We start from the raw sequence: 55,751 nt of genomic DNA, 5'->3' as shown, positions 1-55,751 counted from the left end.
GGGCCTGAGCTGGACCACCGCTTACGTGCGTGGCGACAACATTAAAACGTCTGAAACCAGCAACGGCAAAGAGCACGAGTGGTTTAACCAGATCCAGTACAAGGTACAGGATGGCCCGGCAAAAGACCTGACGCTGCGCCTGCGCTACTCCGTACTGCGCGTCTCCAGCAACGCCAGCGACTATAACGTGGGCGGGGATGAGATCCGCGCTTACGTGGAATACCCGTTTAACGTGTTCTGATGAAAAAAGCCGGGTGGCGGCTTCGCCTTACCCGGCCTACAGTTTTCTCCCTCTCCCTGTGGGAGAGGGTTGGGGTACAGCTAGTAAAGCGTCTTCTGCGGCGGCCCGGCAAACTTCAGCGCGCCAATCTGCCCCATTCGCACTTCCACTACCGACGGCCCCGGCATCGCCAGCGCCTCCGTCATCACCGCATCAAAATCTTCTGCCCGCTCGACGCTCCACGCCTGAAGGCCAATCGCCTGCGCCAGCAGGGTGAAGTCCGGGGTATGCAGCTCGTTGTAATACTGACGCCCGCCGAAATACTTATCCTGAATACCGCGCATCACGCCGTAACCGCCGTCGTTCATGATCAGCAGCGTCACGTTGGCTTTTTCCTGCGCCAGCGTCGCCAGCTCGCCTAAATTCAGGCTCAGGCCGCCGTCGCCCACCAGCCCCACCACCTTGCGCTGCGGGTTAGCAATCGCGGTGCCGATCGCCATCGGCAGCCCCATGCCAATCGCCCCGGCCAAAGAGTGAATGTTCATCAGAGGTCCGTTGGCGCGGAACAGACGGCTGCCCCACAGGCTGCCCGACACGGTGATATCGCGCACCAGCAGGCCATCCTTCGGCAGCGCTTTCTCGATGGCGTCGTTGAGTTTCGCGTAGGCGCCGCACTGCTCGCGCAGCCCCTGTTCGGCTTGCTCAACCGCCTGCTGCACCTGCGTATCCCACTGTGCGTTGCCCCACTCGCGGCCCTGAATTTTGTCTGCAAGCGCGCCAAGCAACGCGGAACAGTCGGCTACCAGCGTGTTGTCCATCAGGTAGTTACGGCTTGCCGCCGCCGGGTCGATATCAATCTGCACGCGCGGATGCGGCAGCTCAAGCGTCCAGGAACGGGTTTCGTTGCTGCGCAGGCGTGAACCAGCGACCAGCGTAAAATCGCACTGCGCGATCAGCGCCTCCACCGACGGCGAGTTGTGAAACGCCCGCAGGCTGGCGCGATGGCCGTCCGGCAGCACGCCGCGCGCGTGGGTGCTGGAAATCACGGTGATACCCGCCTCCGCCAGCTTTTTCACCGCGTCAGCGCTTCCCAGCGCCCCGCCGCCCAGCCATAGTAGCGGCTTTTTTGCCAGCTTAAGCTGTGTCCACAGCGCATCAACCGTCATAGGATCGACGGCTGGAACCGAAGCCGGTTTCACCGGTTTCGTCACCAGCGACAGCGGAATTTTCGCACCCTGAATATCAATCGGGATTTCCACAGAGACCGGCCCGCACGGCGGCGTCTGCGCCTCCTGAATGGCTTTGTGCAGAATGGCCATCGCCTGGTTAGCGTTGCTGATGCGGTACGCCCGCTTTGAGCTGGCCTTCAGGAAGGTCAGCTGGTCGCGGGTTTCGTGGATAAACCCGGTGTCGGCATCCAGCCAGGCTTTCTCTACCTGCCCGGTTAAATGCAGCAGCGGCGTGCAGGCGCTCATCGCTTCCACCAGCGCACCTACGGCGTTACCCGCGCCCGCGCCGGTGCTGGTCAGCGCCACGCCGAGGCCGGAAAAGCGCCCGTGGGCATCGGCCATGGTGACGGAACCGGCTTCGCCGCGCGCGGGCACGAAGCGGATGTTGCCCCGCTGCCCCACCGCGTCAGCAATCGGCAGGTTGTGAATGGAGATGACGCCGTAAATGGCATCAACCTGATACTGCTCCAGCGTTCTGGCGATGGCGTCGCCGACGGTTATCATTTCGCTCATTGCACACCCTTTCTCAGTCGCACCAGTGGTTGACGCCGTTACCCGTCGCCAGATAAATGCTCTTTTGCTGCATCCAGGCTTTTAGCCCCTGAATACCCTTTTCGCGGCCCAGACCGCTCTCTTTAAAGCCCCCGAACGGGGTCGAAATGGCAAAAACTTTGTAGGTATTGATCCACACGGTTCCCGCTTCCAGCTGGTCGCTTAACCGCAGGGCACGCCCGGTATCGCGCGTCCAGATCCCCGCTGCCAGGCCATAAACCGAGTCGTTCGCTTCGCGAATAAGCGCCGTTTCATCGCGAAACGGCATCGCCACCAGCACCGGGCCGAAGATCTCCTCCTGACACGCGCGGGCGCTGTTGCTCAGCCCCTCGATAATCGTGGGCTGGAAAAAGCTGCCGTTACAAAGATTGGGATCGGCAGGGATCTCCCCGCCGCACAGTACGCGGCCCCCCTCGCGCTTCGCCAGCTCAACGTACGCCTGCACGCTCTGACGATGCCCGTCGTTGATCAGCGGCCCCACGTGGACGCCGTCGGTAAACGGGTGCCCGACGCGCAGCCCGCGAGTTAACTCCAGCAGCCGCGCCATCAGCGGCGCGTAAATGCTCTCGTGAATGAACAGCCGCGATCCGGCAATGCACGCCTGCCCCGCCGAGCTGAAAATGCCGTAGCAGATCCCGCGCGCGGCCTGCTCGAGGTCTGCATCTTCCAGCACGATGGTCGGGGATTTTCCGCCCAGCTCCAGCGAGGCCGGGATCAGCTTTTCCGCCGCCACGTGCGCCAGATGACGGCCCGTGGTGGTGCCGCCGGTAAAGGAAATTTTCCGCACGCGAGGATGGCGCGCCAGCGCATCGCCAATCACCGAGCCTTTGCCCGGCAGGACGCTCAGCAGCCCGGCGGGCAGCCCGGCCTGTTCGAAAATCCGCGCCAGCTCCAGCGCCATCAGCGGCGTGGCTTCGGCGGGCTTGAGGATCACCGCGTTACCGGCAGCAATGGCCGGCGCGACCTTCTGCATCTCGCTGGCAATCGGCGAGTTCCACGGCGTAATGGCGGCCACCACGCCGAGCGGCTCGTAGCGGCTCAGCGTCAGCAAATCGGGCTGGCGCGGCGTTGGGAGCTCCCCCTCCAGCAGCTCGCAGGCGGCGGCAAAGTAGCGCGCCGTTCCCGCCGCGCTCATCACCAGCCCGCGCGCTTCCGCCAGCGGTTTGCCGTTATCGCGGCTCTGCATCTGCGCCAGTTCATCCACGCGGGACTCAATCAGATCGGCAACCTTATGCAGGATCTTCGCCCGGACGTGCGGCAGGCAGCCGCGCCACGCCGGATCGCGCCAGGCGCGCTCTCCGGCCTCAATCGCCTCCTGCAGATCGTCGAGACTTGCCGCGTTCAGCGTAGCGTTAATTGACCCGTCAGCCGGGAAGTGGCTCTGCATCGGGCTGCCGCTGCCGTGTCGCCACTGGCCGCCGATAAAAATCTTCAGATCGTCCATCGTCACTCCTCAGCTCAGGGCCAGTTCACGGCAGGCGCGCACCGCGCTCAGTGCCGCCAGGGTGGAGGTTTTAGGATTAGAAGCCAGCGGCAGTCCGCTCAGCTCAAGATGGAACTCGCCGAACAATCCTTCCACGTGCAGCGTGTGGGTATTGCGTTTCGTTAACGGGTCGACCATCAGCTGCACGCGGGTCTCATCCATTCCCATACCGCCGAGCGCCACGGTTGCCGCCACGTTAGCGTTGGCAGGAAACAAACGCGCCGCCTCGCGGGCGCTGCCCTCGAAGAAGACCTTTGCTTCAGAAACAGAACTGAGATCGATAAGCTGCTCGGCGTAGCTGCCGCGCCAGCTGGCCGGGTTTTTGCGCGACCGGTAGGTCACGCGTTCAAGCCCGCCCTCTTTCGCCGCCGCCAGCCCGTCGATACCGGCAACCGCACCGGAGAGCAGCGTCAGTTTGCCTCCCGCCGCAAGCAGCCGCTGCTCCAGCGCGCTGTCCGCCAGCGCACCGGTGGAGATCACCGCCAGATGCCAGCCGCGTCTTAAAATCGCTTCGCCATACTGCGCCACCGCCTGCTGGCTGGCGCACTCCAGCACCAGATCGGGCGTATGCGCGCACTCCATCGGGGAGGCCAGCGCCACCACATCCTCGCCAAGCTGCGCGCGGATTGCCGCGTGGTGAGACTCGCGCGCCACGATCCAGCCGATAGCGACACCCTTAGGCAGGCGTTCAATCACCGCCTGCGCCATGGCACCGAATCCAATTAACATGACCTTTTTCATGATGTGTCCTTACAGATGGCGGCAGAAGCCGCCGGAAACGTCCAGCGCGGCGCCGGTGGTAAACGAGGCCAGCGGCGAGGCGAGAAACAGTAGCGCCTGCGCGGGCTCCTGCGGCTTGCCGAGGCGCGCCATCGGAATGCCGCGCTTGCGTGCGATATCCGCCGTCCACTCCAGCCAGCTCTGGCTTTTGTCCGCCCGGTTCTCAAAGCGGCGCTGCCACTGTCCGGACTCCACCATGCCGAGCAGAATGGAATTGACGCGGATGCCTTTGCCCACCAGCTCTTTTGAGAGCGTGAGCGTCATATTCAGCAGCGCGGCGCGGGCGGCGGAGGTGGCGATCATGTGCTCCTCCGGCTGCAGCGCCAGCAGGGAGTTCACGCAGGTGATAGAGGCGATGTCGGACTGCTCCAGCAGCGGCTGAAACGCCTGCACCGGGTTGATCACCCCGAACAGCTTCAGCTCGGCCTCGTGCAGCCACGCCTCACGCGGGGTGTCGTGGAAGTGTGCCACATAGCCCTGCCCGGCGTTGTTGATCAGCATATCCGCCCCGCCAAAGCGAGCCTGCACCGCGTCCGCGAAGGCCTGAATCTCGTCGGCGTTCAGCACGTCGCAGCGATAAGAGAAAATCTCCCCGTTAGGGTATTCGTTTTGCAGCGCCGCGTGGGCGCTGGCGAGCCGGTCCGGATCGCGGCCGCAGAAGGCTACCCTTGCCCCCTCGCCCAGCAGCAGGCGTAGCGTTTCAAAGCCAATGCCGGACGAACCGCCGGTAACGACCGCCACGCGGCCGTCAATGTGTGCATTCATCGCGCACCTCTTCGTTAATGCGTAAAAGCTGTTGGTTAAAAAACGCGTCGTTGTCGAGATAGCTGGCGTGTCCGGCCTGCGGGATCGCGATAAACGGCATGCCGTAGCGCAGCGCCAGCCCCTGCACCAGCTCCGGCTGGGTGATGGCATCCTGCTCGCCGCACCAGACTTCAAAATTGCCCGGGAAGCGCTTAAGCCAGCCGTGAATGTCGTCGTGCACCAGCATCCACGCGGCCGCGAGGTAGCCTTCCGGGCGCAGCGTGCGCATGCCCGCCGCCACGGTGGCAACATCTTCCTCTCGCGCGCCGGGGCGCAGCAGTTTCGCGGCGCGGGTCTGGGCGAGGATCTCACCGCCCAATGCCATCTGCTGTTCGCGGCTGCGCCAGACCTGCTCGCGCTGCGCCGGTGCGGCATTGCCGTAGCCCTGCGCGGCGTCCGCCAGCACCAGATGGATGACGCGATCCGGGAACTTCGCCGCAAAGGCGCTGGCGACCAGTGCGCCGAGCGAATGGCCGACCAGCACCGCCTGCCAGACGCCCGCGCGGTCAAGCATCGCCGCCAGCGCGTCGGCGTAATCCCCCGCGTTTGCACGCTCAACCGCCAGCATCGGGCTTTCGCCATAGCCGGGCATGTCCCACGCCAGCACGCGAAAGCCGTTCAGCGCCATCTGCTTGTGCCAGGAGGCCGCGCCGGAGCTGATACCGTGCAGCAGCATCAGCGGGATGCCGCTTCCCTGTTCACGAAAACCCGTCATCATGCCCCCTTAGTTCCGCTTCACTTTGGAAAGCGGATGATCGGCGGGGTAGGTCGGGATTTCCGGCTTGTTGGTCCCCAGCATGACGCACATCAGCGCCTCTTCTTCGCCGTGGTTAAACAGCCCGCGATAGATGCCCGGCGGAACTGAGATCAGGTCACGCTCCCGCAGCACGGTTTCGGTGTAGTTGTCGCCGTCCTGGATCATCAGCGTGATCTGCCCTTTAAGCATGAAGAACACCTCTTCCACGTCGTCGTGCAGGTGCAGCGGCCCTTCGCACTTCGACGGCAGCACCATGGTGGAGAAGGTAAAATGGTCCGCCTGCACGGTGTTGGTGTCGTTCGCGACGCCCGTTGCGCCGGTGCCGATATAGCGCATCTGCGCCCGGCGGTACTTCGGGTCAAAATCGGCCTGGAACTTCAGCGCGTTCCAGTCGTACTTGCGGCCTTCGAAGCGCGCAATGCGCGACTCGACCCACTCTTCCATCGTCAGGTGGTCAGGTTTGATGCCTGTTGTGTTGGTTACGGTTGAATCAGTCATGACACTCTCCTCAGTAACGTCTCAGCAGCGGCAGTAACAGGACGCAGCCCACCGCCGCCATCACCGCCAGAAAAATCAGCCCGGAATCCATGCTGTGGGTGAAGGCGATTAACGCCCCCATCACCGCTGGCGACAGCGCGCCCGCAAAGTTTCCCAGCCCGTTGAAAATGCCGCCCGCCGTGGCGCTCACCCGAGGATGGGTGGCCTTCGCCAGCAGGGCGAAAATGTTGGGTGCGCCGGTGCCCCACATAAAGGTGCTGAAGCTCATCGCCGCGATGATGGTCAGCGGGGTGTCGAGGTGCATCACCGCCGCCAGGCCTATCGCAGCCCCCGCCATCGAGATAAAGCAGGCCGCCGCGCGCTTATCGACCCGGTCCGACAGCCACGCGCCAATGACCTCGCCCGCCAGCATGGCGATGAACGGCATCGACGACAGCCAGCCCGCGTGCTCCAGGTGAATGCCTTTGCCCTTAATCAGGTAGCCCGGCAGCCAGCCGTTGATGCCCCACAGGTAGGTCAGGAAAGCGATATTAAAGATGCAGATGATCCAGAAGTGCGGGCTGACAAACAGCTCGCGGCGCGCGGCGCGGCGCTCGTCCTGAGACGTCTGCGAAGTGCCGGGCTTCGTATCCAGACGGATCCCGCGCAGGCCGATGCGCACAAAGATCAGCACCGGCACGGTGAGCATCGCCATCACGAAGAAGGTGCTTTGCCAGCCGAAGGTGTTCAGCAGCCAGAGGGAAAGCGGGAAGCCAATCGCCGCGCCCACCGGCGTGCCCAGCAGCCAGAGCATGGTGGCACGCGCCTGAAGATGCTGCGGGAAGTTGTGACGCACGATGGCGAAGGCCAGCGGGAACAGCGGCCCTTCTGCCACGCCCAGCAAAATGCGCAGGACGATCATCAGCGTGTAATTATGGGTGAAGCCCATCGCCACCATCAGCACGCACCACACCGCCATCATTCCGGTGAGCAGGCGCAGCGGCGCAATTTTGTCGCCCAGCCCGCTTAAAAACACCGACGAAAAGCCGTAGCTGAGCAGAAAGGCGCTCATCAAAATGCCGAGGCGCGTGGTGTCGAAATCGATGCCCATCGCCTGCTGGAAATGGCCGTCGGAAAACAGCGCCGCGATGCTGATTTTGTCGAAGAACGCCAGCAGCACGCAGGCCAGCAGCGACAGCGGGATAGCCCAGCGCACCGCTTTTTCAGGCGTACGGGTTCCCTCACCGCTCGCCTCAACGGGCGCGGTGTTGGTCTCTAATGTGGTCATGTCTCCCCCTACGGGTGCGGGTTAGCTATCGCAATGACATCAGTGAAAAAGCCGGGTCGCCGAGCGGTACATCTGATAAATCTCGCCCCGTTGCCATCCAGCGCTTCGCCAGCTTGACGGTGCGCGCGTCGTCGAACGCCACCAGCTGCGTCAGCCGCCCGCTCTCGTCCAGCGAGAAGAACAGCGAATCTTCGCGCGCTACTGTTCTGCTGCCCGGCTGCGGAATGCCGAGGATCTGAATGTTGTGCTGGTATTGATCCGACCACAGCCACGGCGCGTCGTCGTAGCCCGGCGCATCGGGGTTGAGCATCGCTTTCGCCGTCGCCACCGCCTGGTTCTGGGCGAAGGCCCAGGACTGAATGCACAGGCCGTAGTGATGATGCTGCGCCACATCGCCGGCGGCAAAAATGTACGGATCCGACGTTCGCCCCTGGGCATCCACGACGATCCCGCACCCGGTTTTCAGCCCCGCGTCGCGGGCCAGCTCCAGGTTGAGATCGACGCCGATCCCCACCACCACCGCATCAAAGGTTTCACGCTGGCCGTCGCAGTGGATAACCGGCAGGCCGTTATCGTCCTCCAGCTCCAGCGCGCCGCAGCCGGTACGGATATCCACGCCCTGCTCGCGGTGAAGGGCCGCTAAGCGCTGCGATACCTCGCCGCTCACCGAGCGCATGCAGAGCGCGGGCTGCTGCTCGAACAGGGTGACCGCTACGCCGCTTTTTCGCGCGGACGCGGCAATCTCAAGGCCAATCCAGCCGCCGCCGATAATCGCCAGGGTTTGGCTTTCCGCCAGCCGCCCTTTCAGGCGCTGCGCGTCCTGCCAGTGGCGCAGGGTATAGACCTGCGGATGCGCCGCCCACGCCTCACCCGGCACGCGCGCCCGCCCTCCGGTAGCAATTAAAAGGATGTTGTAACTAAGAAGCTCGCCATTGCTTAAACGCACCGTTTTCGCCTCGCGGTCGATCTGCTCCGCACGCAGCGGACGGTGCCAGGTCAGGTTAAGCATCCGCTGCGCTTCGTCGGAAAACAGGCGCGGAAGCGCCGCGTCCGGCTCCAGCAGAGAGGCTTTCGACAGCGGCGGACGCTCGTAGAAATCCCACTCTTCTTCCGCCACCACGCAAATCTCGCCGTCGAAGCCCTCGTCGCGCAGGGTTTTCGCCGCCCAGCCGCCCGCCTGGCCGCCGCCGATAATGACAATGCGCGACGTCATACCGCCTCCGGTTTTTTCTGCTGGCGGCGCGTGTCGTGGTCGATCCCACCTTCCACCGCCCATTCGGTAAAGGAGACCAGCGAGTGCTCCAGCTCGCGCGGCTGCCAGTTTTCGGTCAGATAATCGTCGTTGGTGTAATACTCAAACGCGCCGCCGGTCGGGCTGTTGACGTACCAGAAGTACGCCGACGACACCGGATGGCGGCCCGGGCCGATGAAGGTGCTCCAGTCATTTTTATTCATCGCGATACCGCCGCCGATCACCTCGTGGATGTCGCGCACGGTGAAGGCCACGTGGTTCAGACCCCGCCTGCGGTTCGGCAGCTGCAGCAGGAACAGGTTGTGATGGCCGCCGCGCGCGCCGCAGCGCAGGAACACGGCGCGGTTGATGTAGCGGTCAGAGACCTGGAAGCCGAGCACCTCGCGGTAGAATTTTTCCACCGCCGCCAGCTCCTCCACGAAGAACACCACGTGCCCCACGTTGATGGGCTGGGCGCGATCGTAAACCGGGCTGGGCGTGTCGATCCGGCGGGCGTCGCCCCACTGGTTGATTGGCTCAACGTTCAGCTCCACGTCGGTCTGCTGGCTGACCTGCACGCGCAGCGTCATGCCGTTCGGGTCGATACACTCCAGCGCGTCACCCACCTCGCGAAAGCCGGGCTGCTGCGCAAGCTTTGGGCGCAGCGCGTTAAGATCTGACTGACTCGCAACCGCCCAGGTCATGCGGCGAAGGGTGTTGCCCACCTCAAACGCGGGCGGCAGGTCGGGGCTGTCGATCGGGTTAAGCTCCACGCGCGCGCCGCTCAGGGTGGTAAAGCGCTGGCCGCTGGCATCGCCCGTCAGGCCAAAATCACGCATGAATTTGGCGCAGTGCGTCAGGTCTTCCACGCCAAATTCCAGCTTTTCAATTCCGGTTACACTCATCGTTCGTTGCCTCATCTGGCCCAAATTGGGCGTAAAACATGCCCGACGCGGTCAAGCGCCTGACGTTAACTCACTGATTTAACTGGCCTGTGACAGATATCCTAAGAAGCCAGAAATTTTATCCGCCGCGAGGCGAACCTCGTTTTGCAGGCGCTCGCGGTCGGTCTGCGGGATCTCCTCCGACGGCACCAGAATGCTGACTACCGCCGCCACGCGTCCGCTTCGGTCATACACCGGGTAGACGATGGAGGAGATGCCGTGGCGGAAGAAGGATTCGCCGATCACGTATCCGCGGGCTTTGTCCTGCTGCACCATCTGCCACAGGGCTTCGCGATCGTGAAGCTGCCCCGGCGTGTTGCCCGGCAGGCGCTCGTGCGGGAACAGCTGTTCAAACTCGGCGCGGGAAATATCGGTCAGCAGCATGCGGCCGAGCGAGGTGCAGTGCACCGGCAGGCGGGTGCCAATGCTGACCTGATTGATGCGCGACCCGGCGGCGCTGACGCGGGCGATGTAGATAATGTCGCGCCCGTCGCGGATCGCCAGATGGCTGCTGCACTGGCTCACGTCGCGCAGCTGCTCGATGACCGGCTGGCCAACCTGGGCCACGTCAAGCGAGGCGATGTACTCAAAGCCCAGGCGCAGCACGTTCATGCCCAGCGAGAAGGTATTGGTGCGCGCGTTGCGCTCCAGAAAGCCCATGAACTCCAGCGTCTGTACCACGCGGTAGGCGGTGGCCTTCGGCATATCCACCAGCCGGTGCAGCTCGGCAAAGGTCAGTTCGCGATGCTGCTCGCCAAAGGCCAACAACAGCTGTAAACCGCGCTCCAGCCCCGGCACCAGATACTTCACTTCCCGATCGTTTGCCATCATCGCCCTACCTCAATTAAAGACAAAACCGCCGTTGACCGGGATCAGCTGTCCGGTGATGAACCGCGACAGATCGCTTAACAGCCAGACCACGCTGCCGGTGACATCCTCCGGCTGCTGCGCCCTCGTTAATGCGCGACCGTTTTCGTAAAGCTGATGCCGCTCGGCCGGAACATACTCGGTTGCCTCGACGCGGGTTAATCCCGGGGCGATGGCGTTGATTCGAATGCGCTTTTCGCCAAGCTCGCGCGCCATTGAGCGGGTCATGGCAATCACCGCGCCCTTGCTGGCGACGTAGGCCATCAGGCGCGGCGCGCCCCATAGCGCGGTGTCGGACGCCACGTTCACAATGCCCGCCCCTTCGCGAAGCAGCGGCACGGCGGCGCGCGTCACCAGCCAGGTGCCTTTGACGTTCACGCTCATCACGTGGTCCCACAGGTCAGGATCGTAATCGAGCATGTTTTTGCCGCCCACGCCCGTCGCCATCGCCGCGTTGTTCACCAGGCCGTCAATCTGCCCCTGCTCGCCAATGGCGCTAAACGCCTGCTCAATGGAATGCGGATCGGCCAGATCGATAACGTGCGATTCGATCACATAGCCCTGCTCGCCCAGCCCGTGCGTACGTTCAGCCAGCTCGCCTTCGAGGATGTCGCACATCACCACTGCGGCGCCCTGCTCCGCGCAGGCTTTGGCAAAGTGATAGCCCAGCCCGCGCGCAGCGCCGGTCACCACGATGCGCTTGCCGCTCAGCAGCCCGTTCATCAGGCGGCTCCCTGCTGTTCTTCGCGCAGCGCCAGCTGCTCTTTCGCGGCCTTTTGCATCATGCGGCGCAGGCGGGAGAGGCCGACGTCGTGCTGGTACAGGTATTCATGGTCGCGGGCGTTTGGGGCCAGGCTTTCCAGCACCACGCGATCCTGCTCCAGCACTTCCCAGTGCAGTTTTTCCAGACGGTTGCGGTACATGAAGCGCCACATATCGCGCTGCCAGCCCTGCACGCGGCGGATGCGCCAGAAGAAGACGCGGCAGTTGTCGTTATCTTCCGGCACCACCATGCCGACGATAAAGAAGTGGCCGCCCGGTCCGAAGCGCTTCTTGTACGGAATGGAGAGGCGCATCCAGCAGGTGCCGCTGTTGCCGAGCTCAACCCAGTCGAAGTTGACGCCGCTCTGCCCTTTTTTCTCGAAAATAAAGCCGGTTTTGGTCGGCTGGAGCACCATGTCGGCCTTGCGATCCCCTTCCGCCATTGAGTGCGAGGACGAATGCAGATAGGTGCCGTGCATCGGGTCCATCACGTTTTCCAGCGCGTACTGGTAGTTGCACTTCCACGCGGCGGTGCAGAGGAAGTTGCTGAAGTTCTCCGTATCGGCAAGTTCATCCGGGAAGGTCAGCGCGTCCGGCTGCTGGTCAGCGGTGACGCCAAACCACAGGAAGATGGCGCCGTGCGCCTCCTGCACGTTATAGCTGCGCACGCACTGCTGGCCGACCAGCGGGCATTTGTCCACGGCGGGCACATCCTTCACTTCGCCGTTGCCCGCCACTTCCACGCCGTGATACCAGCAGGCAATGCGGTCGCCGAGGTTCCAGCCCATAGACAGGCGCGCGCCGCGGTGCGGGCAGCGGTCTTCCAGCGCCTGCACCTGGCCGTCTTTATTACGCCAGACCACAATCTGCTCGCCCAGGCGGGTGATGCCCACAGGAGCAGACTGCACTTCCCAGCTTGCCAGTACCGGATACCAGAGGCCGCGCAGGCCTTTATCGAGATAGTTTTGTACGGTCGTCGTCATCGCGTTGTCCTCAGTAGCCGTTAACCTGTAAGAATGCCTGGAAGCTGGCCTCGCGCCACGGCTCACCCTGCTGGTCATGCATGCGCACCGCGTTCAGCCCGTTCACCAGTTCCGGTAGCGTTTCAACGCCCTGTTCGAAGAGATCTTCCAGCGTGGCAATCAGGTTCACCTCCCAGCTTTCCGGCTCGCGGCTGCGGGTTTGCCAGATCAGGTTGGTGTAATCACCCGGCTTATGAATGGCACCGTTGCCGCCCTCTGCAGGCGGGGTAAACTGGCGGCTTTCCGGCAGCGCCGGGTTGTAGTTCAGGATGTCGCTCATGCCACGGTCTCCTCGACGAAGGTAATCTGAATTTGATTTTCAAAGACCCGAACCGGGTAGCGGTTCAGGTTGCGACCACCGGGGCCGTGCAGGCACTGGCCAGTTTTGACGTCAAACACCGCCTCATGCAGAGGGCATTCCACTTTGCCGTCCTCCACAAATCCCTGGCTCAGCAGGGCATAAGCGTGCGGGCATACGTCTTCCAGTGCGTAATATTCACCGTCAATCAAATAAACGCCGATCTCTTTACCGTCGACGTTGCCGCTAAAAGGGAAATCTTCCTGTACTTGTTCTGCGTCACATACGCCTATCCAGCTCATCACGATCCTCCAGGCTTTTGTTTCATATATGAAACTCTGTTTCTTATTTAATACGGTCAATATAAAAGCGATGAATGTTTCGTCAAGCGGCAATGTGACGAATTTGTTAATCAAACAGGTATTAATTAACTAAGTGTGCAAAGGATCACGAAAAAATGCAGCGATATGAAATTTTCATTATTGTGGCGTGATAAATACGATTTATTAATGCCCTCAATCTTTCAATAAAAGATATTGACTTCTGTTCTTTTTGTTCCTTAAAAATAAAGTAGCGTCACATCTTTGGCGTTTCACCTGTGAAACGAAAAATTTATTTACCCTTAATAAACAATGAGTTTCACCAGTGAACCATTTTAGAACCGTGACAATCACTTTGATAAAAATATAAATAGATGAAACCGTAAGGCGGGCATGATGACGGCAAGATGGCAAGGTACAATTGCACTGTTATTACTGATTATTATTTCCTACGTCGACCGGGTTAATATCTCGGTAATGATTTTAAACCCGGAATTTGCCGAACATTTTCAGCTAAATGAAAACAGAATGTTACAGGGAATGCTCATGACCTGCTTTCTGCTGGGTTATGGTTTTTCGGCTTTATTATTAACACCGGTTATCGAAAGCAAACTCCATTACCGTCAGGGATTATTAAGCAGCATTGCGATTTGGGCCGCGGTCTGCGCAATTTCTCCGCTGCTGGGTTCGCTAATGGGCATGCTTATCGCCCGCGTGATTTTGGGTGTTGCCGAAGGACCGCTCTTTTCACTGAAGACGCGCTTTATCAGCGATAACTTTAGCGCGGAAGAGATCGGCAAACCCAACGCCGTCACCGCGCTGGGCGTCTCGCTCGGGCTGGCCATGGGCTTTCCGCTGGTCACCTGGCTGATGGCGCATCTGGGCTGGGCCGGGTCGTTTTACGCGCTGGCGGTGATGAATCTGGTGTTGGGCGGCGGGCTCATCTGGCGTTTTCTGCCCGCGCCACACAGCCCGGTGAAGATGAAAAAACCGGGGTTTGTTCACACCTTCACGCTGGCCTGGCAGACGCCGCTGCTGGGCTGGATCCTGCTGGTTGAAATCGCCACGCTGAGCTATCTGTGGGGCAGCAGCGCGTGGCTGCCCGCATGGCTGCGTGACGAGCACCACTTCTCGCTGCACGCGACGGGCATGCTTGCGGCGGTCCCCTTCCTGCTGAGCCTGGGGTCAAAGTTTCTGGGCGGCGTGCTGCTCGACAAAATGCGGCCGGAACAGGCGCCGGTACTGTTTGTGGTGGGCGGTACGTTGACGGCACTCTCCGTGGTCGCACTGATGCTCAGCCATCAACCCGCATGGCTGGCGCTCTTTATGCTGTCTGCCAACGTGTTCTGGGGACTTCAGGGAGCGGCTATTCCTGCGGTAATCCAGCATCACGCCGCCCGGGACGCCGTGGGCAGCGCGTACGGCATTATTAATGGGATAGGCAATATCTGCGCGGCGTTTATTCCGCTACTGATGGGGATGGTGATGAAATCGGTGGGGTCGGTCAGCTCTGGCTTTTCGGTGCTGGTCGTCTCACAAGTGATTACCCTGCTCGCCGGAGGAATGCTGCTGCTGCGCATGCGTCGCGCAGCAGCAGTGAGCGCGTAAGGCTTATTCGCCTTTTTTCGCCGCCTGGATGTAGAGCATTTCCAGCGCCAGGGTCGCCGCGGCCAGCGCGGTGATCTCGGACTGATCATAGGCCGGTGCCACTTCCACCACGTCCATCCCGACGATGTTCAGATCCTTCAGGCCGCGCACCAGCTTGATGGCGCGGTCTGAGGTCAGGCCGCCGATAACAGGCGTACCGGTGCCCGGCGCAAACGCCGGATCCAGGCAGTCGATATCGAAAGTCAGGTACACAGGCATATCGCCGACGATCTGCTTAACCTGCGCCAGAATATCGTCCACGCCGCGATCGTTGACCTGGCCCGCATCCAGCACGGTGAAGCCGTTGTCTTTGTCGAACTCGGTGCGGATGCCGATCTGCACGGAATGATTCGGGTCGATCAGGCCTTCGTTCGGCGCGGTGAAGAACATGGTGCCGTGGTCGAACTCGCAGCCGTTCGCGTAGGTGTCGGTATGCGCATCGAAGTGCACCAGCGCCATTTTACCGAAGTGCTTGGCGTGAGCGCGCAGCAGCGGCAGGGTCACGAAGTGGTCACCGCCGAAGGAGAGCATGCGCTTACCGGCAGCCAGCAGCTTCTCGGCGTGGGCCTGCAACTTTTCGCTCATCTCACGCGCGTCACCGAAGGCGTACACCAGGTCACCGCAGTCCACCACGTTCAGGCGCTCGCGCATATCGAAGTTCCACGGGAAGCGGTTGTGCTCCCAGGCCAGGTTGGTAGAAACCTGACGGATCGCTGCCGGGCCGTGACGACCGCCCGCGCGACCGGACGTTGCCATGTCGAACGGTACGCCGGTGATCACCCAGTCAGCGTCGCTGTCGTACGGCTGGAAGTTCATTGGAAGGCGTAAAAAACCAAACGCGTTAGATACCAGAGAGTTATCGTACTGATGACCTAAAGTGCTCATGTCCTGACCTCTTTTAACGTCGATACATTAAAAACAGATGAAAAAAAATCCCCTCCGCGTCGTTAAACCCGACGAGGAAGGGATTGATTCGTAAATCGCTAATTGGGGCGAATTATCGCCGGTAATGCAGACGGGTTCAAGTGAGTATAGCATTCTGCCGGATGACGGCTCCGCCTTATCCGGCCTACATACGTAGGCCCGGTAAGCGCAGCGCCACCGGGCATCAGCGGCACAGCAACCTGCTGCCCTCACCCCGCCCCTCTCCCTGAGGGAGAGGGAGGTTAACCTACTCGTCTTCCAGATAGGTGTACCCGTACAGACCCGCTTCAAACTCTTCCAGGAACTGCTGCTGTAACGCATCGTCCAGACCGGTGTTTTTCACCTGGTCGCGGAACTGGGTGAGCAGTTTTTTCGGATCCAGCTGAACGTATTCGAGCATGTCCGCTACGGTGTCCCCTTCGTCAGACAGCTCGACTTCCACGTTGCCGTCAGGGAAGACGAACACGTCAACCGCTTCGGTATCACCGAACAGGTTGTGCATGTTGCCGAGGATCTCCTGATACGCGCCGACCATAAAGAAGCCCAGCATCGGTGGGTTCTCCGGGTCGTACTCCGGCATTGGCATCGTCGTTGCGATACCGTCGCCGTCAACGTAGTGGTCGATAGCGCCATCGGAATCACAGGTGATGTCCAGCAGCACCGCACGACGTTCCGGGGCGTGGTTCAGCCCTTCCAGCGGCAGAACCGGGAACAGCTGGTCGATACCCCAGGCATCCGGCATCGACTGGAACAGCGAGAAGTTGACGTACATTTTGTCCGCCATACGTTCCTGCAGCTCGTCGATAATCGGACGGTGCGCGCGGTTGCTCGGGTCGAGTTGCTTCTGCACTTCATGGCACATGTTCAGATAGAGTTGCTCCGCCCACGCGCGCTCCTGCAGGCTAAAGGTGCCGGAGGAATAGCCCACGTGAATATCGTGCAGGTCCATCTGGCTGTCGTGCAGCCATTCGCGCAGGGAACGGCGCGTGCCCGGCTCGTGCATCTCCTGCCAGGTTTCCCACATGCTTTGCAGGGAACGCGGGGCATCTTCTGCCGGAGGCGTCGCTTCGGTGATTTCGCTACGCTCAACGCCGATGATGTTAGAGACCAGCACCGTATGGTGCGCGGTAACCGCGCGGCCAGATTCGGTGATCACCGTCGGGTGCGGCAGGCCGTTCTCTTCACAGGCATCGCCAATCGCCCAGATAATATTGTTGGCATATTCGTTCAGGCCGTAGTTCACGGAGCAGTCGGACTGCGAGCGGGTACCTTCATAATCCACGCCCAGGCCACCGCCCACGTCGAAGCACTGAATATTCACGCCGAGCTTGTGCAGCTCAACGTAGAAGCGCGCCGATTCACGCACGCCGGTAGCGATGTCGCGAATGTTGGCCATCTGCGAGCCGAGGTGGAAGTGCAGCAGCTGAATGCTGTCGAGACGACCGCGCTCGCGCAGAATTTCCACCAGCTGCAGCACCTGGTTCGCCGCGAGGCCGAACTTGGATTTTTCACCGCCGGAGGACTGCCATTTACCGGAACCCTGCGACGCCAGACGCGCACGCACACCGAGGCGTGGGATGACGTTCAGACGCTCAGCCTCTTCCAGCACGATAGCGATTTCAGTCATCTTCTCGATAACCAGATAGACCTTGTGGCCCATCTTCTCGCCAATCAGCGCCAGACGAATGTATTCACGGTCTTTATAGCCGTTACAGACGATCACCGAACGGGTCATGCCCGCGTGCGCCAGAACGGCCATCAGTTCCGCTTTGGAACCGGCTTCCAGACCCAGCGGTTCACCGGAGTGGATCAGGGATTCAATCACGCGGCGGTGCTGGTTTACCTTGATCGGGTAAACCAGGAAGTAGTCGCCTTTATAGCCGTAGGATTCACGCGCGCGTTTGAACGCGGCGTTAATAGAACGCAGGCGATGTTGCAGGATCTGCGGGAAGCAGAACAGTGCAGGCAAACGCTGGCCCTGTGCTTCGCGGGCTTTCACCAGTTTGGCGAGATCGACGCGCGCTTCAGGGACGTCCGGATCAGGGCAGACGCTGATGTGGCCCAGTTCGTTGACGTCGTAGTAGTTATTGCCCCACCAGGCAATATTGTAAGTGCGCAGCATCTTGCTGGCTTCCTGGGAGCTCATCGCAACCTCCTGCATAGAACGTAGTACACCCTGTTCGCCCGCTGACGAAGGCGAAAAAGAAGACATGTCGTCAGACATAGCGAACCTCAACTCTTTGTATTAAGTGTAAAACAGTTGACTACTATCGCAGCGTTATACGGCGATAACAACCCATAAACGGCTCCGTTTCCCAGCAGAGTATGCTGAAATCCAGACCGTGCGACCGGTTTCTTATTCATATCATTGTAAAACACGTATCCGAACTCTGTATGACAAGGTTCGGCGAAACCACGAGAAAACTCTTGTATTAACAAGAGCGCCCTTGTTCAGTTGTCACAGAGCGTAACCGGCCCTGGGATCCTGAGAAGCGCCGAGATGGGTATAACATCGGCAGGTTTGCAGACTAGAAATGCGGGTTGCGGGAATCAACTGCGCGCCAGAACGGCTGCGCTGAATTAGCGGAAAACGATGGTTCATTATCTCGTATCACCTCCACGGCCGCCTCTGCTGAAACGGACCACAAGCCAAAGCTAAATGTTCACTGCTTAACCCGGCTGGAAGTGGCGACACGATGAGATCATCGAGCGCTTTTTTGTATGAGCCGCGTGCCGCGTTTTATACCGAGAAGGTGGGGAAAATGCAAAACAAAAATGCGTGGGTTGCCAGTGCCGTCAGGAAATATTTCCAGCTTTGTTTTCAACACAGTGAGAGGTAAGTCAAAAAAAACTGGAAATCGGGTGAAGAAGTGACCTAAAATGGACGTCCAGATGTTAATCCATCTATACTGATTAACACTCAGACTGCCAGTGTCAAAAACCTGCAGGCCTTGGTAGAATACTCTCCTTTGGCTATTCCACACAGCAGTTCGAGCTAACCAAATTCCTCTTAGGTGAAATAAAACATGGCAAAACACCTGTTTACGTCCGAGTCCGTATCAGAAGGACATCCTGATAAAATTGCTGACCAAATCTCCGATGCGGTGCTGGATGCGATCCTTGCCCAGGATCCTAAAGCGCGCGTAGCGTGTGAAACCTATGTCAAAACCGGCATGGTTCTGGTCGGCGGTGAGATCACCACCAGCGCATGGGTTGATATCGAAGAGATCACCCGTAACACGGTGCGTGAGATCGGCTATGTACATTCTGATATGGGCTTTGATGCCAACTCTTGCGCGGTACTGAGCGCCATCGGCAAACAGTCCCCGGACATCAACCAGGGCGTTGACCGCGCCGATCCACTGGAGCAGGGCGCGGGCGACCAGGGCCTGATGTTCGGCTACGCAACTAACGAAACCGACGTGCTGATGCCAGCACCGGTTACCTACGCACACCGTCTGGTGCAGCGTCAGGCTGAAGTGCGTAAAAACGGCACCCTGCCATGGCTGCGTCCGGATGCGAAAAGCCAGGTCACCTTCCAGTATGACGACGGTAAAATCGTTGGCATTGATGCGGTAGTTCTGTCCACTCAGCATTCTGAAGATATCGATCAGAAATCGCTGCAGGAAGCCGTGATGGAAGAGATCATCAAGCCGGTTCTGCCAACCGAATGGCTGAGCTCTGCAACCAAATTCTTCATCAACCCAACCGGACGCTTTGTTATCGGCGGCCCAATGGGCGACTGCGGCCTGACCGGCCGTAAAATCATCGTGGATACCTACGGCGGCATGGCGCGTCACGGCGGCGGTGCATTCTCCGGTAAAGACCCGTCTAAAGTTGACCGTTCTGCCGCGTACGCTGCACGTTATGTTGCGAAAAACATCGTTGCTGCAGGCCTGGCTGACCGCTGTGAGATTCAGGTTTCCTACGCAATCGGCGTGGCTGAACCGACCTCCATCATGGTGGAAACTTTCGGTACTGAGAAAGTGCCTTCAGAACAGCTGACCCTGCTGGTGCGCGAGTTCTTCGACCTGCGTCCATACGGCCTGATTCAGATGCTGGATCTGCTGCACCCAATCTACAAAGAAACCGCTGCATACGGTCACTTTGGTCGCGAACATTTCCCATGGGAAAAAACCGACAAAGCCGCCCTGCTGCGTGAAGCTGCAGGTCTGAAGTAATCGACTGACAGTGTTTAACAGGCCAGCCTTTGTGCTGGCCTTTTTTATGTCGGGTGGCGGCTCAAAGCCACACCATTTGAAACCGCTTACACTATGCCGAATATATCCCGCTTTCAGAATAATCTCTTTGCTTGATCGCCTTTCTTCTGCTGTTACATTTCATTTCAGTTAAGTCTGAAATTCAAACAAACGCGATGCGCGTCACCTCATTTACCTCTATATTTTCAAAGCGTTAATTATCTTTACGGTTGCACTTTAGTGTAACCGATTACACCAATGTGATTTGTCTCACATATTTTTACGGGTCACTCACCTACCCTTAACATCGACAAAACTGATAAATCAAATGGAGGGCATAATGCCTGACAATAATAAACAAGGGCGTACGTCCAACAAGGCGATGACATTCTTCGTCTGCTTCCTCGCCGCCCTGGCAGGATTACTTTTTGGCCTGGATATCGGCGTGATTGCCGGCGCACTTCCCTTCATCGCAGACGAGTTCCAGATTACCGCGCATACCCAGGAATGGGTGGTCAGCTCCATGATGTTTGGTGCGGCAGTCGGTGCCGTTGGCAGCGGCTGGCTCTCCTTCAAGCTCGGGCGCAAAAAGAGCCTGATGATCGGCGCGATCCTGTTCGTTGCCGGTTCACTCTTCTCTGCCGCTGCCCCTAACGTTGAAGTGCTCATTCTTTCCCGCGTTTTGCTGGGCCTAGCTGTCGGCGTCGCTTCCTATACCGCACCGCTGTATCTTTCCGAAATCGCGCCGGAGAAAATCCGCGGCAGCATGATTTCCATGTACCAGCTGATGATTACCATCGGTATTCTGGGTGCTTACCTTTCCGATACCGCGTTTAGCTACAGCGGCGCATGGCGCTGGATGCTCGGCGTGATCATCATCCCGGCCATTCTGCTGCTGATTGGCGTCTTCTTCCTGCCGGACAGCCCGCGCTGGTTTGCCGCAAAACGCCGCTTCGTTGATGCTGAACGCGTGCTGCTCCGCCTGCGCGATACCAGCGCTGAGGCGAAAAACGAGCTTGAAGAGATCCGCGAAAGCCTGAAGGTGAAACAGTCCGGCTGGGCGCTGTTTAAAGAGAACAGCAACTTCCGCCGCGCGGTGTTCCTCGGCGTGCTTCTGCAGGTGATGCAGCAGTTCACCGGGATGAACGTCATCATGTACTACGCGCCAAAAATCTTCGAACTGGCGGGTTATACCAACACGACCGAGCAGATGTGGGGCACCGTTATTGTCGGCCTGACCAACGTGCTGGCGACCTTTATCGCCATCGGACTGGTGGACCGCTGGGGGCGTAAGCCTACCCTGACGCTGGGCTTCCTGGTGATGGCCGTCGGCATGGGCGTACTGGGCACCATGATGCATGTGGGCATTCACTCTCCAACCGCCCAGTACTTCGCGGTGGCAATGCTGCTGATGTTTATCGTCGGGTTTGCAATGAGCGCCGGTCCGCTGATTTGGGTGCTGTGCTCTGAGATCCAGCCGCTGAAAGGGCGTGATTTTGGTATCACCTGCTCCACCGCGACTAACTGGATTGCCAACATGATCGTCGGCGCAACGTTCCTGACCATGCTCAATACGCTGGGCAATGCCAACACCTTCTGGGTCTACGCCGGTCTGAACCTGTTCTTTATTGTTCTGACTATCTGGCTGGTTCCAGAAACCAAACACGTTTCACTGGAACACATTGAACGTAACCTGATGAAAGGTCGTCCTCTGCGCGAAATCGGCGCACACGACTAATTCTCTGGCGGGAGGTGCCTCTTGCACCTCCCCGCTTCGCGCTTTATGCTCTGCCCCTATGAAAGCTCCCCGTCTCCCCATCGCCATTCAGCAAGCCGTTATGCGCAGCCTGCGGGAAAAACTCGCCCAGGCCAACCTGAAGCTCGGCCGCAACTATCCTGAACCGAAGCTGGTTTATCAGCAGCGTGGAACCGCAGCAGGCACCGCCTGGCTGGAATCGTATGAGATCCGCCTGAACCCGGTGCTGATGATGGAAAACCAGCAGGCATTTATTGAGGAAGTGGTGCCGCACGAGCTGGCGCATCTTCTGGTGTGGAAGCACTTTGGCCGCGTAGCGCCGCACGGGAAAGAGTGGAAGTGGATGATGGAAGCCGTGCTCGGCGTTCCGGCTCGCCGCACGCATCAGTTCGAACTGGAATCAGTACGTCGCAATACATTTTCCTACCGCTGCCGATGCCAGCAGCACCAGCTCACCGTCCGCCGTCATAACCGTGTGGTGCGCGGCGAGGCAACCTACCGCTGCGTAAAATGCGGCGAACCGCTGGTCGCCGAATAATTATCTGAACTTTCAGGAACTTTCCTGATCTGACTGATTGCATACGGGAACAACATTCGTTACGTTTCGGGCTTGTTTTGACACGGAGTGTAAGATGTCCCGTAATGTTTCTCTCGCGGTTGCCCTTCTGGCGACGGCGCTCTCCGGCCATGCTCTGGCCGACGGTATCAACAGTTTCTCTCAGGCCAAAGCCGCTGGCGTGAAGGTGAATGCTGATGTTCCGGGTGATTTCTACTGCGGCTGTAAAATTAACTGGCAGGGTAAAAAAGGCGTCGTTGACCTCGAATCCTGCGGCTATAAGGTGCGTAAAAATGAAAACCGCGCCAGCCGCATTGAATGGGAACATGTGGTTCCGGCGTGGCAGTTTGGCCACCAGCGCCAGTGCTGGCAGGATGGCGGGCGTAAAAACTGTTCCAAAGATCCGGTTTATCGCCAGATGGAAAGCGATATGCACAACCTGCAGCCTGCGGTTGGCGAAGTGAACGGTGACCGCGGCAACTTTATGTACAGCCAGTGGAACGGTGGCGAAGGCCAGTACGGTCAGTGCGGCATGAAGGTGGATTTCAAAGAGAAAGTCGCCGAGCCCCCTGCCCGCGCGCGCGGCAGCATCGCCCGTACCTACTTCTATATGCGTGACCGTTATAACCTCAACCTTTCACGCCAGCAGACGCAGCTGTTCAATGCCTGGAACAAGCAGTACCCGGTAACCGAGTGGGAATGCCAGCGCGACGAGCGCATCGCCAACGTCCAGGGGAATCACAACCCTTACGTCCAGCGGGCTTGCCAGGCGCAAAAGAGCTAACCTACACTACGGCAATTCGCTTATATCGCATGACACATGGAATTTCTGACTATGCGCATTCCCCGCATTTACCATCCTGAACTGATTACCGCAGGCCGCGAAATCGCCCTGTCTGATGACGCCGCCAACCACGTGGGCCGCGTGCTGCGCATGGGTGCAGGTCAGGCAATACAGCTATTCGACGGCTCGAACCAGGTTTTCGACGCGGAAATCACGCGGTCTGATAAAAAAAGCGTACACGTTAACGTGCTGCGTGGCGAAGTGGATGACCGGGAATCGCCGCTGCACATCCATCTGGGCCAGGTAATGTCGCGCGGTGAGAAAATGGAATTCACCATTCAGAAATCCATTGAACTGGGTGTAAGCCTCATTACGCCACTTTTTTCTGAGCGCTGTGGCGTTAAACTGGATGCGGAACGTCTGAACAAAAAGATCCAGCAGTGGCAGAAAATTGCCATTGCGGCGTGTGAACAGAGTGGCCGCAACCGTATTCCGGAGATCCGCCCGGCGATGGACCTGGAAGACTGGTGTGCAGAAGAGGACAGCGGGCTGAAGCTCAATCTTCATCCGCGCGCCAGCGCCAGCATCAATACGCTGCCATTGCCCGTCGAGCGCGTACGCCTGCTGATTGGCCCCGAAGGCGGCCTGTCGGCGGACGAAATTGCGATGACGGCACGTTACCAGTTTACTGATATTCTGTTGGGACCTCGCGTTCTGCGCACTGAGACAACGGCACTCACGGCCATTACCGCGCTACAGGTACGGTTTGGCGATCTGGGTTGAAGTAATAACGGAGAAGAACATGATCAAGCTCGGCATCGTGATGGACCCCATCGCAAACATTAACATCAAGAAAGATTCCAGCTTCGCCATGCTGCTGGAAGCGCAGCATCGCGGGTATGAACTCCACTATATGGAGATGAACGATCTTTACCTGATCAACGGTGAAGCGCGCGCACGTACCCGCATCGTTAACGTCGAGCAGAACTACGACAAATGGTACGAATACGGCACCGAGCAGGACATTGCCCTGGCCGACCTCAACGTGATCCTGATGCGTAAAGATCCGCCGTTCGACACCGAATACATCTACAGCACCTACATCCTTGAGCGTGCTGAAGAAAAAGGCACGCTGATCGTCAACAAGCCGCAGAGCCTGCGCGACTGTAACGAGAAGCTCTACACCGCCTGGTTCTCTGACCTGACGCCGGAAACGATGGTGACCCGCAGCAAGGCGCAGCTGAAAGCGTTCTGGCAGAAGCACGGCGATATCATCATGAAACCGCTGGACGGCATGGGCGGCGCGTCGATTTTCCGCGTGAAAGAAGGCGACCCGAACATTGGCGTGATTGCCGAAACCCTCACCGAGCTGGGCACGCGTTACTGCATGGCGCAGAACTACATTCCGGCGATCAAAGACGGTGATAAGCGCGTGCTGGTCGTAGATGGCGAACCGGTACCTTACTGCCTGGCGCGTATTCCTCAGGGTGGCGAAACCCGCGGTAATCTGGCCGCCGGTGGCCGTGGTGAACCCCGTCCGCTGACCGAAAGCGACTGGGAAATTGCCCGCCGCGTCGGCCCGACGCTGAAAGCCAAAGGCCTGATCTTCGTTGGGCTGGATATCATCGGCGATCGCCTGACCGAAGTGAACGTCACCAGCCCGACCTGCATCCGTGAAATCGAAGCGGAGTTCCCGATCTCGATCACCGGAATGCTGATGGACGCTATCGAAAAACGTTTACAGAAATAATCTGTGACAGCGCCCAGGTTTATCCCCATACTGGGCGCTGTCGCTTTTTAAACCAGGAAACAGTACCTCTGACAATGAATTTACAGCATCACTTTCTTATTGCCATGCCTGCTCTCCAGGATCCGATTTTCCGCCGCGCCGTGGTTTATATTTGCGAATACAACGAAGACGGTGCGATGGGGATTATCATCAACAAGCCGCTGGAAAACCTGCAGGTTGAAGGAATTCTGGACAAGCTGAAAATCACCGCTGAAGCGCGTCTCCCGGAGATCCGTCTCGATAAACCGGTGATGCTGGGTGGCCCGCTCGCGGAAGATCGTGGTTTTATCCTGCATACGCCGCCGGTCTTCTCTTCCAGTATTCGTATCTCCGACAACACCGTAGTCACGACCTCTCGCGACGTGCTTGAAACACTGGGCACTGCCGAGCAACCTTCCGAAGTGCTTGTCGCGCTGGGCTACTCCTCGTGGGAGAAAGGCCAGCTTGAACAAGAGATACTGGATAACGCGTGGCTGACCGCACCTGCCGATATGAACATCCTGTTTAAAACGCCTATCGCCGATCGCTGGCGTGACGCGGCGAAACTGATTGGCATCGATATTCTGACCATGCCAGGCGTAGCGGGGCACGCGTAATGAGCGGAACGCTTCTGGCCTTCGATTTTGGTACCAAAAGCATCGGCGTCGCCGTTGGTCAGCGCATCACAGGCACGGCGCGCCCGTTGACGGCACTCAAGGCCAACGACGGCACGCCGGACTGGAACCTCATCGAGCGCCTGCTCAAAGAGTGGCAGCCGGACGACGTGATTGTGGGCTTGCCGCTGAACATGGACGGCACCGAACAGCCGCTCACCGCCCGCGCGCGTAAGTTCGCCAACAAAATCCATGGCCGCTTTGGCGTGTCGGTAAAGCTTCACGATGAACGCCTGAGTACCGTTGAAGCACGCGCAGGCCTGTTTGAGCACGGTGGTTTCCGGGCGCTGAATAAAGGCAGCGTCGACTCCGCCTCAGCCGTCATCATTCTCGAAAGCTATTTCGAACAAGGTTACTGAGCGCCGGGGCCTACAGCCGCCCCTGCGCCCGCCTTTCCGCGAGACTCTGCTCAAAGTTCTGCATTCCCGCCTGCTGACCGGTTTGTATGATGCCGGGTAATTGCCACGTTTTCCCTTCGCGGATGAGATTCGCCGCCGCCGAGGTATTCACCAGCAGTTCATATAGCGCCACGCGCCCGCCCTGCACGTCCTGGAGCAGTTTTTGCGCCAGTACAGCGCGAAGGCTGCCTGCCAGCTGGTTACGCACCGGATCTTTCTCCTGCGCCGGGAAGGTATCCACCAGCCGTTCAATCGCCTGCGAAGCGCCGCGTGTATGCAGCGTCGCCAGCACCAGGTGCCCGGTTTCGGCCGCCGTCAGCGCAAGGCGGATGGTTTCGCTGTCGCGCAGCTCTCCCAACAGAATAACGTCCGGATCTTCGCGCAGTGCACTGCGCAGCGCCTCGGCAAAGGAGAGACTGTGCTGACCCATCTCCCGCTGCTGTATCAGGCAGCGTTCACTCTGGTACATAAACTCCACCGGATCTTCGAGCGTCAGAATATGGCCGTCAGTGTGATGGTTGAGAAAATCCACCATCGCCGCGAGCGTCGTGGATTTTCCGCTACCGGTCGCACCCGTCACCAGAATCAACCCGCTTTCGCTGGAGAGCAGTTCCGGGATAGCCCTGGGCACACCCAGTGCAGAAAGCTGCGGGCACGCGAGCGGCAACAGTCGCAAGGCGATCGACACACCCTTCATATGCGTAAACGCACTGCCGCGAAGACGCTGATTGCCTGTGAGCGTGACGGCAAAGTCTACCTGTCCGTTTGCCCACCACGCGCCCTGCTGTTCATCGTTGAGCCAGGTTTTTAATAGCGCCTCAACGTCGGGGGCCGGAAACGGGGCCGGTTCAAGGCGGCCTAATCTGCGCCAGCGCGGCGGTGAATCACTGCACAGGTGTAGATCGGAGACGTTATGCTTTACACTAAGGGCCACAATTTCTTCCACATCCATAGACTACTCCTCGGAAAATGAACGACATTGCGCATAACCTGGCACAGGTCCGGGACAAAATCTCAGCCGCTGCAACGCGTTGCGGCCGTGCTTCAGAAGAAATTACCCTGCTTGCAGTCAGCAAAACTAAGCCTGCGAGCGCCATCGCAGAAGCGATAGCGGCAGGCCACCGGGCGTTTGGCGAAAACTACGTGCAGGAAGGCGTGGATAAAATTCGCTCCTTCCAGGAGCAGGGGAATTCGGATCTGCAGTGGCACTTTATCGGCCCGCTGCAGTCGAACAAAAGCCGTCTGGTGGCAGAGCATTTCGACTGGTGCCATACCGTTGACCGACTGCGCATTGCTACCCGTCTGAACGACCAGCGGCCCGCAGAAATGCCCGCGCTCAACGTGCTGATTCAAATCAACATCAGTGATGAAAACAGCAAGTCCGGCATTACGCTGAGTGAGCTGGATACACTGGCAGAAGAAGTCGCCGCCCTGCCGCGTTTAACCCTGCGCGGGCTGATGGCAATTCCGGCGCCTGAGTCAAGTTATGAAAGGCAGTTTGCCGTGGCACAGCAAATGGCTGTAGCATTTGAGGCGCTTAAAGCGCGCTATGAAACGGTAGACACGCTTTCACTGGGCATGTCGGATGATATGGAAGCCGCCATCGCGGCAGGCAGCACTATGGTGCGCATCGGCACGGCAATTTTCGGTGCGCGCGACTACTCAAAATAATAAGGAAACCTGAGGAACGCCATGAAGACGTTGACTTTCCTGCTCTCAACGGTGCTTGAGCTGTATACGATGGCGCTTTTACTGCGCGTCTGGATGCAGTGGGCCCGCTGTGATTTTTACAATCCGTTTTCCCAGTTTGTCGTGAAAATCACGCAACCTGTTGTCGGGCCGCTGCGCCGTATTATTCCGGCGATGGGTCCCATCGACAGTTCGTCTCTGCTGGTGGCGTTTATTCTGAGCGTTATCAAAGCGATCGTGCTGTTTATGGTCATCACCTTCCAGCCGATTATCTGGATTGCTGCGGTCCTGATTCTGGTCAAAACCGTCGGGTTGCTGATCTTCTGGGTGCTGCTGGTGATGGCGATAATGAGCTGGGTAAGCCAGGGCCGGAGTCCGGTTGAATATGCGCTCATCCAACTGGCCGAACCGCTGCTGCGCCCTATTCGCAACCTGCTGCCTTCGATGGGCGGTATTGATTTCTCGCCGATGATCCTGGTACTGCTGCTGTATGTGGTCAACATGGGTATCGCCGAGCTGTTACAGTCCACGGGCAACATGCTGCTGCCGGGGCTGTGGATGGCGCTATGAGTGCCGTAAGCACCTGCGCTGACGGGCTGGTTTTGCGGCTGTATATTCAGCCGAAAGCCAGCCGTGACAGTATTGTTGGGCTGCATGGCGACGAGTTGAAAGTCGCCATCACCGCCCCGCCGGTTGACGGCCAGGCGAACGCGCATCTGACCAAATATCTGGCAAAACAGTTTCGCGTCGCCAAAAGCCAGGTCATCATTGAAAAAGGTGAACTTGGGCGGCATAAACAGGTAAAAATCCTCAATCCGCAAGCAATCCCGACGGAAGTCGCGGCTCTGACAGAACAGGACTAAACCATGCAGAAAGTTGTTCTCGCGACCGGTAACGCCGGTAAAGTGCGCGAGCTGGCCTCGCTATTAAATGATTTTGGGCTGGACGTGGTCGCCCAGACCGAGCTTGGCGTCGAGTCCGCCGAAGAGACGGGCCTGACGTTTATCGAAAACGCGATCCTGAAAGCGCGCCACGCCGCACAGGTCACTGGCCTGCCCGCGATTGCCGATGACTCCGGCCTGGCCGTGGACTTCCTGGGCGGCGCGCCGGGGATTTACTCTGCACGCTATTCCGGCGTGGACGCCACCGACCAGCAAAATCTGGAAAAGCTGCTTGTCGCCCTGAAAGACGTACCGGACGAACAGCGCACCGCGCAGTTCCACTGCGTTCTGGTTTATATGCGTCATGCGGAAGACCCGACGCCTATCGTCTGCCACGGCAGCTGGCCGGGCGTGATTACCCGTGAAGCAGCGGGCAACGGCGGCTTTGGCTACGATCCGATCTTCTTTGTCCCGACCGAGGGCAAAACCGCCGCGGAACTGACCCGCGAAGAGAAAAGCGCGATTTCCCACCGTGGACGCGCACTGAAACTGTTACTGGAAGCGTTACGCAATGGCTAATTTGCCACCACTGAGTCTTTATATTCACATCCCGTGGTGCGTGCAGAAATGCCCGTACTGCGATTTCAACTCGCACGCGCTGAAGGGTGAAGTGCCGCATGATGACTACGTTGCGCATCTGCTGGCCGACCTGGACGCCGATGTCGCTTACGCACAGGGACGTGAAGTTAAGACCATTTTCATTGGTGGCGGTACGCCGAGCCTGCTTTCAGGCCCGGCAATGCAAACGCTGCTGGACGGCGTACGCGCGCGTCTGAACCTGGCAGCGGATGCTGAAATTACGATGGAAGCCAACCCCGGCACCGTTGAGGCCGACCGTTTTGTCGACTATCAGCGTGCGGGGGTGAACCGCATCTCCATCGGCGTGCAGAGCTTTAGCGAGCCGAAACTGAAACGTCTGGGCCGCATTCACGGCCCGGAAGAGGCGAAGCGCGCGGCGAACCTGGCGACCGGGCTTAATCTTCGCAGCTTTAACCTGGATTTAATGCACGGCCTGCCGGATCAGTCGCTGGAAGAGGCGCTGGACGACCTGCGCCAGGCGATCGAACTGAACCCGCCGCACCTGTCGTGGTATCAGCTCACCATCGAGCCAAACACCCTGTTTGGCTCGCGCCCGCCGGTGCTGCCGGATGACGACGCGCTGTGGGATATCTTCGAGCAGGGCCACAGGCTTCTGACCGCTGCGGGTTATCAGCAGTATGAAACCTCCGCCTACGCGAAGCCGGGCTATCAGTGTCAGCACAATCTGAACTACTGGCGCTTTGGCGACTATCTGGGGATTGGCTGCGGCGCGCACGGCAAGGTGACCTTCCCGGACGGGCGCATACTGCGCACCGCTAAGACCCGACACCCGCGTGGATATATGGAAGGCCGCTATCTGGAGCGTCAGCACGACGTCGAGGCGGCGGATAAGCCGTTTGAGTTCTTCATGAACCGCTTCCGTCTGCTGGAAGCCGCGCCGCGCGCGGAGTTTGCGCTGTACACCGGGCTGCCGGAATCGGTGATTCGCCCGCAGATCGACGAGGCGCTGGCGCAGGGGTATCTGACCGAGTGTGATGCGTTCTGGCAGATCACCGAGCACGGCAAATTGTTCTTAAACTCCCTTCTTGAGCTGTTCCTCACCGAAGATTCCTGAAGGCTGATTCAGGATTTTGCATCCCGTTCTGCCGGCTGAGGGAAAGGCTGGCAGAGTGTGGGGATGGACAAATCAAAACAACTCCGCAAACAAATGATGCCCGAAGAAATACGCCTCTGGTATTTGCTCAGAGGCCGTCGCTTCTATGGGTATAAGTTTCGCCGCCAGATGCCGATTGGCACGTATATCGTCGATTTTGCCTGCTTTAAGGCGAAACTGATCGTTGAGCTGGACGGGGGGCAACATCAGGATGAGGAGAACTATGATTCACGTCGTACCGCGTTTTTGAATACGAACGGATGGGAAGTCGTACGGTTCTGGAATAATGAATTTCGCGCTAACGAAGATGAAGTGTTAAATATCATTCTTCAACGACTGCAATGCCTGATGCCCTCACCCTAACCCTCTCCCACAGGGAGAGGGAACTCTAACTCCCTCTCCCCTGGGGAGAGGGCTGGGGTGAGGGCCCAGCGCGCACAAATCTTACTTCAGCGTCCCTACCAGCGCCTTCCGGCTATCTTCTAGCGACACCACGCGTTTACACACGTCTTTGCCAAACTGCTGGAAATCATCTTCCTGGTTTTTCCACTCGTTCTGAATCGAGGTCTGCAAGCCGCCAAGGCTACCCAGCACGCCCTGCAGCGGGTTACCGCCGCCTTTCAGCACGGCTTTCGCCCCCATCTCGTTGATGCTGTCCTGCAGGATGCCGCCCATCGCCTGATTCACCAGCTGCTGCCCGTCAGCACGGACCTGATCAATCGCCTTGTAGTGGAACGTCAGACCATCTGTACGATTCTCGATAATCCGGTTCATCTGTTCTTTAAGCTGCTTGTCCAGCTTGGTCAGACGGGTGCGCATATTGCTGCTCTCACCCACCTCTTTGGTGATGATCTTATCCAGCGCCACGCGGCTTTTCTCAACGCGCGTCAGCGCGCCGTCGTTAATCCACGGCAGTGCGGTACGCAGTTCGGCCTGGTAATCCTTCGCCTGCTCGCGCTGGGCGGCAGTCAGGTTTTGCGGTTTGCCGTTAAACGTCACGTTACCATCCGGCGTAATCACCAGATTGCCGTTCTCGCCTTTGACCTGCACGGTTTGCGGGTTTAACACCACATCGTCACGCGGGGTGACGCTACATTTATACTCCGCATGGGCGGTGGATCCGATTGCCAGTAAAGCAACCGCCAGCAACGTTTTGCGCATCTTTAACACTCCCTCAGACAAAATGGGCCAGCTAATGCTGGCCCTGTACTTGCTTTATTAGTCCCACCAAACGTCGAAAAGTTCGCTGATGCGGACATCTTCCAGTTTGTGGTCCTCAAGCCATTTGCGTACCAGCGCCTGATGTTCTTCGGTGCATTTACCGACTTCCTGGGTGCAGATCAGACCTTCCCACGCCAGATAGCCGCTACCGTCGAAGGCCAGCTTGTTTGGCTCGATCACATCATTGATGAACGCGTCAACGTCCTGATCGATCTGCTCAACGCTGGTACCTTCCGGGAAACGCCAGGCAACAGAGAAGCCCACTTCCTGGAATTCTTCGATGTGCATCTTTTTACGCAGACGACGGCTACGATTCTTTGCCATTATTTCACCCTCTCGAACATTAAGTCCCATACACCGTGGCCAAGACGATGGCCACGCTGTTCAAATTTTGTCACCGGACGTGAATCCGGGCGCGGTACATAGTTGTTGCTTTCAGACTGGTTTTTATAGCCGTCCAGCGAGGACATCACTTCCAGCATATGTTCCGCATAAGGTTCCCAGTCGGTCGCCATGTGGAAGACGCCGCCCAGTTTTAACTTACTTTTCAGCAGCTCGGCAAACGGTGCCTGAACGATACGGCGTTTATTATGACGTGCTTTGTGCCACGGGTCAGGGAAAAACAGCTGAACCATGTTCAAAGAATTGTCAGGAATCATTTTGTGCAGCACTTCCACCGCGTCGTGACACATGACGCGCAGGTTCTCAACGCCCTCTTCGTGGGCCGTTGCCAGGCATGCACCGACGCCCGGCGAGTGCACTTCGATACCGAGGAAGTTCTGCTCCGGTCGCGCTTTCGCCATGGTCACCAGCGAGGTGCCCATACCAAAACCGATCTCCAGCGTCACAGGCGCTTCTCGGCCAAACAGGTCGGCGAAGTCGACAGGCTGTTCAGTGAACTCAACGCCCATCACCGGCCAGTAGTTGTCCAGCGCGTGTTGCTGCCCTTTTGTCAGGCGGCCCTGACGGCGGACAAAGCTGCGAATACGGCGCAGCGGGCGACCGTTTTCATCAAATTCCGGTGAAATGACGTCGTTTTTCATAAAAGAGTTGTCTGCTTGTGAGAGTGTTCGGGAAACGGGCATTATCCAAAGTTAAGGCTTCTATGCAAGCATGGGAAAGATCCGGTTTACAGCAGATTGACGCTGTGCTGCAATCTGCGTCCCTGATTATGTGAATCGATGACCATGCAAGCCTCTCAATTTTCAGCCCAGGTGCTGGACTGGTACGACAAATACGGGCGTAAGACCCTGCCCTGGCAAATTGAAAAAACGCCTTACAAAGTATGGCTCTCCGAGGTGATGTTGCAACAAACACAGGTCGCCACGGTCATTCCTTACTTCGAGCGTTTTATGGCGCGCTTCCCGACGGTCACCGATCTGGCAAACGCGCCATTAGACGAAGTGCTGCACCTGTGGACAGGCCTGGGCTATTACGCCCGCGCGCGTAATCTTCACAAGGCCGCGCAGCAAGTCGCGACGCGCCATAACGGTAAATTCCCGGAAACCTTTGACGAGGTGGCCGATCTCCCCGGCGTCGGGCGCTCCACCGCAGGCGCGATTCTTTCCCTTTCATTAGGCAAGCATTTCCCGATCCTCGACGGCAACGTGAAGCGCGTGCTGGCACGCTGCTATGCCGTCGACGGCTGGCCGGGTAAGAAAGACGTAGAAAAACGCCTTTGGGAGATCAGCGAAGCGGTCACCCCGGCGAAAGGGGTGGAGCGTTTTAACCAGGCGATGATGGATCTGGGCGCGATGGTCTGCACGCGCTCAAAACCAAAATGCGAACTCTGCCCGGTGAATAATCTCTGCGTGGCGTATGCCAACCATTCGTGGGCGCAGTATCCCGGTAAGAAACCCAAACAGACGCTGCCGGAGCGCACCGGCTATATGCTGCTGATGCAACACGGCGATGAGGTGTTCCTTGCCCAGCGTCCGCCGAGCGGTCTGTGGGGCGGTCTATACTGCTTCCCACAGTTTGAAAATGAAGATTTGCTGCGTGAATGGCTTAAACAGCGCGGAATAGCCGCCGATAACCTGACGCAGCAGACGGCGTTTCGCCACACCTTCAGCCATTTCCATCTGGATATTGTGCCCATGTGGCTTCCCGTGTCCTCATTCACCTCGTGCATGGATGAAGGCACCGCTCTCTGGTATAACTTAGCGCAACCGCCTTCAGTCGGGCTGGCGGCTCCCGTGGAGCGCCTGTTACAACAATTACGTGCCGGTGCAATGGTTTAGCATCGGCAAGAAAAAGAGGAATGAGTATGGCCAGAACGATTTTTTGTACTTTCCTGCAGCGTGACGCTGAAGGCCAGGACTTCCAGCTTTATCCGGGCGACCTGGGTAAACGCATCTACAATGAAATCTCCAAAGAAGCCTGGGGACAGTGGCAGAAAAAGCAGACCATGCTGATCAACGAGAAAAAACTCAGCATGATGAACCCGGAACACCGGAAGCTGCTGGAGCAGGAGATGGTGAGCTTCCTGTTCGAAGGTAAAGACGTGCACATCGAAGGCTATACGCCACCGGAAAAATAATATCGCGCTGCTGGTGCCCGGCGGCGCTTCGCTTGCACGGGCCTACGGTTTTGTAGGCCGGGTAAGCAAAGCGCCACCCGGCGAAAGCAACGACTAAGCAAACACAACACGCACTCCCGGAATGATGAAAAAACTTTTAGCGCTAGCTCTTGTTGCGCCGTTGCTTGTCTCTTGTTCTTCCAAAAAAGGCGATGATTACAACGAAGCCTGGGTTAAGGACACCAACGGTTTTGACATTTTGATGGGGCAGTTTGCCCACAACATCGAAAACATATGGGGATTTAACGAAGTTCTTATCGCCGGACCTAAGGACTACGTTAAGTACACCGACGCCTATCAGACCCGAAGCCACATCAACTTTGATGACGGTACGATCACGGTTGAAACCATCGCAGGCACCGAACCTGCTGCGCGCCTGCGTCAGGCGATTATCAAAACCCTGCTGATGGGTGACGATCCGGGCTCTATCGATCTCTACTCCGACGCAGACGACATTACCATTTCCAAAGAGCCGTTCCTGTACGGCCAGGTCGTCGATCAAACCGGTCAGCCGATCCGCTGGGAAGGCCGCGCCACGAACTTCGCGGATTATCTGCTGCAAACGCGCCTGAAAAGCCGCTCGAACGGCCTGAAGATCATCTACAGCATCACCATCAACCTGGTGCCGAACCACCTCGACAAGCGTGCGCATAAGTACATTGGGATGGTGCGTCAGGCGTCACGTAAGTACGGCGTGGATGAGTCGCTGATCCTGGCGATTATGCAGACCGAATCTTCATTCAACCCGTACGCGGTAAGCCGCTCCGACGCGCTGGGGCTGATGCAGGTTGTGCAGCACAGCGCCGGTAAAGACGTGTTCCGCTCGCAGGGTAAATCCGGCACGCCGAGCCGCAGCTATCTGTTCGACCCGCAGAGCAACATCGATACCGGCACCGCCTATCTGGCGATGCTGAATAATGTGTACCTGGGCGGAATTGATAACCCAACGTCGCGCCGCTATGCGGTGATCACGGCCTATAATGGCGGTGCGGGCAGCGTGCTGCGCGTCTTCTCCAGCGATAAGGTGCAGGCCGCGAACATCATCAACAGCATGGCGCCGGGGGATGTCTACTCAACCCTCACCACCCGCCACCCGTCTGCGGAATCCCGCCGCTATCTGTATAAGGTGAATACGGCGCAGAAGAATTATCGCCGCCGCTAGAAAACTACCCCTCACCCTAACCCTCTCCCCAAAAGGGAGAGGGAACTTGAACACCCATACGAAAATGTTATTTGCATCACAATCCAAACTGCAAATTAATGTGGATTGCATTTTTTTGCGGGAGGTAACAAAACATATCGTTGCCAACTGATAGAATTGCATCAAATAACAACCCTGAATGTTCCCAAAACAACATATCTCCCGCTCACTTGTGAGGAAAGTAACATGAACCTTAAGCTGCAGCTTAAAATTTTGTCGTTTCTGCAGTTCTGCCTGTGGGGTAGCTGGCTGACCACACTCGGCTCCTATATGTTTGTGACGCTCAAGTTCGACGGTGCGTCTATCGGTGCCGTATACAGTTCGCTGGGTATCGCGGCTGTCTTCATGCCAACGCTGCTCGGTATCGTGGCGGATAAATGGTTAAGTGCGAAATGGCTGTACATGCTTTGCCATCTGGTTGGTGCGGGGACGCTGTTTATGGCGGCCGAAGTGACCACGCCGGGGGCGATGTTCATGGTGATCCTGCTTAACTCGCTGGCCTATATGCCAACGCTTGGCCTGATCAACACCATCTCCTACCACCGCATCAAGTCTGCGGGCATGGATATCGTGACCGACTTCCCGCCAATCCGTATCTGGGGCACCATCGGCTTTATCATGGCGATGTGGGGCGTGAGCTTCGCGGGCTTTGAGCTGAGCCATATGCAGCTCTATATCGGCGCGGTGCTCTCCGTGGTGCTGGCCGTGTTTACCCTGACGCTGCCGCACATTCCGGTATCAAACCAGCAGAAAAACCAGAGCTGGAGCGCTATGCTCGGCCTGGACGCGTTCGCGCTGTTTAAAAACAGACGCATGGCGATCTTCTTTATCTTCTCCATGCTGCTGGGCGCAGAGCTGCAGATCACTAACATGTTCGGCAACACCTTCCTGCACAGCTTCGATAACAACCCGCTGTTTGCCGGAAGCTTTATCGTCGAGCACGCGTCGGTGATGATGTCCATCTCTCAGATCTCTGAGACGCTGTTCATCCTGACCATCCCGTTCTTCCTGAGCCGCTACGGCATCAAAAACGTGATGCTGATCAGTATCGCTGCATGGATGCTGCGCTTCGGCCTGTTCGCCTACGGTGACCCAAGCGCGTTCGGTACCGTGCTGCTGGTGCTGTCGATGATCGTTTACGGCTGCGCCTTCGACTTCTTCAACATCTCCGGTTCGGTGTTTGTGGAAAAAGAGGTGAAGCCTGAAATCCGCGCCAGCGCGCAGGGCATGTTCCTGATGATGACCAACGGCTTCGGCTGTATTCTGGGTGGCGTGGTGAGCGGTAAAGTGGTTGAGATGTACACCACCAACGGCATCACCGACTGGCAGCCCGTGTGGCTGATCTTCGCCGCGTACTCGCTGGTGCTGTTCTTCGCGTTTATCGCGCTGTTCAAGTACAAGCACGTGCGTGAACCACACGGTGCGCAGCCGATCGCGCATTGATTGTTGTGCCCGGTGGCGCTGCGCTTACCGGGCCTACAAAACCAGACCGTAGGCCGGGTAAGGCGAAGCCGCCACCCGGCTATTTTATTGCAGAGAGCACCCACCCCACCGACAGCAAATCCGCACTGCCGCCCGGGCTCAGATTGCGTTCAATCAATGCCTTATCCATTCTAAGCAACGCCTCGCGATCCCAGCCGTTAGCCAGTAATTCCCGCGCGTAGCCCTGAACGTAGCGCAACCCTTCCATGCCGCCGCGCGACACCAGATTGCTGTCCTGATTAACCGCCATCAGGCGCAACAGCAGGCCATGAAGCGACTGTCCGTTCCACGAATCCAAAGCCTTACGCACCGTCGCGAAGCCGCTCTCCGCCTCGCCGCGCGCGCCGGTAAATCCGTACTGCTGAAACTGCCGCTCGCCCGCCGTCGCCTGTCCGCTGCGTGCGGCCAGCTCACGCGATACCAGCCCGCTGCAGATGTTACTCACCTCACAACAGAGGCTGTCTGCGGAGGTATTTTTCACACGCCCGGCGGCGAAGCACAGTAAACCCAGGGCAAAAATCCCGCCCTTGTGGGTGTTCACTCCGTTCGTTGCAGCGTACATCGCCTGCTCGCAGGCCATCCCCATCGGGCGGATAATCCGAAGCTGTGCGTCAGCGGGTTTATCTGCATGCGCACTACCCAGCTCGGCAAAGCGCGAAAACCACGGCGTAATCGCCGCAATGCTGCGGACGAACAGCGCGTGGTCCATATCGCGATGGGAACCGTTATTGAGCTTGTCCACCAGCCCCGGCTTGGGCGTCAACTCCAGCTCCTGCCACAGCGCCGCTTCGGCAAGCGCGGGCACGTCAACCGGGCGCGGTTTAGTCGCGAGCAAACCAGTCATCGATCGTCTTCTCCACGCGGGAAACCACCTGCTCAACGGGATGCTTTCGCGAGCGGGAACAGGCGTGAGCGGGCTCGTCGCAGATCAGGCAGCATCTGAGATTCGCCCCCAGCGACTGACGTCCGACGTGGCCGTGCTGCGGGCAGATCACGTCCAGATCCCACAGCCTGCCGAGCGGGTGCGTCTGCTCCAGCTCCGCACAGTGCGCTTTGATTTCCACCGCAGGATGGGCCACGCACCACACGGCTTCTGGCCCTGTCGGGAGCCACAGCACCTGGCGGTCCAGCACCTGCCAGCGGTTCTCCCACAGCAGCTGGTCGCACATCTGCAGCGCCACGCCCATGCAGTTGCGATAGCGCAGGCTGTCCTTGATCTCCCCAGGCGTAACCAGCGTGAGGGAAATCACCGGTTGTTGATAGTGCTCAAGCATGTCAGCCTGGCGCGCTGCGCGGCGATCTTTCGCCGCCAGCAGTTCGTCCAGGCTGACACCCGCCCACACGGGTGTCGCTGAAATCATACTTACTCCTTCACCTGTCGTACGGTGTCGATCACGCTGCCGTCGCGGTAGCGGATCACCCCGACAATTTTGTCGGTAAATTCAATCGGTTTCGGTACGCCTGTCAGGGAAATCGCCCGCTCGTAAAGCGCGCTGATATCCACAACATTAAGCCCGGCTTTCAGCAGCCGCTCGCGGATCTCCGGGCGCGCCGGATTGACCGCAATGCCGTGGTCGGTGACCAGCACGTCAATGCTTTCGCCCGGCGTGAGGCGCGTGGTGACGCGCTTCACGACCGTCGGAATACGGCTACGCAGTAGCGGCGCGACCACAATGGTCAGGTTCGCCGCAGCGGCCACGTCGCAGTGTCCACCGGACGCGCCGCGCATTACCCCATCGGAGCCGGTGATCACGTTGACGTTGAAATCGACGTCGATTTCCAGCGCGCTGAGGATCACCACGTCGAGCTGGTCGCAGCTTGCCGCCTTGCTGCCGGGGTTGGCGTAGACATTAGTGGAGATCTCCACGTGGTTCGGGTTGCTCGCCAATGAAGCCGCCGCCTGGCCGTCAAAGCACTGGGTGTCGAGCAGCTTTTCGATAAGCCCCTTCTCGTGCAAATCCACCAGGCTGCCGGTGATGCCGCCGAGCGCAAAGCGCGCCTTCACGCCGCTGCGCTCCATCTTCTCTTCCATAAAGCGCGTGCAGGCGGTCGCCGCCGCGCCGGAGCCGGTCTGCATCGAAAAGCCCGGTTTGAAGTAGCCGGAGTGTTCAATCACGTCCGCCGCATAGCGGGCAATCATCAGCTCGCGCGGGTTGCTGGTGACGCGCGCCGCGCCGACGCTGATTTTCGCCGGGTCGCCCACGCTCTCAACCTGCACGATGTAGTCCACCTGGTCCTGCACCAGGCTGGCGGGCATATTGGGGAACGGCACCAGTTCTTCGGTCAGCAGCACCACCTTGCGGGCAAAGTGCGCGTCCACCATGGCGTAGCCCAGCGAGCCGCAGCAGGATTTGCCGTGCGTCCCGTTGGCGTTGCCAAACTCATCGCTGCACGGCACGCCGAGAAACGCCACGTCGATATTCAACTCGCCGTCCTGGAGCAGCTTCACGCGCCCGCCGTGGGAGTGAATTTGCACCGGCTCATCCATCAACCCGTGGGAGATGGCGTCTGCCAACCTGCCGCGCATCCCCGAGGTGTAAATCCGGGTGATAACGCCGCTTTCGATATGTTCGATCAGCGCGTCGTTGCAAGTCATCAGCGAACTGGAGGCCAGCGTCAGGTTTTTGAAGCCCATCCGCGCCAGCAGCGCCACGACGGTGTTGATCACCCGGTCGCCTTCGCGAAACGCATGGTGGAAGGAGATGGTCATCCCGTCCTGCAGGCCGCTTCGCATCACCGCCTCTTCAACAGAGGCGCAGAGCTTGCGGCTGTGTTTCGCGTCGCTGTCCGCCAGCCACGGCGTGGCGCTGTGGGCGGTATCAAAGGGCTTCAGGTCCCGCAGATGGGGAAAATTCACGTGAAGAAGTTCTGTCTGATTCATCATCTCATCCTTACCGACGCACGCCGGAGGCCGCCGCGCGCTCCAGCACCACCTGCGCGTGGTTAATAATCGGTGCATCCACCATTTTGCCGTTGAGCGACACTACGCCCAGGCCGTTACGCTCGCCCTCTTCTGCCGCCTCAATCACCCTTTTGGCGTGATCCACCTCTTCCTGAGTCGGGGCGTAGGCGTTGTGCAGCAGGTCAATCTGGCGCGGGTTAATCAGCGATTTGCCGTTGAAGCCCATCTTGCGGATCAGATCGACCTCGCGCAGGAATCCGGCCTCGTCGTTAACGTCTGACCACACCACGTCGAATGCGTCGATGCCCGCCGCGCGGGCGGCGTGCAGCACGGCACAGCGGGCGTAGAACAGCTCGGTGCCGTCGCCGCGCTCGGTCTGCATGTCCATCACGTAGTCAAAGGCGGCCAGCGCAATCCCGATGAGGCGCGGAGAGCTGCGGGCAATCGCCACAGCGTTGATGACGCCAATGGCCGATTCAATCGCCGCCATCACGCGGGTGGAGCCGACCTTGCGGCCGCACGCCTGCTCGATACGCTCGAGATGACCTTCCAGCTCGTAGATATCGTCCGGGGTGTCGGTTTTTGGCAGGCGGATCACGTCCACGCCCGCCCGCACGGCGGCTTCCAGATCCAGCAGGCCAAACGGCGTACTGAGCGGGTTAATGCGCACCACGGTTTCGATATCCTGATACATCGGGTGCTGCAGCGCGTGGAACACCAGCATGCGCGCGGTGTCTTTCTCGCGCAGGGCGACGGCGTCCTCAAGGTCGAACATGATGGAGTCAGGACGGTAGATAAAGGCGGTGGATAGCATGGCGGCGTTGGCGCCCGGCAGGAACAGCATGCTGCGGCGGAGTTTGCTCATTTTAGCGCCCCCCAGTTGATGGCCTGTTCATCGGCGGCACGCATCAATGCGCTCTGCAGGCGGGCGCGGATCACACAGTCCAGCGCCCCTTTGTCTTCAATAATGATTAATCCCTGGTGCACGTTCATGGCGCGCAATGTGTCGTTGACCACCTGGCGGATCTGCTCGCCAAACTGCTTAATCACTTCACTGTGGATGACAATCTCCAGCTCGCCGTGAGCGGGAGCGATTTTCACCATCAGGTCGCTGGACTCCTGCGTTCCGGCCAGCGCCTCCCTTACAATTTTCATGATAAATTCCTGGTAGTTAAGCGACTTCGGCACTCGCACGGTAATGCGTTTCGAGATGCGCGAAGGTGGAGTCCGGGACAATCTCCCGGATCCGGGAAAACTGCTGTGTCTTCAGTAAGCGGCGCACTTCCGAGGCCGAAATGGCGTTGCCGGTGGCCTTGATGCGCGGCATTTCCACCACGTCGATATGCGAGGCCAGCAGGTCATGCAGCGTCTGGTTGTACTGACGGGTGATGTCGCAAAAGGGCTCCGAGCCGATGAAGCGGTGCGTGATGCCCAGCGCCGGGGCAATAAAGTCCCGGAAGATCAGCACGTCGATTTCGCTCCACGCCTGCTGCACTTTGCCGGTCTCCTTCAGGAAATAGGCCGGGAAGGTGGCGCGGGAGATGATGTACTGCGAGCCTTCATGCACCACCACGTTCGGCAGATGCGCCACGCCCGCGCGCACCATCTCGAGACGCGCGTTGAACGGGAAGAACGAGGCGTCTTCACGCACCACGAACAGATGCAGGGCATCGCACCGCGTCGCCGCCTGTTCCACCAGATGGCGGTGGCCGAGGGTGAACGGATTGGCGTTCATCACTATCGCGCCAATGTTCTCCCCGCACTTGCGCTTCGCGCGCAGGGAACGGCAGTAGCGTTCAATCCCCTGCGGGGTGTTCTCCATCAGCACCGCGTTGTTTCCGCTCTGGGCAATCGGCCAGAAGCCGCTGCGGGCAAAGCGCTCCCGGTTGCACGGACGGGTGCAGAGGAAGAGGTGAAAATGGCCGCGCTCCAGCGCCGCATTTTCCACCTCTGCCAGCAGCCGCGCGCTGAGGTTCTCGCCGCGAAGCTGCTCGTTGACCGCCACGCATTTGATGACGTTGGCAGCAAGCCCTGCGCAACCCACCAGCTGCGAGCCGGACCAGGCTTCGACAAACAGCGTGATGTCGTTGTCCAGGCCAAGGCCGCTGTCTGCCAGCAGGTAACGGATCTGGCTTAAGCGTTCCGGATGCTTCGCCACGAGGGTGTGGCGAAAATCGATGGGTTGACTGTTCATGCCGCCTTACTCAGTGTGCCGCCGCAAGCCCAACGGCCGGCGCTTCCATAATCACGTTGCTCAGGTGACCGATATGCTCGATCTCCACCTCAATGCGATCGCCCTCTTTCATAAACAGCGGCGGGTTACGCTTTTTACCCACCCCGCCTGGGGATCCGGTGATGATCACGTCGCCCGGACTGAGGCGGGTAAAGGTGCTGATGTACTCGATCAGCTCCGCAACCTTGTGGATCATGCTGCTGGTGTTGTCTTCCTGCACCATGCGGCCGTTCAGCCAGGTGCGGATTGCCAGCTGATGCGGATCCGGGATTTCGTCCGCTGTCGCCATCCACGGGCCAAACGCGCCGGTCTGACGCCAGTTTTTACCGGCGGTAAACCAGGTGTGCTGCCAGTCGCGGGCGGAGCCGTCCATGTAGCAGCTGTAGCCCGCCACGTGGCGCAGGGCGTCGTCGCGGCTGATGTTCTCCCCGCCTTTGCCGATGATCACCGCCAGCTCGCCTTCATAGTCAAATTCGCTGGAGTGGCGCGGCTTCAGCACCGGCTCGTTGTGGCCGGTCTGTGAATCCGGGAAGCGGACAAACAGCGTCGGGGCCGGGTTATGCTGGTCAAACTCCTTGCGCTTGTCGGCGTAGTTCATGCCCACGCAGAGGATTTTTTCCGGCTGCACGATCACCGGTAAGAAGGTGATGGCGCTCAGCGGCACGTCCACGGCGTCGTTCAGGAAACGGGTGGCCTGCGCCAGCCCGTTGCCCTGTAGCAGCGCCTTGAGGTCGCCGTAGCGGTCGCCGAGACGGCGGCCTAAATCAATCACGCCGTCGGCCTGGACGATGCCGTAGCTGCGTTTTCCCTGGTATAAAAAGCTTGCGAGTTTCATTGTTCTTTCCTGAAAACTTAAACGAGGAAGTTGCCCAGAATCAGCAGTGAGATGGAGACGTTAATCGCCCCGCCGATACGGGTAGCAATCTGGGCGAACGGCATCAGGCTCATGCGGTTGCCTGCGGTCAGGATTGCCACGTCGCCGGTACCGCCCTGGCCGCTCTGGCAGCAGGAGACGATGGCGACATCAATCGGGTGCATGCCAATCTTTTTGCCGACGAAGAAGCCGGTCGCCACCAGTGCGGAAACGGTGCTGACGATCACCAGCAGGTTGCTGACGGTGAACGCCGCCACCAGTTCATGCCACGGGGTGATGGCCACGCCGACGGCAAAGAGGATGGGGTAGGTCACGGAGGTCTGGAAGAATTTGTACACCACCTGCGAGCCTTCCAGCAGGCGCGGAGAGGCACCGTTGCAGAGCTTCACCAGCACCGCCATAAACAGCATGCCGACTGGGGCAGGCAGACCAATCAGCTTGTGTCCCAGCATGCCCAGCATATAGAGCAGCACCGCCAGCAGCGCGCCGGAGGCGATAGTGGTGACGTCCGCTTTGCCGGAAAACGCAGGCTGAGAGACAGTAGCATCGGCATTCGCGCGGTTCGGCATCAGCTGGCCTTCACCGGTCAGGTGCGGGTAGCGTTTACCGAGCTGGTTCAGGCAGCCGGAGATAATGATTGCCGTCAGACCGCCGAGCATCACCATCGGCAACACACGGCCGAGCGCCACGCCCTGGTCCATGTGCAGCAGGGTGGCATAGCCGATGGAAAGCGGAATAGCCCCTTCCCCGACGCCGCCCGCCATAATCGGCAGAATGATAAAGAAGAAGATCTGGAACGGCTCCAGACCCAGCGCCAGGCCAACGCCCATCCCAACCAGCATGCCGACGATTTCGCCGCACAGCATCGGGAAGAAGATGCGCAGGAAGCCCTGAATCAGCACCGTGCGGTTCATGCTCATGATGCTGCCGACGATAATGCAGCAGATATAGAGATAGAGAATGTTGGTGGATTTGTAGAACTTGGTGGTGGACTCAACCACCACGTCCGGCAGCAGGCCGTAATAGACCAGCGCGGAAGGGATAAAGGTGGCGCAAATCGCCGCCGCGCCCAGCTTGCCGACAATCGGCAGGCGTTTGCCAAACTCGCCGCAGGCAAAGCCGAAGAAGGCCAGCGTGGCAACCATCACCACGATATCGCTCGGCAGTTTCCCCCCCAGGCAATCAATGGCAATCAGCGCGCCCGCCAGAACGAACAGCGGCAGAGGAATAATCCCGATTTTCCAGGTATCCATAATATGCCACCAGCGCTCTTTGAGCGAAGGTCGCTGAATTTCAATCGGGTCGTGGGTAACAGAGAAAGAATCGTCAGTTGTGCTCATAATAAGCCCCTTGGTTATTTTGTGCGTTCAGCTTAGAGTCACAAAGGCTTACTTTATGTGAGGAATGGCATATTAAAAGCGAAGTTTTAATGGCAGCTATGGTTTTAATGGTTTCTTTTATTTAATGTGATTTACACCTTATTTATTTCCGTGGTTTTTATGGTTTCTTTTCTTAAATGAACAAATAAATAACATTTATTAATTTAGCCTTAAGACGCCTGGCGTATCGGATAAATCTTTTACAGGTGCTGCTGTGCAAGGGATCACAAGTTTTCTGCAAAGCAGGCGTCACCACGAGAAAAGATGATATATTAGCCTGCCTTGTTGATACCCGGCGTAATAGTTATGAAAGTGTCATTTCAGATCAAGCTGTTTATTTCGCTGGTCGCTTTTTTCTCGGTACTGTTTGCGCTACTGGGTGGATATTATTACGTCGACGTTGGAAGACAGCTTTATCAGGAAATGAGTGCACGTGCAAAAATACAGGCCGAAGAAATTGCGCTTATTCCTACTTTGCGAAAAGAAGTCGAACAGAAAGATATCAACGGCATCAGCGACTTTATGCAGAAAATAGCGGCCCACAGCGACGCCAGTTTTATTGTGATTGGCGATAATAAAGGGCTGCATCTGTTTCACTCGGTGTTTGCTGACCGCGTGGGAAAAACGCTGGTCGGCGGCGATAACGACGAGGTTCTGCAGGGTAAAAGCACGACTACTATCCGCAAGGGCGGCTTAGGTATTTCACTTCGCAGTAAAGCGCCGATTTTTAACGATGCGGGGCACGTCGTGGGGATTGTCTCGGTGGGCTATCTCACCAGCTATCTGGATACCATTACCGTCAATAAAGTGGTTAACATTCTGATTGCCGCCGTGCTGCTGCTGATCGCCCTGTTTATCTTCTCCTGGTTTTTCACCCGCAGTATTAAGAAGCAGATCTTCTCGCTGGAGCCACGCGAAATTGGCCTGCTGGTACGCCAGCAGAAGGCGATGATGGAATCCATCTATGAAGGGGTCATTGCTATCGATGACGATCTGCGCATCGAAGTGATCAACCAGGCGGCACGCAAGTTATTAGGCTTAAGCCAGCCCGCCCGCGAGCTGCGCGGACAACTGATTAGCCAGGTGATCGATCCTGTTCCATTCTTCAATACGCATACCATGCTGGCGAAAGACACCCATGATGAAATCTGCCGCTTTAACGATCTTACGGTCATTGCCAGCCGGGTAAGGATCATGCTGGAAAACTCGCTGCAGGGCTGGGTGATCACCTTCCGCGATCGCAATGAGATCGACACGCTCAGCGCCCAGCTCAGCCAGGTTAAACGCTACGTTGATAACCTGCGCATCATGCGCCACGAGCAGCTCAACCGGATGACCACCCTTTCCGGCCTGCTGCACATGGGCCGCTATGAAGAGGCGATTGGCTATATTCAGGCGCAGTCAGAGCACGCGCAGGAGCTGCTGGACTTTATCTCGTCGCGCTTTAGCTCCCCGACGCTCTGCGGCCTGCTGTTAGGCAAAGCCGCGCGTGCGCGGGAGAAAGGCGTGGAGCTGAGTTTCGATCCCGCCTGCCGGATGGATAAATCCTTTCTGCCGCTACTTGAATCGGAACTCATCTCGATTATCGGGAACTTGCTGGATAACGCGATTGAAGCGACGCAGCGCGCACCGCTTCCGCATGCGCCGGTTGAAGTGCTGATAAAACTGAGCGAGCAGGAACTCATCATCGAAGTCGCCGACCAGGGTATTGGCATCAAACCGGAGATCCGTGAACAAATATTTGAACGCGGCATTACCACCAAAACGCGCGGCGATCACGGTATTGGCCTGTATCTGATTGAAAGCTACGTCACGCAGGCGGGCGGCGCCATCGAAGTTGCGGATAACACGCCGCGCGGTGCCATTTTCTCACTGTTTATTCCCGCCACGGGAGCTGCCCGGCGTCCCGCACAAGAACTGGAAGATAATGATTATGCAACATGAACTTATCGACGTACTGATTGTTGAAGACGAGAACGAACTGGCGCAATTGCATGCGGAGCTGATCGGTAAACATCCGCGTTTGAGGCTGGTCGGGATTGCCTCTTCACTGGCTGACGCGCAGACGCAGCTTGAGAGCAAGCAGCCTCAGCTGATGTTGCTGGATAACTACCTGCCGGACGGCAAGGGCATCACGCTTATCAGTAACCCAATGCTGGCCCGCGCCAACTGCTCAGTGATTTTCATCACTGCCGCCAGTGACATGGACACCTGCAGCCAGGCCATCCGCAACGGCGCGTTTGACTACATCCTCAAACCGGTGTCCTGGAAGCGGCTCAGCCAGTCGCTGGAGCGCTTTGTGCAGTTTGCCGAGCAGCAGCGGGTCTGGAAGATTGTCGACCAGCAGAACGTGGATTCCCTCTATCAATTGCAGGCAAAAAATTACCGTCAGGACAACGGCAGTAAAGGCATTGAAGAGAATACGCTGGCGCTGGTACAAACACTTTTTAACGCCAAAGCAACGCACTGCTTTTCCGTGGATGAAGTGGTGAGCGAAACGGGTTTGAGTAAAACCACCACCCGGCGCTATCTGGAACACTGCGTGGAAGCGGGGTTTCTCAGCGTGGAGATGCTGTACGGGAAGATTGGGCATCCTAGGAGGATGTATAAACGTAGTGCAGCTTAACTCCCCTCACCCCGGCCCTCTCCCCAAAGGGGCGAGGGGGAAAAGACGGCTCCGTGCAATCCCCTCTCCCCTTTGGGGAGAGGGTTAGGGTGAGGGGTGAGGGCAACAGCCCGCACTATCTCAATACATACCCATACAGCCGCTTAATCCCGTCGGCATCCTTCTCGCTGTACACACCCTGCAGCTCCGGCGAGAAGCCCGGCAGCATATTGATGCCCTCCTCCAGCGCCAGAAAATAGCGCTGTACCGCCCCGCCCCAGACTTCACCCGGCACCACGCACAGCACCCCTGGCGGATACGGCAGCGCGCCCTCAGCGGCAATGCGTCCTCCGGCATCACGAATACGCACCAGCTCCACGTTCCCGCGAATGTACTCCTGGTTGGCATCCTGTGGGTTCACCACGACGTCGGGAAAGCTTTCCCGGCGGAACATAGCCTTTTGCAGATCTTTCACGTTAAAGCTGACGTAGAGATCGTGCATCTCCTGGCATAGCTGGCGGATCGTGTAATCACGGTAGCGCACGGGATATTTCTGGTAGATGGTCGGCAGAACGTCGGCCAGCGGAGTATCGTCTTCAATGTGCTGTTCAAACTGTCCCAGCATCGCCACCAGCTGCGCCAGCTTCTCGCTGCTTTCGGCAGGGGTCAGCAGGAACAGGATTGAGTTGAGATCGCACTTCTCCGGCACGATGCCGTTCTCACGCAGGTAGTGCGCCAGAATTGTCGCCGGGATACCAAACGCGGTGTAGTTACCGGTTTCCGCATCGATACCCGGCGTGGTCAGCAGCAGCTTGCACGGGTCAACAAAATACTGGTCACGGGCGTAGCCGTCAAAACCGTGCCAGTTCGCGCCTGGCTCAAAGCTGAAGAAGCGACGCTCGCTGGCGATGGTGTGTGTCGCATGATCCTGCCACGGACGCCCCGCCACCACCGGTGGGATAAAGGGTTTAATCATATGGCAGTTGGCGACGATCGCCTTGCGCGCTTCAATGCCCAGTTCGACGCACTCCGCCCACAGCCTGCGTCCGCTTTCACCTTCGTGGATCTTGGCGTTCACGTCCAGCGCCGCGAACAGCGGATAAAACGGGCTGGTTGAGGCATGCAGCATAAAGGCATTGTTCAGCCGCTTGTGCGGGCAGAAACGTGCCTGACCGCGAATGTGGTTATCCTTTTTATGGATCTGCGACGTTTGTGAGAACCCGGCCTGCTGCTTATGCACCGACTGGGTCACGAAAATTCCCGGATCGTTCTCGTTCAGTTCCAGCAACAGCGGGGACGTTTCCGCCATCATCGGGATAAATTGTTCGTAACCTACCCAGGCAGAGTCAAAGAGGATGTAGTCGCAAAGGTGGCCGATCTTATCGATCACCTGACGGGCGTTGTAGATCGTCCCGTCGTAGGTGCCCAGTTGAATGATGGCCAGACGGAACGGGCGAGGCACATCCGCCTTGTCCGGGGCAACGTCACGGATCTGATTTCGCAGATACGCATCGTCGAAGCAGTGCTCGTCAATCCCGCCGATAAAACCAAATGGGTTACGTGCCGCTTCAAGGTAGACCGGCGTGGCCCCTGCCTGAATCAGCGCGCCGTGATGATTAGATTTATGGTTGTTACGGTCGAACAGCACCAGATCGCCGCGGGTCAGCAGCGCGTTGGTAACAACCTTATTCGCGGCTGAGGTGCCGTTCAGCACGAAGTAGGTTTTATCGGCATTGAAGACTTTTGCCGCGAACTTTTGCGCGTGCTTGGCGGAACCTTCGTGGATCAGCAAATCACCCAGCTTTACGTCGGCGTTGCACATATCGGCGCGAAACACGTTCTCACCGAAGAAGTCATAAAACTGCCGCCCGGCGGGATGCTTTTTGAAAAACGCGCCGTGCTGATGCCCGGGGCAAGCAAAAGTGCTGTTGCCCATCGCAACATACTGGCTCAGGGTGTCGAAGAAAGGCGGCAGCAGATCCTCTTCGTAACGGCAGGCGGCAGACTCCAGTTCCAGGAACTCCTGCGCTTTTCCTGCTATTACAGCAGTGACACCTTCAGGAACATTCGTCGGCTCCTGCGAGAACATAAATACCGGAAGCTGAAAGCCCGTACGTTTCAGCAGCGCAAGGATGCCGCTACAGCTTTCAGCGACCGTAATGACCACTGCCGCCACATCGGTAAAATCAGTGTTATCCAGCGTCACCATTTCCCGGTGAGTAGACACAGTAGAGACCAGCTCGCGGCTGACGGCAATTTTCATGGTTTTCATAGGCGCAGTTACCCTCACCGGGCGGTGAGACAGGGAGGAGAAAATTCGCGCAATAATGTCACCTTTTATTTTTAGGCGCAAGAAGGAATCAGTATGCACTTAGCCTTGCAAAGCTAAGCGTCATGCAGCGTTGTCGTGTCATAATCATGCAATACCAATGATTAAGTAACAGGAGTTAACGGTGGTAATTGGACCCTTTATCAACGCCGGTGCCGTATTGTTAGGCGGCGTACTCGGCGCAGTGTTAAGCCAGCGGTTGCCGGAACGTATTCGCACCTCGATGCCCTCCATATTTGGCCTGGCCTCGTTAGGCATCGGCATCCTTTTAGTGATCAAATGCGCCAACCTGCCCGTCATGGTGCTCGCGACCCTGCTCGGCGCGCTCATTGGTGAATTTTGCTACCTGGAAAAAGGCATCAATAATGCGGTAGGCAAAGCCAAAAACCTGATTGCCCGCCCGGGCAAGGCGAAACACGGCACCCACGAGTCGTTTATTCAAAACTATGTCGCGATAATTATTCTGTTTTGCGCCAGCGGCACCGGGATTTTCGGTTCCATGCAGGAAGGGATGACGGGTGACCCAAGCATATTGATTGCGAAGGCGTTTCTTGATTTCTTTACGGCCACTATTTTTGCTACCACGCTCGGCATTGCCGTTGCCGCGATTTGCGTGCCGATGCTGCTGATCCAGCTTGCGCTTGCCACCTGCGCCACGCTGATCCTGCCCCTGACTACCCCTGCGATGATGGCGGACTTCACCGCGGTTGGCGGCCTGCTGCTGCTGGCGACAGGGTTGCGTATCTGCGGGATCAAGATGTTTGCCGTGGTGAACATGCTGCCCGCGTTGCTGCTCGCCATGCCGCTCTCCGCGCTCTGGACGCACTTTTTCGCTTAAGAGTACGGCGAAATGGTGAGAGATTGCGCAGTCTGTAACGAAAACAACATTTTTCGTTGACGGCAGGGGGCAGATCGGGTTTAATGCGCCCCGTTGCCCGGATAGCTCAGTCGGTAGAGCAGGGGATTGAAAATCCCCGTGTCCTTGGTTCGATTCCGAGTCCGGGCACCACTATTTAAAGAACCCGCCCTCGTGGCGGTTTTTTGCTTTTGGGCTAATCTAGCAGCTCAATGCTTCCTTCTTTTGTTCTTAGCCAACGCGGTGCTTTTAACGTTTCGGCGTAATATCCCACCAGTTCATACAGTAAATCACTGATGACTCTTTCGGCTTCCACCGTCAGAGACCCACTCACTATCAATTGTGTCAGTACTTGGCAGTAATGCCCCACCTGGTCCGCTTCCACTTCAAAAGCAGGTACATGCAATGGTATTTCATCCACCGTCAGGCTCTCTTTTAAAAACTCCGGCACAGGTTCCATCAACGTCGGTTGTAATAAGGCCAGACAGGCGCAAAGCCGCCCGCACAACGCCATTTTCTGCACAGGATCATGGCACTCCACCAGCGCTTCACTAAAACGCTCGCAGTTGGCCGCGAGTTCCGTGAAGTCGGTTTTGTGATTGAAGGGAACGGTAAATAAAGGGTGAATCGAGGTTGGGATAGTAGCCATAGTGGCATCCTCCTGTAACGTTTATATTTCCGCCACTGGAGAGGTCAATCTCACGGGTGGCGGAACCGAGCAGGGTTGACCTTACCGGCGTTACAGGAAACCGGCGCGCCTTACGACGCCCCCACCCGGCCCGCCATTGAGGTATAGCCGTGCGTACGACATAAAAAAGACGCTGGCGCGTCATATGTCGCCTGTAACAATTTTCAGGAGGTCAAGCCCGACACCTGATTTTGCAGGTGCGGGTAAAAGATACTGTAATTAGCCAATAGCAGCAAGCGAGGTTATGGAAGATAGATCGTAGAAAATAAAAAAACAGCTGGTGAAGCAAGTTCTCTATGTATCAGCCCGTACCTTAAACCAAGTCTCTCCTCTTCCACTGCACACAAAACATAACTATGCTTACGGTAAAAAACACGGACATTGATTTGATGAGGGTGGTCAAGCCCATTTTTCTGCTATAAAGCATAGAGTTAAACTTTACAGGCATAATCCTGCCTTTATTGGAGGTATGATAATGAAGGATAATCTTGTTCAAGATATTGCTTATAAAATTTTTTTGTCAAACTCAGATGAAATGGAGTATGAACTCACTGAACAGGAGCTTTCATTTCTAAACGTAGAGAAATCTGAAGGTTACTGTCTAAAGGACGGCAAATTAATCTTTTCATCTTATGAAGACAGAGATCATTATGTTGCCCATCATTATTTCTCAGAAATAGACAGTGATTCCATTGATGCAGAGAAAATCATACTACAGACTGCTTTTTGCATATGGGGTAAGACTTTGCGTGATGATCGTTCAACCGCAGGTATATTTCTCAGTTTATATGAAGATAAAATCAATGTTTGGCAGATGCTGCTCGCATCTGAACGTAACCAATATGAAGTTACGTCTCTGGCCGATCAATTTATAAAACATTCTAAAAATCTAGATATAAATACTTTGTTTAATTTTTTCTCCGCCATTCACAATAAATACAATCAATATTCTGGAGTGTTTACACTGTTAGGAGAACGACTAGCCAATAACCCTCAAGAATGCCATAAGATAATTAATAAATTTCATTCAGATATAAAACAAGAAACTCTTCACCTCTATAATATTGCCTTATTTTCACTAAAAAAAGAAAACTATACATCAGCTATTGATATTTTGCTCGATGACATAGAAGAAAGTGACGTTATCTTGTCTCCTCAAGCCTTGTGGATACTTGGCAGATTTGTTGAGGTAAATAATATAGAATATCGTAACAATGAAATAAAATTAATCATCAAAGAAAAAATTGTTTCTCCGGTTACAGATATTTCCAATGCTGCTATACAAGCAATCGTAAATACGGTAGATAAAATACCTGAATTTTGTGAAGTCATCCTTAATTTGCTCAAGGATAAAAATATAAAAACAATAGCGTTGCTTTGCCAAAAAATAGCAACAGCTAAAAAGTTACAATCTCATGCTGACTTTCCTGACTGGATAAATATCATCTGTATTAACTCAGGAGATGATATCGAACTCAGAGGGTTAATACTCCATATTTTATCATCACTCACTGAAGATGAAACCAAACATCATTTATTGATTAATTGTCTCTTTGTAATGATAAAGAAAGCTTCTATAGTAAGAAAATCTCAGGAATTAGAGAGTTTTTTATATCAAGCTACTAAATCCATTGAATTAACGAATGAAATTTTCACATTGGCACTTATAGATGACACTCCAGAAGTCTCTGAGTTTTCACAATTACTATCCACATATTTAATGGTTAATGATAGTAGTAATTCATTAAGTTATAGCCTTCCAATTATTAATAATTTCACTGAAAGAGATTTCATTTTTTTGGTGCGAAGAACTCTGGGTTATATTACTAATGAGAAACATTTAATGTCTTCCATACTATCATTACTGAATATTGATAACGCAAATAAAAGAACCGATAAAATGGTATTATCTGTCATATCAAATGAAATAGCCATTGACTATCCAAACTATGTTATTGAGCTAATACGAGAATGCAAAAATAAAATCAGGAACAAAAGAAATCGCTTATTAAAAATATATGACGAAATACTTGTTCGTACGGAAGACTATCTTAACTCTCTAAAAACATATCCAAGAGTAAAAGAATTCGAACCACCTTCAGCATATGTACTGTCCTTTCAAAAAGAACGGAATAAAGTTATGGCCAAAAACCAAGAGGCTATAAATGAAGATTCGCTTGTATTTAAAATAGCTACCCGCATACAACTAAAAGCAGGAATAGGTTCTTTTTATTACAATGATGACTTTGGTACTGGCTATAGTGAACCATCATATCTTTACCCATTTTCGAGTAGCTATTCTCTTCCGCGAAGGTACGTCATGGACAATGTTGGGTATGAATTACGCTTGGCAATGTTCAAGACAGCAAAAAAGGATACAATATGAAAGTACTAATTTCTCAATATATTCGAACATTGAAAGAGAGAAATGAACTCGACAGGCTATTGCCTAATTTATTATTATCAATGAGTATCGTTCCTCTATTTACTACACAAACGGGAACAAGACAATATGGTGTCGATATTGCTGCAATAGGTAAAGATCCTGATGATGGAGAAAAAAAACTATTTATATTTGTAATTAAGCAAAAAGATCTTGGTAGATCTGAATGGGATTGCGGGCCACAGTCCATACGACAGAGTTTAAATGAAGTTTTTGATGTTTACCTTAGAAATCATTTACAACCAAAACACAAAAAACTTCCCAAGAAAATAATTTTATCCACCAGTGGTGATATGAAAGAAGAGATAAATCAAAATTGGGCCGGATATCTTGATGATCATAAATCCCATGAGTTTGATTTCTGGGGAGCAGATAAGCTTTCCACTTTTATCGAAAAATACATGTTAAACGAGCATATATTTAATGATATTGACAGAACCGATTTAAGAAAGTCGCTATCATTGATTAGTGAAAATGATTATTCACGGATTGATTATCATCGGTTACTACTACGAATCCTGATGCTTGATGATGAGGGGAGAAAAACTAAAGAGATCAATAAAGTAGAACTAGATAAGTCAATCCGCACCTGCTATCTCGCGGCTAATATATTAGCTTACTGGGCAATACAGGATGGCAACACTAAGCAAGCTTTGTTTGTATCTGAACGATGTCTACTATGGGTATGGCACCGTATCAATCTTGAAAAAGATCCAGAAAAATACTTCCCTGCGTTTGAAGTTATATGGCAAAGTTACATTAACATTTCAGCTGAATATTTTTCCAAAGTTCAGCCATATTTCCATGGAAAATATATTCTTTCTTCATATTCAACTGAAAGTTCACTGGTCAACATAACTGTATTTGAACAAATTGGTATACTTGCAACTCTCGGATTAAATAATTTTTTCCTCGCCCATAGGAAAGATAATAATGGAGGTGCGCTTCAGATTCATAATGCCGATATCGTTGCCGATAGCTTGTGTGCGTTAATTATAAACAATCCCGCATCTGGTTCGCCACGTCTTGATGAGAATGCCATTGAAATTGCTCTTGGATTAATATTTCTTTCGCTGATGGGGAGAAAGGATGCTGTCGAAAAATGGCTTAGAGAACTAATTTGTAGGTTGGACTACGTACTCAGGATTGGACGAGAACATCCGATATCAACAGACTCTATTGACGATCTTATTAGCATGGAATGCAATAGCGATGATGCATATTTAAAAGAAAAAACAACAAACATGTCCTGGATTATCCCCACTTTAATGGGATGGTGTGTGATACTGGAAAAAGAAGAAGGATATTCCGCATTATTAACTGGAATAAAAGATTCATATAAAAATATATGCTCCCAGCTATGGCACCCAACGAATGACCTTTATAGACACCTTTACTTTCATCCAGCTCAATCCTTCACTGGTGAGACCGAGGCACCAATAGCTTTTCCGGATAATATGAATGATTACAAGAAGAGAATGGATGAACTACGGAAAAACAAAAGATATAATATTTTCAAAGAGTCAAGTGCGACACAGGCAGGTTTAATTATACTCGATTTTATTGCCTGTAGACATTTTAGAACTCCTGTACCCGCTGTACTTTGGTATGGCATGCAAAAAAAAACAGAGTGATAAATTACGTTTTTCGGTTTTATATCATGCTTCACCAATGGGCGTTATCTTAAAGCCCATTGGTCCCTTTTGAAGTACCTTTTGATTCATGGTGTTGCCTGCTCGAACTGGAAGTGCTCTTTATTCAATACGAAAGAGTTCTTTATATATGCTAAATACTCGCCACCAAATCCCCTAACGTCACCATCAATATCATCGGATCCATCGGCGACGGCTCAAACCCCACCCGCAGATAAAATTCCCGCGCTTCATCCGATAGGGCGTGAACCAGCATTCCGCGGATGCCGATGGTCTCCGCCACCTGGATCACCCGCAGCCCGGCGTCGCGTACCAGCGCCCGACCAACGCCCTGCCCATGAAGAGACTGATCTACCGCCAGGCGTCCCAGCACTACAACAGGGATGGGATCGGGCATATTGCGACGAAAGCGGCCGGGTGCGGTATTCGTTGTGACCGCGCTGGACGCCAGCGAGTAATAAGCCAGTACGTTAGAATCTCCGCCACAACAGACAAATGTACGGGATGCACCACTGGCCTGATTTTTCATCGCCCGCTGCTTGAGCCAGTTATCCATCGAATCTACCCCACAGCAAAATGGAGTAAGAATATGCCCTGCGCGAAGGGGCTCTGGGGCAGAGATCATTTTTCCCGCTCCCACGGCGCAGGGGTCTGCATAGTTTTACTCAGTGCGGCATTAGGTGCTGGAGCCTGATCCAGACGAGCCAGAAATTCCTGATAAGCCTCTGGATCGGCCATTATGATGCGTTGTTCGATCAGTGCCTCTTCCGCAGCAGCGCGGGCTGCTTCCAGCACGAAGTCAGTGCGGTTTTTCCCTCTCGCTTTCGCTGCCCGATCGATAAGATCTCGCTCGGCAGGCCTGATGCGCAGGTTAAGGGTTTCGCGTTTCACCGCCATAGTGTTTGCAGCTGGCATGGTGTTGTCCTCCTCTGTTCAATGGATATTAAGTATACAACACGCGTAACGCAGATGTCATTACAACGCTTTAAAAGGCACCGAACCGAAAGGACTTCAACTTATTTATATCCACGACATTCCGACCACTGCGTCAGCAGCGCATACAATTTAGCTGGCTCCAGAGGCTTACGCAGCACCAGGTACCCCTCCTGCTCTGCCTCCAGCAGAACCGGTGAATTAAATTCGCCGCTGACTATCGCGCCGCTCATATCCGGCAGACGTTCAAAAAGCGCTTTAAGAACGTCGAAGCCGCTTTCACCGGATCGCAGACGCTGGTCGCACAGCACG

General features: G+C 56.4%; 59 protein-coding genes and 1 tRNA gene (2 of these 60 only partly in view). 26 read left to right on the top strand and 34 right to left on the bottom strand.

The window, feature by feature from the left end; genetic code table 11:
• Positions 1-241, top strand: the 3' end of a protein-coding gene (locus tag KW829_RS12910) for an OprD family outer membrane porin (RefSeq protein WP_089600003.1). It extends 1,028 nt beyond the left edge of the window; 241 of the gene's 1,269 nt are visible here — the last part of the coding sequence; its start codon lies beyond the left edge, outside the window; its stop codon occupies positions 239-241.
• Positions 242-321: 80 nt separating this feature from the next.
• Here the strand turns inward: KW829_RS12910 and KW829_RS12905 are convergent, their stop codons facing one another.
• The 14 genes from KW829_RS12905 to KW829_RS12840 all read right to left on the bottom strand — a co-directional run bounded on the left by KW829_RS12905 (position 322) and on the right by KW829_RS12840 (position 13,016).
• The gene (locus KW829_RS12905) at positions 322-1,962 is read right to left on the bottom strand and encodes a thiamine pyrophosphate-binding protein (RefSeq protein ID WP_218308358.1); all 1,641 of its coding nucleotides are present in this window, start codon (positions 1,960-1,962) and stop codon (positions 322-324) included.
• A gap of 13 nt (positions 1,963-1,975) precedes the next feature.
• Positions 1,976-3,445: an aldehyde dehydrogenase gene (locus KW829_RS12900; protein WP_218308357.1), complete on the bottom strand. Its 1,470-nt coding sequence runs from the start codon at positions 3,443-3,445 to the stop codon at positions 1,976-1,978.
• A 9-nt stretch (positions 3,446-3,454) separates the two neighbouring features.
• Complete coding sequence (locus KW829_RS12895) at positions 3,455-4,225, bottom strand: aspartate dehydrogenase (protein ID WP_218308356.1); 771 nt, start codon at positions 4,223-4,225, stop codon at positions 3,455-3,457.
• Between the two features lie 9 nt (positions 4,226-4,234).
• Positions 4,235-5,029: an SDR family oxidoreductase gene (locus KW829_RS12890; RefSeq protein WP_042719034.1), complete on the bottom strand. Its 795-nt coding sequence runs from the start codon at positions 5,027-5,029 to the stop codon at positions 4,235-4,237.
• The gene (locus KW829_RS12885; protein ID WP_089599994.1) at positions 5,013-5,783 is read right to left on the bottom strand and encodes an alpha/beta fold hydrolase; all 771 of its coding nucleotides are present in this window, start codon (positions 5,781-5,783) and stop codon (positions 5,013-5,015) included. Before KW829_RS12885 ends, KW829_RS12890 begins: the two co-directional genes overlap by 17 nt.
• A 9-nt stretch (positions 5,784-5,792) precedes the next feature.
• Positions 5,793-6,323, bottom strand: a complete 531-nt coding sequence (locus tag KW829_RS12880) for a cupin domain-containing protein (protein ID WP_010435408.1) — start codon at positions 6,321-6,323, stop codon at positions 5,793-5,795.
• Positions 6,324-6,333: 10 nt separating this feature from the next.
• Positions 6,334-7,590: an MFS transporter gene (locus KW829_RS12875; RefSeq protein WP_174340143.1), complete on the bottom strand. Its 1,257-nt coding sequence runs from the start codon at positions 7,588-7,590 to the stop codon at positions 6,334-6,336.
• A 25-nt stretch (positions 7,591-7,615) separates the two neighbouring features.
• Positions 7,616-8,803, bottom strand: coding sequence for an NAD(P)/FAD-dependent oxidoreductase (locus KW829_RS12870; RefSeq protein WP_218308355.1), 1,188 nt, complete (start codon positions 8,801-8,803; stop codon positions 7,616-7,618).
• Positions 8,800-9,726 (bottom strand): VOC family protein, encoded by a 927-nt coding sequence (locus KW829_RS12865; RefSeq protein WP_010435417.1) that lies wholly within the window; start codon positions 9,724-9,726, stop codon positions 8,800-8,802. Before KW829_RS12865 ends, KW829_RS12870 begins: the two co-directional genes overlap by 4 nt.
• Before the next feature lie 78 nt (positions 9,727-9,804).
• The gene (locus KW829_RS12860; protein ID WP_010435418.1) at positions 9,805-10,593 is read right to left on the bottom strand and encodes an IclR family transcriptional regulator; all 789 of its coding nucleotides are present in this window, start codon (positions 10,591-10,593) and stop codon (positions 9,805-9,807) included.
• Positions 10,594-10,605: 12 nt separating this feature from the next.
• Positions 10,606-11,355 (bottom strand): SDR family oxidoreductase, encoded by a 750-nt coding sequence (locus KW829_RS12855; RefSeq protein ID WP_218308354.1) that lies wholly within the window; start codon positions 11,353-11,355, stop codon positions 10,606-10,608.
• Positions 11,355-12,377, bottom strand: coding sequence for an aromatic ring-hydroxylating dioxygenase subunit alpha (locus KW829_RS12850; RefSeq protein WP_032640649.1), 1,023 nt, complete (start codon positions 12,375-12,377; stop codon positions 11,355-11,357). Before KW829_RS12850 ends, KW829_RS12855 begins: the two co-directional genes overlap by 1 nt.
• A 10-nt stretch (positions 12,378-12,387) precedes the next feature.
• Positions 12,388-12,696: a recombinase-like helix-turn-helix domain-containing protein gene (locus KW829_RS12845; RefSeq protein WP_010435424.1), complete on the bottom strand. Its 309-nt coding sequence runs from the start codon at positions 12,694-12,696 to the stop codon at positions 12,388-12,390.
• Positions 12,693-13,016 carry a non-heme iron oxygenase ferredoxin subunit gene (locus KW829_RS12840; protein ID WP_003860044.1) on the bottom strand — a complete coding sequence of 108 codons (324 nt, stop codon included), beginning with the start codon at positions 13,014-13,016 and terminating at the stop codon, positions 12,693-12,695. The genes KW829_RS12845 and KW829_RS12840 overlap by 4 nt, the downstream gene beginning before the upstream one ends.
• A gap of 414 nt (positions 13,017-13,430) precedes the next feature.
• Here KW829_RS12840 and KW829_RS12835 point away from each other — a divergent pair, with 414 nt between their 5' ends.
• Positions 13,431-14,642 (top strand): MFS transporter, encoded by a 1,212-nt coding sequence (locus tag KW829_RS12835; protein ID WP_218308483.1) that lies wholly within the window; start codon positions 13,431-13,433, stop codon positions 14,640-14,642.
• 3 nt (positions 14,643-14,645) lie between these two features.
• Here KW829_RS12835 and speB read toward each other — a convergent pair whose 3' ends face one another.
• The 3 genes from speB to yqgB form a co-directional block, all read right to left on the bottom strand.
• Positions 14,646-15,566 carry an agmatinase gene (gene speB / locus KW829_RS12830; RefSeq protein ID WP_008499737.1) on the bottom strand — a complete coding sequence of 307 codons (921 nt, stop codon included), beginning with the start codon at positions 15,564-15,566 and terminating at the stop codon, positions 14,646-14,648.
• A gap of 286 nt (positions 15,567-15,852) precedes the next feature.
• Positions 15,853-17,829: a biosynthetic arginine decarboxylase gene (gene speA / locus KW829_RS12825; RefSeq protein ID WP_042717829.1), complete on the bottom strand. Its 1,977-nt coding sequence runs from the start codon at positions 17,827-17,829 to the stop codon at positions 15,853-15,855.
• A gap of 8 nt (positions 17,830-17,837) precedes the next feature.
• Complete coding sequence (yqgB, locus tag KW829_RS12820; RefSeq protein ID WP_127312443.1) at positions 17,838-17,969, bottom strand: acid stress response protein YqgB; 132 nt, start codon at positions 17,967-17,969, stop codon at positions 17,838-17,840.
• 662 nt (positions 17,970-18,631) lie between these two features.
• Between yqgB and metK the strand changes: the two genes are divergently transcribed.
• The 8 genes from metK (at position 18,632) to ruvX (ending at position 25,701) form a co-directional block, all read left to right on the top strand.
• A complete protein-coding gene (metK, locus tag KW829_RS12805) occupies positions 18,632-19,786 on the top strand; it encodes a methionine adenosyltransferase (RefSeq protein WP_010435443.1) in 1,155 nt (384 codons plus the stop codon).
• 358 nt (positions 19,787-20,144) lie between these two features.
• Positions 20,145-21,542 (top strand): galactose/proton symporter, encoded by a 1,398-nt coding sequence (gene galP / locus KW829_RS12800; protein WP_089599979.1) that lies wholly within the window; start codon positions 20,145-20,147, stop codon positions 21,540-21,542.
• A 58-nt stretch (positions 21,543-21,600) separates the two neighbouring features.
• Entirely contained in the window at positions 21,601-22,098 is a 498-nt protein-coding gene (locus KW829_RS12795; protein WP_010435446.1) for a SprT family zinc-dependent metalloprotease, read from the top strand.
• A gap of 94 nt (positions 22,099-22,192) precedes the next feature.
• Positions 22,193-22,900 carry a deoxyribonuclease I gene (gene endA / locus KW829_RS12790; RefSeq protein ID WP_218308353.1) on the top strand — a complete coding sequence of 236 codons (708 nt, stop codon included), beginning with the start codon at positions 22,193-22,195 and terminating at the stop codon, positions 22,898-22,900.
• Positions 22,901-22,951: 51 nt separating this feature from the next.
• On the top strand, positions 22,952-23,683 hold the full coding sequence (rsmE, locus tag KW829_RS12785; protein WP_010435451.1) for a 16S rRNA (uracil(1498)-N(3))-methyltransferase: 732 nt from the start codon (positions 22,952-22,954) through the stop codon (positions 23,681-23,683).
• Positions 23,684-23,702: 19 nt separating this feature from the next.
• Entirely contained in the window at positions 23,703-24,650 is a 948-nt protein-coding gene (gene gshB, locus KW829_RS12780; protein ID WP_218308352.1) for a glutathione synthase, read from the top strand.
• A gap of 74 nt (positions 24,651-24,724) precedes the next feature.
• The gene (locus KW829_RS12775; RefSeq protein WP_010435456.1) at positions 24,725-25,285 is read left to right on the top strand and encodes a YqgE/AlgH family protein; all 561 of its coding nucleotides are present in this window, start codon (positions 24,725-24,727) and stop codon (positions 25,283-25,285) included.
• On the top strand, positions 25,285-25,701 hold the full coding sequence (ruvX, locus tag KW829_RS12770; protein ID WP_006811925.1) for a Holliday junction resolvase RuvX: 417 nt from the start codon (positions 25,285-25,287) through the stop codon (positions 25,699-25,701). Before KW829_RS12775 ends, ruvX begins: the two co-directional genes overlap by 1 nt.
• Positions 25,702-25,711: 10 nt before the next feature.
• Here the strand turns inward: ruvX and KW829_RS12765 are convergent, their stop codons facing one another.
• Positions 25,712-26,692: a type IV pilus twitching motility protein PilT gene (locus KW829_RS12765; RefSeq protein WP_218308351.1), complete on the bottom strand. Its 981-nt coding sequence runs from the start codon at positions 26,690-26,692 to the stop codon at positions 25,712-25,714.
• A gap of 17 nt (positions 26,693-26,709) precedes the next feature.
• On the opposite strand from KW829_RS12765, the gene KW829_RS12760 reads away from it, so the two are divergent.
• The 6 genes from KW829_RS12760 (at position 26,710) to KW829_RS12735 (ending at position 30,426) form a co-directional block, all read left to right on the top strand.
• On the top strand, positions 26,710-27,411 hold the full coding sequence (locus KW829_RS12760) for a YggS family pyridoxal phosphate-dependent enzyme (RefSeq protein WP_218308350.1): 702 nt from the start codon (positions 26,710-26,712) through the stop codon (positions 27,409-27,411).
• A gap of 21 nt (positions 27,412-27,432) precedes the next feature.
• The gene (locus KW829_RS12755; protein ID WP_010435467.1) at positions 27,433-27,999 is read left to right on the top strand and encodes a YggT family protein; all 567 of its coding nucleotides are present in this window, start codon (positions 27,433-27,435) and stop codon (positions 27,997-27,999) included.
• Complete coding sequence (yggU, locus tag KW829_RS12750) at positions 27,996-28,292, top strand: DUF167 family protein YggU (protein WP_120158660.1); 297 nt, start codon at positions 27,996-27,998, stop codon at positions 28,290-28,292. Before KW829_RS12755 ends, yggU begins: the two co-directional genes overlap by 4 nt.
• A gap of 3 nt (positions 28,293-28,295) precedes the next feature.
• Positions 28,296-28,889 carry an XTP/dITP diphosphatase gene (locus KW829_RS12745; protein WP_010435473.1) on the top strand — a complete coding sequence of 198 codons (594 nt, stop codon included), beginning with the start codon at positions 28,296-28,298 and terminating at the stop codon, positions 28,887-28,889.
• Positions 28,882-30,024, top strand: a complete 1,143-nt coding sequence (hemW, locus tag KW829_RS12740) for a radical SAM family heme chaperone HemW (RefSeq protein WP_010435478.1) — start codon at positions 28,882-28,884, stop codon at positions 30,022-30,024. Before KW829_RS12745 ends, hemW begins: the two co-directional genes overlap by 8 nt.
• 63 nt (positions 30,025-30,087) lie before the next feature.
• Positions 30,088-30,426, top strand: coding sequence for an endonuclease domain-containing protein (locus tag KW829_RS12735; protein WP_218308349.1), 339 nt, complete (start codon positions 30,088-30,090; stop codon positions 30,424-30,426).
• A gap of 81 nt (positions 30,427-30,507) precedes the next feature.
• Here KW829_RS12735 and KW829_RS12730 read toward each other — a convergent pair whose 3' ends face one another.
• The 3 genes from KW829_RS12730 to trmB are packed head-to-tail and all read right to left on the bottom strand — an operon-like array spanning position 30,508 to position 32,327.
• A complete protein-coding gene (locus KW829_RS12730; protein WP_042714747.1) occupies positions 30,508-31,224 on the bottom strand; it encodes a DUF2884 domain-containing protein in 717 nt (238 codons plus the stop codon).
• Positions 31,225-31,281: 57 nt separating this feature from the next.
• Positions 31,282-31,608, bottom strand: a complete 327-nt coding sequence (locus KW829_RS12725; RefSeq protein WP_010435485.1) for a YggL family protein — start codon at positions 31,606-31,608, stop codon at positions 31,282-31,284.
• On the bottom strand, positions 31,608-32,327 hold the full coding sequence (gene trmB, locus KW829_RS12720; RefSeq protein WP_218308348.1) for a tRNA (guanosine(46)-N7)-methyltransferase TrmB: 720 nt from the start codon (positions 32,325-32,327) through the stop codon (positions 31,608-31,610). Before trmB ends, KW829_RS12725 begins: the two co-directional genes overlap by 1 nt.
• Before the next feature lie 144 nt (positions 32,328-32,471).
• Here trmB and mutY point away from each other — a divergent pair, with 144 nt between their 5' ends.
• From mutY to KW829_RS12700, 4 genes are all read left to right on the top strand, one after another.
• Positions 32,472-33,524, top strand: a complete 1,053-nt coding sequence (mutY, locus tag KW829_RS12715; RefSeq protein ID WP_010435488.1) for an A/G-specific adenine glycosylase — start codon at positions 32,472-32,474, stop codon at positions 33,522-33,524.
• A gap of 26 nt (positions 33,525-33,550) precedes the next feature.
• On the top strand, positions 33,551-33,823 hold the full coding sequence (locus tag KW829_RS12710; RefSeq protein WP_023309138.1) for an oxidative damage protection protein: 273 nt from the start codon (positions 33,551-33,553) through the stop codon (positions 33,821-33,823).
• A gap of 124 nt (positions 33,824-33,947) precedes the next feature.
• A complete protein-coding gene (gene mltC / locus KW829_RS12705) occupies positions 33,948-35,024 on the top strand; it encodes a membrane-bound lytic murein transglycosylase MltC (protein ID WP_089599963.1) in 1,077 nt (358 codons plus the stop codon).
• A gap of 225 nt (positions 35,025-35,249) precedes the next feature.
• The gene (locus KW829_RS12700) at positions 35,250-36,506 is read left to right on the top strand and encodes a nucleoside permease (RefSeq protein ID WP_089599962.1); all 1,257 of its coding nucleotides are present in this window, start codon (positions 35,250-35,252) and stop codon (positions 36,504-36,506) included.
• 79 nt (positions 36,507-36,585) lie between these two features.
• Here KW829_RS12700 and citG read toward each other — a convergent pair whose 3' ends face one another.
• Genes citG through KW829_RS12660 form a run of 8 tightly spaced genes read right to left on the bottom strand, consistent with a single transcriptional unit; the run spans position 36,586 to position 43,894 of the window.
• Entirely contained in the window at positions 36,586-37,389 is an 804-nt protein-coding gene (citG, locus tag KW829_RS12695; RefSeq protein ID WP_218308347.1) for a triphosphoribosyl-dephospho-CoA synthase CitG, read from the bottom strand.
• Positions 37,367-37,906, bottom strand: a complete 540-nt coding sequence (gene citX, locus KW829_RS12690) for a citrate lyase holo-[acyl-carrier protein] synthase (protein ID WP_218308346.1) — start codon at positions 37,904-37,906, stop codon at positions 37,367-37,369. The genes citG and citX overlap by 23 nt, the downstream gene beginning before the upstream one ends.
• A gap of 2 nt (positions 37,907-37,908) precedes the next feature.
• A complete protein-coding gene (gene citF / locus KW829_RS12685; RefSeq protein WP_218308482.1) occupies positions 37,909-39,426 on the bottom strand; it encodes a citrate lyase subunit alpha in 1,518 nt (505 codons plus the stop codon).
• Between the two features lie 10 nt (positions 39,427-39,436).
• Entirely contained in the window at positions 39,437-40,312 is an 876-nt protein-coding gene (gene citE, locus KW829_RS12680) for a citrate (pro-3S)-lyase subunit beta (RefSeq protein WP_010435505.1), read from the bottom strand.
• Positions 40,309-40,602, bottom strand: coding sequence for a citrate lyase acyl carrier protein (gene citD, locus KW829_RS12675; RefSeq protein ID WP_008499773.1), 294 nt, complete (start codon positions 40,600-40,602; stop codon positions 40,309-40,311). Before citD ends, citE begins: the two co-directional genes overlap by 4 nt.
• A 16-nt stretch (positions 40,603-40,618) precedes the next feature.
• Positions 40,619-41,641 carry a [citrate (pro-3S)-lyase] ligase gene (gene citC, locus KW829_RS12670; RefSeq protein ID WP_218308345.1) on the bottom strand — a complete coding sequence of 341 codons (1,023 nt, stop codon included), beginning with the start codon at positions 41,639-41,641 and terminating at the stop codon, positions 40,619-40,621.
• A gap of 10 nt (positions 41,642-41,651) precedes the next feature.
• Complete coding sequence (locus tag KW829_RS12665; protein ID WP_120158650.1) at positions 41,652-42,515, bottom strand: fumarylacetoacetate hydrolase family protein; 864 nt, start codon at positions 42,513-42,515, stop codon at positions 41,652-41,654.
• A gap of 17 nt (positions 42,516-42,532) precedes the next feature.
• A complete protein-coding gene (locus KW829_RS12660; RefSeq protein WP_023333366.1) occupies positions 42,533-43,894 on the bottom strand; it encodes a 2-hydroxycarboxylate transporter family protein in 1,362 nt (453 codons plus the stop codon).
• 345 nt (positions 43,895-44,239) lie between these two features.
• On the opposite strand from KW829_RS12660, the gene KW829_RS12655 reads away from it, so the two are divergent.
• Entirely contained in the window at positions 44,240-45,877 is a 1,638-nt protein-coding gene (locus KW829_RS12655) for a sensor histidine kinase (RefSeq protein WP_010435519.1), read from the top strand.
• Positions 45,867-46,559 carry a response regulator gene (locus KW829_RS12650; protein WP_218308481.1) on the top strand — a complete coding sequence of 231 codons (693 nt, stop codon included), beginning with the start codon at positions 45,867-45,869 and terminating at the stop codon, positions 46,557-46,559. The genes KW829_RS12655 and KW829_RS12650 overlap by 11 nt, the downstream gene beginning before the upstream one ends.
• Before the next feature lie 115 nt (positions 46,560-46,674).
• Here KW829_RS12650 and KW829_RS12645 read toward each other — a convergent pair whose 3' ends face one another.
• A complete protein-coding gene (locus KW829_RS12645; RefSeq protein WP_089599953.1) occupies positions 46,675-48,810 on the bottom strand; it encodes an ornithine decarboxylase in 2,136 nt (711 codons plus the stop codon).
• A gap of 181 nt (positions 48,811-48,991) precedes the next feature.
• Here KW829_RS12645 and KW829_RS12640 point away from each other — a divergent pair, with 181 nt between their 5' ends.
• The gene (locus KW829_RS12640) at positions 48,992-49,705 is read left to right on the top strand and encodes a DUF554 domain-containing protein (protein WP_108416254.1); all 714 of its coding nucleotides are present in this window, start codon (positions 48,992-48,994) and stop codon (positions 49,703-49,705) included.
• A gap of 95 nt (positions 49,706-49,800) precedes the next feature.
• Positions 49,801-49,876, top strand: a tRNA-Phe gene (locus KW829_RS12635).
• Positions 49,877-49,919: 43 nt separating this feature from the next.
• On the opposite strand, the gene KW829_RS12630 is transcribed toward KW829_RS12635, so the two are convergent.
• Complete coding sequence (locus KW829_RS12630; RefSeq protein WP_218308344.1) at positions 49,920-50,372, bottom strand: hypothetical protein; 453 nt, start codon at positions 50,370-50,372, stop codon at positions 49,920-49,922.
• A 514-nt stretch (positions 50,373-50,886) separates the two neighbouring features.
• On the opposite strand from KW829_RS12630, the gene KW829_RS12625 reads away from it, so the two are divergent.
• Together KW829_RS12625 and KW829_RS12620 are read left to right on the top strand one after the other, a co-directional pair.
• On the top strand, positions 50,887-52,797 hold the full coding sequence (locus tag KW829_RS12625) for a hypothetical protein (protein ID WP_218308343.1): 1,911 nt from the start codon (positions 50,887-50,889) through the stop codon (positions 52,795-52,797).
• Complete coding sequence (locus KW829_RS12620) at positions 52,794-54,488, top strand: hypothetical protein (RefSeq protein WP_218308342.1); 1,695 nt, start codon at positions 52,794-52,796, stop codon at positions 54,486-54,488. The genes KW829_RS12625 and KW829_RS12620 overlap by 4 nt, the downstream gene beginning before the upstream one ends.
• A 151-nt stretch (positions 54,489-54,639) precedes the next feature.
• Here KW829_RS12620 and KW829_RS12615 read toward each other — a convergent pair whose 3' ends face one another.
• The 3 genes from KW829_RS12615 to KW829_RS12605 form a co-directional block, all read right to left on the bottom strand.
• Positions 54,640-55,131 carry a GNAT family N-acetyltransferase gene (locus tag KW829_RS12615; protein ID WP_010435526.1) on the bottom strand — a complete coding sequence of 164 codons (492 nt, stop codon included), beginning with the start codon at positions 55,129-55,131 and terminating at the stop codon, positions 54,640-54,642.
• Positions 55,128-55,421, bottom strand: a complete 294-nt coding sequence (locus KW829_RS12610) for a DUF1778 domain-containing protein (protein WP_218308341.1) — start codon at positions 55,419-55,421, stop codon at positions 55,128-55,130. The genes KW829_RS12615 and KW829_RS12610 overlap by 4 nt, the downstream gene beginning before the upstream one ends.
• 101 nt (positions 55,422-55,522) lie before the next feature.
• Positions 55,523-55,751: the end of a hybrid sensor histidine kinase/response regulator gene (locus KW829_RS12605; RefSeq protein WP_218308340.1), read on the bottom strand. The gene runs 1,565 nt beyond the window's last position; 229 of the gene's 1,794 nt are visible here — the last part of the coding sequence; its start codon lies beyond the right edge, outside the window; the stop codon is at positions 55,523-55,525.

Origin of the sequence: Enterobacter sp. ENT02 (genome assembly GCF_019219165.1) — a bacterium.
Classification (GTDB): Bacteria; Pseudomonadota; Gammaproteobacteria; order Enterobacterales; family Enterobacteriaceae; genus Enterobacter; species Enterobacter mori.
The sequence above is the reverse complement of the archived record's forward strand: the minus strand, read 5'-3'. Positions and strand labels throughout refer to the sequence as shown.

Excerpts from the sequence above, each read along its gene's own strand:
- KW829_RS12890 (WP_042719034.1), bottom strand. The coding sequence starts at position 5,029 with ATGAATGCACACATTGACGGCCGCGTGGCGGTCGTTACCGGCGGTTCG.
- KW829_RS12645 (WP_089599953.1), bottom strand. The coding sequence starts at position 48,810 with ATGAAAACCATGAAAATTGCCGTCAGCCGCGAGCTGGTCTCTACTGTG.
- speB (WP_008499737.1), bottom strand. The coding sequence starts at position 15,566 with ATGAGCACTTTAGGTCATCAGTACGATAACTCTCTGGTATCTAACGCG.
- KW829_RS12765 (WP_218308351.1), bottom strand. The coding sequence starts at position 26,692 with ATGGATGTGGAAGAAATTGTGGCCCTTAGTGTAAAGCATAACGTCTCC.
- citC (WP_218308345.1), bottom strand. The coding sequence starts at position 41,641 with ATGAACAGTCAACCCATCGATTTTCGCCACACCCTCGTGGCGAAGCAT.
- KW829_RS12710 (WP_023309138.1), top strand. The coding sequence starts at position 33,551 with ATGGCCAGAACGATTTTTTGTACTTTCCTGCAGCGTGACGCTGAAGGC.
- KW829_RS12700 (WP_089599962.1), top strand. The coding sequence starts at position 35,250 with ATGAACCTTAAGCTGCAGCTTAAAATTTTGTCGTTTCTGCAGTTCTGC.
- mutY (WP_010435488.1), top strand. The coding sequence starts at position 32,472 with ATGCAAGCCTCTCAATTTTCAGCCCAGGTGCTGGACTGGTACGACAAA.
- ruvX (WP_006811925.1), top strand. The coding sequence starts at position 25,285 with ATGAGCGGAACGCTTCTGGCCTTCGATTTTGGTACCAAAAGCATCGGC.
- KW829_RS12850 (WP_032640649.1), bottom strand. The coding sequence starts at position 12,377 with ATGACGACGACCGTACAAAACTATCTCGATAAAGGCCTGCGCGGCCTC.
- KW829_RS12725 (WP_010435485.1), bottom strand. The coding sequence starts at position 31,608 with ATGGCAAAGAATCGTAGCCGTCGTCTGCGTAAAAAGATGCACATCGAA.
- KW829_RS12870 (WP_218308355.1), bottom strand. The coding sequence starts at position 8,803 with ATGACGTCGCGCATTGTCATTATCGGCGGCGGCCAGGCGGGCGGCTGG.
- gshB (WP_218308352.1), top strand. The coding sequence starts at position 23,703 with ATGATCAAGCTCGGCATCGTGATGGACCCCATCGCAAACATTAACATC.
- KW829_RS12875 (WP_174340143.1), bottom strand. The coding sequence starts at position 7,590 with ATGACCACATTAGAGACCAACACCGCGCCCGTTGAGGCGAGCGGTGAG.
- KW829_RS12660 (WP_023333366.1), bottom strand. The coding sequence starts at position 43,894 with ATGAGCACAACTGACGATTCTTTCTCTGTTACCCACGACCCGATTGAA.
- KW829_RS12845 (WP_010435424.1), bottom strand. The coding sequence starts at position 12,696 with ATGAGCGACATCCTGAACTACAACCCGGCGCTGCCGGAAAGCCGCCAG.
- endA (WP_218308353.1), top strand. The coding sequence starts at position 22,193 with ATGTCCCGTAATGTTTCTCTCGCGGTTGCCCTTCTGGCGACGGCGCTC.
- KW829_RS12735 (WP_218308349.1), top strand. The coding sequence starts at position 30,088 with ATGGACAAATCAAAACAACTCCGCAAACAAATGATGCCCGAAGAAATA.
- KW829_RS12760 (WP_218308350.1), top strand. The coding sequence starts at position 26,710 with ATGAACGACATTGCGCATAACCTGGCACAGGTCCGGGACAAAATCTCA.
- KW829_RS12615 (WP_010435526.1), bottom strand. The coding sequence starts at position 55,131 with ATGATCTCTGCCCCAGAGCCCCTTCGCGCAGGGCATATTCTTACTCCA.
- metK (WP_010435443.1), top strand. The coding sequence starts at position 18,632 with ATGGCAAAACACCTGTTTACGTCCGAGTCCGTATCAGAAGGACATCCT.
- citE (WP_010435505.1), bottom strand. The coding sequence starts at position 40,312 with ATGAGCAAACTCCGCCGCAGCATGCTGTTCCTGCCGGGCGCCAACGCC.
- KW829_RS12650 (WP_218308481.1), top strand. The coding sequence starts at position 45,867 with ATGCAACATGAACTTATCGACGTACTGATTGTTGAAGACGAGAACGAA.
- KW829_RS12755 (WP_010435467.1), top strand. The coding sequence starts at position 27,433 with ATGAAGACGTTGACTTTCCTGCTCTCAACGGTGCTTGAGCTGTATACG.
- KW829_RS12860 (WP_010435418.1), bottom strand. The coding sequence starts at position 10,593 with ATGGCAAACGATCGGGAAGTGAAGTATCTGGTGCCGGGGCTGGAGCGC.
- KW829_RS12795 (WP_010435446.1), top strand. The coding sequence starts at position 21,601 with ATGAAAGCTCCCCGTCTCCCCATCGCCATTCAGCAAGCCGTTATGCGC.
- citG (WP_218308347.1), bottom strand. The coding sequence starts at position 37,389 with ATGACTGGTTTGCTCGCGACTAAACCGCGCCCGGTTGACGTGCCCGCG.
- yqgB (WP_127312443.1), bottom strand. The coding sequence starts at position 17,969 with ATGAATAAGAAACCGGTCGCACGGTCTGGATTTCAGCATACTCTGCTG.
- hemW (WP_010435478.1), top strand. The coding sequence starts at position 28,882 with ATGGCTAATTTGCCACCACTGAGTCTTTATATTCACATCCCGTGGTGC.
- KW829_RS12730 (WP_042714747.1), bottom strand. The coding sequence starts at position 31,224 with ATGCGCAAAACGTTGCTGGCGGTTGCTTTACTGGCAATCGGATCCACC.
- KW829_RS12855 (WP_218308354.1), bottom strand. The coding sequence starts at position 11,355 with ATGAACGGGCTGCTGAGCGGCAAGCGCATCGTGGTGACCGGCGCTGCG.
- KW829_RS12895 (WP_218308356.1), bottom strand. The coding sequence starts at position 4,225 with ATGAAAAAGGTCATGTTAATTGGATTCGGTGCCATGGCGCAGGCGGTG.
- galP (WP_089599979.1), top strand. The coding sequence starts at position 20,145 with ATGCCTGACAATAATAAACAAGGGCGTACGTCCAACAAGGCGATGACA.
- KW829_RS12900 (WP_218308357.1), bottom strand. The coding sequence starts at position 3,445 with ATGGACGATCTGAAGATTTTTATCGGCGGCCAGTGGCGACACGGCAGC.
- speA (WP_042717829.1), bottom strand. The coding sequence starts at position 17,829 with ATGTCTGACGACATGTCTTCTTTTTCGCCTTCGTCAGCGGGCGAACAG.
- KW829_RS12880 (WP_010435408.1), bottom strand. The coding sequence starts at position 6,323 with ATGACTGATTCAACCGTAACCAACACAACAGGCATCAAACCTGACCAC.
- KW829_RS12745 (WP_010435473.1), top strand. The coding sequence starts at position 28,296 with ATGCAGAAAGTTGTTCTCGCGACCGGTAACGCCGGTAAAGTGCGCGAG.
- KW829_RS12835 (WP_218308483.1), top strand. The coding sequence starts at position 13,431 with ATGACGGCAAGATGGCAAGGTACAATTGCACTGTTATTACTGATTATT.
- yggU (WP_120158660.1), top strand. The coding sequence starts at position 27,996 with ATGAGTGCCGTAAGCACCTGCGCTGACGGGCTGGTTTTGCGGCTGTAT.
- citD (WP_008499773.1), bottom strand. The coding sequence starts at position 40,602 with ATGAAAATTGTAAGGGAGGCGCTGGCCGGAACGCAGGAGTCCAGCGAC.
- KW829_RS12630 (WP_218308344.1), bottom strand. The coding sequence starts at position 50,372 with ATGGCTACTATCCCAACCTCGATTCACCCTTTATTTACCGTTCCCTTC.
- citF (WP_218308482.1), bottom strand. The coding sequence starts at position 39,426 with ATGAATCAGACAGAACTTCTTCACGTGAATTTTCCCCATCTGCGGGAC.
- KW829_RS12865 (WP_010435417.1), bottom strand. The coding sequence starts at position 9,726 with ATGAGTGTAACCGGAATTGAAAAGCTGGAATTTGGCGTGGAAGACCTG.
- KW829_RS12655 (WP_010435519.1), top strand. The coding sequence starts at position 44,240 with ATGAAAGTGTCATTTCAGATCAAGCTGTTTATTTCGCTGGTCGCTTTT.
- KW829_RS12625 (WP_218308343.1), top strand. The coding sequence starts at position 50,887 with ATGAAGGATAATCTTGTTCAAGATATTGCTTATAAAATTTTTTTGTCA.
- KW829_RS12665 (WP_120158650.1), bottom strand. The coding sequence starts at position 42,515 with ATGAAACTCGCAAGCTTTTTATACCAGGGAAAACGCAGCTACGGCATC.
- KW829_RS12905 (WP_218308358.1), bottom strand. The coding sequence starts at position 1,962 with ATGAGCGAAATGATAACCGTCGGCGACGCCATCGCCAGAACGCTGGAG.
- citX (WP_218308346.1), bottom strand. The coding sequence starts at position 37,906 with ATGATTTCAGCGACACCCGTGTGGGCGGGTGTCAGCCTGGACGAACTG.
- KW829_RS12885 (WP_089599994.1), bottom strand. The coding sequence starts at position 5,783 with ATGACGGGTTTTCGTGAACAGGGAAGCGGCATCCCGCTGATGCTGCTG.
- mltC (WP_089599963.1), top strand. The coding sequence starts at position 33,948 with ATGAAAAAACTTTTAGCGCTAGCTCTTGTTGCGCCGTTGCTTGTCTCT.
- rsmE (WP_010435451.1), top strand. The coding sequence starts at position 22,952 with ATGCGCATTCCCCGCATTTACCATCCTGAACTGATTACCGCAGGCCGC.
- KW829_RS12775 (WP_010435456.1), top strand. The coding sequence starts at position 24,725 with ATGAATTTACAGCATCACTTTCTTATTGCCATGCCTGCTCTCCAGGAT.
- trmB (WP_218308348.1), bottom strand. The coding sequence starts at position 32,327 with ATGAAAAACGACGTCATTTCACCGGAATTTGATGAAAACGGTCGCCCG.
- KW829_RS12610 (WP_218308341.1), bottom strand. The coding sequence starts at position 55,421 with ATGCCAGCTGCAAACACTATGGCGGTGAAACGCGAAACCCTTAACCTG.
- KW829_RS12840 (WP_003860044.1), bottom strand. The coding sequence starts at position 13,016 with ATGAGCTGGATAGGCGTATGTGACGCAGAACAAGTACAGGAAGATTTC.
- KW829_RS12620 (WP_218308342.1), top strand. The coding sequence starts at position 52,794 with ATGAAAGTACTAATTTCTCAATATATTCGAACATTGAAAGAGAGAAAT.